54 protein-coding genes and 1 pseudogene are annotated in these 57,216 nt (G+C 66.8%); 22 read left to right on the top strand and 33 right to left on the bottom strand.

From position 1 onward, the window contains the following. Positions 1–43 precede the first annotated feature (43 nt). The 7 genes from AU198_RS12135 to AU198_RS12105 are packed head-to-tail and all read right to left on the bottom strand — an operon-like array spanning position 44 to position 6,220. The gene (locus AU198_RS12135; RefSeq protein ID WP_064348382.1) at positions 44–391 is read right to left on the bottom strand and encodes a metal-sulfur cluster assembly factor; all 348 of its coding nucleotides are present in this window, start codon (positions 389–391) and stop codon (positions 44–46) included. Further along, positions 388–846, bottom strand: a complete 459-nt coding sequence (gene sufU / locus AU198_RS12130; RefSeq protein WP_064348381.1) for a Fe-S cluster assembly sulfur transfer protein SufU — start codon at positions 844–846, stop codon at positions 388–390. The genes AU198_RS12135 and sufU overlap by 4 nt, the downstream gene beginning before the upstream one ends. 1 nt (position 847) lies before the next feature. Next, entirely contained in the window at positions 848–2,101 is a 1,254-nt protein-coding gene (locus AU198_RS12125) for a cysteine desulfurase (protein ID WP_064348380.1), read from the bottom strand. A 2-nt stretch (positions 2,102–2,103) separates the two neighbouring features. Next, complete coding sequence (gene sufC / locus AU198_RS12120) at positions 2,104–2,874, bottom strand: Fe-S cluster assembly ATPase SufC (protein WP_064348379.1); 771 nt, start codon at positions 2,872–2,874, stop codon at positions 2,104–2,106. Beyond that, positions 2,871–4,067 (bottom strand): Fe-S cluster assembly protein SufD, encoded by a 1,197-nt coding sequence (gene sufD, locus AU198_RS12115; RefSeq protein ID WP_064348378.1) that lies wholly within the window; start codon positions 4,065–4,067, stop codon positions 2,871–2,873. Before sufD ends, sufC begins: the two co-directional genes overlap by 4 nt. After that, the gene (gene sufB / locus AU198_RS12110) at positions 4,068–5,513 is read right to left on the bottom strand and encodes a Fe-S cluster assembly protein SufB (protein WP_064348377.1); all 1,446 of its coding nucleotides are present in this window, start codon (positions 5,511–5,513) and stop codon (positions 4,068–4,070) included. It lies immediately after the preceding gene. After that, positions 5,510–6,220 carry a helix-turn-helix transcriptional regulator gene (locus AU198_RS12105; RefSeq protein WP_064348376.1) on the bottom strand — a complete coding sequence of 237 codons (711 nt, stop codon included), beginning with the start codon at positions 6,218–6,220 and terminating at the stop codon, positions 5,510–5,512. Before AU198_RS12105 ends, sufB begins: the two co-directional genes overlap by 4 nt. Before the next feature lie 91 nt (positions 6,221–6,311). Here AU198_RS12105 and mptB point away from each other — a divergent pair, with 91 nt between their 5' ends. The 3 genes from mptB to AU198_RS12090 are packed head-to-tail and all read left to right on the top strand — an operon-like array spanning position 6,312 to position 9,714. After that, positions 6,312–7,997: a polyprenol phosphomannose-dependent alpha 1,6 mannosyltransferase MptB gene (gene mptB, locus AU198_RS12100; RefSeq protein ID WP_064348375.1), complete on the top strand. Its 1,686-nt coding sequence runs from the start codon at positions 6,312–6,314 to the stop codon at positions 7,995–7,997. Positions 7,998–8,026: 29 nt separating this feature from the next. Then, entirely contained in the window at positions 8,027–8,941 is a 915-nt protein-coding gene (locus AU198_RS12095) for an ABC transporter ATP-binding protein (RefSeq protein WP_502689286.1), read from the top strand. Next, complete coding sequence (locus AU198_RS12090; RefSeq protein WP_064348374.1) at positions 8,941–9,714, top strand: ABC transporter permease; 774 nt, start codon at positions 8,941–8,943, stop codon at positions 9,712–9,714. Before AU198_RS12095 ends, AU198_RS12090 begins: the two co-directional genes overlap by 1 nt. Here AU198_RS12090 and AU198_RS26410 read toward each other — a convergent pair. Continuing rightward, positions 9,628–10,311, bottom strand: coding sequence for a hypothetical protein (locus tag AU198_RS26410; RefSeq protein ID WP_064348373.1), 684 nt, complete (start codon positions 10,309–10,311; stop codon positions 9,628–9,630). The genes AU198_RS12090 and AU198_RS26410 overlap by 87 nt on opposite strands. A gap of 93 nt (positions 10,312–10,404) precedes the next feature. On the opposite strand from AU198_RS26410, the gene AU198_RS12080 reads away from it, so the two are divergent. Next, positions 10,405–10,974 (top strand): TetR/AcrR family transcriptional regulator, encoded by a 570-nt coding sequence (locus AU198_RS12080; protein ID WP_064348372.1) that lies wholly within the window; start codon positions 10,405–10,407, stop codon positions 10,972–10,974. 73 nt (positions 10,975–11,047) lie between these two features. Further along, a complete protein-coding gene (locus AU198_RS12075) occupies positions 11,048–11,977 on the top strand; it encodes a COX15/CtaA family protein (RefSeq protein WP_197416103.1) in 930 nt (309 codons plus the stop codon). On the opposite strand, the gene AU198_RS12070 is transcribed toward AU198_RS12075, so the two are convergent. Then, entirely contained in the window at positions 11,927–12,868 is a 942-nt protein-coding gene (locus tag AU198_RS12070) for an ATP-grasp domain-containing protein (protein WP_064348371.1), read from the bottom strand. The two genes, AU198_RS12075 and AU198_RS12070, sit on opposite strands and share 51 nt — an antisense overlap. A 29-nt stretch (positions 12,869–12,897) precedes the next feature. Here AU198_RS12070 and AU198_RS12065 point away from each other — a divergent pair, with 29 nt between their 5' ends. Continuing rightward, on the top strand, positions 12,898–13,869 hold the full coding sequence (locus AU198_RS12065) for a quinone oxidoreductase family protein (protein WP_064348370.1): 972 nt from the start codon (positions 12,898–12,900) through the stop codon (positions 13,867–13,869). A 9-nt stretch (positions 13,870–13,878) separates the two neighbouring features. Here the strand turns inward: AU198_RS12065 and AU198_RS12060 are convergent, their stop codons facing one another. After that, positions 13,879–14,790: a heme o synthase gene (locus tag AU198_RS12060; protein ID WP_156431581.1), complete on the bottom strand. Its 912-nt coding sequence runs from the start codon at positions 14,788–14,790 to the stop codon at positions 13,879–13,881. A gap of 229 nt (positions 14,791–15,019) precedes the next feature. On the opposite strand from AU198_RS12060, the gene tkt reads away from it, so the two are divergent. The 7 genes from tkt (at position 15,020) to AU198_RS12025 (ending at position 23,505) form a co-directional block, all read left to right on the top strand. Beyond that, positions 15,020–17,113 (top strand): transketolase, encoded by a 2,094-nt coding sequence (tkt, locus tag AU198_RS12055; RefSeq protein ID WP_064348368.1) that lies wholly within the window; start codon positions 15,020–15,022, stop codon positions 17,111–17,113. 27 nt (positions 17,114–17,140) lie between these two features. Next, positions 17,141–18,259, top strand: coding sequence for a transaldolase (gene tal / locus AU198_RS12050; RefSeq protein ID WP_064348367.1), 1,119 nt, complete (start codon positions 17,141–17,143; stop codon positions 18,257–18,259). Then, positions 18,256–19,782: a glucose-6-phosphate dehydrogenase gene (zwf, locus tag AU198_RS12045; RefSeq protein WP_064348366.1), complete on the top strand. Its 1,527-nt coding sequence runs from the start codon at positions 18,256–18,258 to the stop codon at positions 19,780–19,782. Before tal ends, zwf begins: the two co-directional genes overlap by 4 nt. Next, positions 19,779–20,690 carry a glucose-6-phosphate dehydrogenase assembly protein OpcA gene (gene opcA, locus AU198_RS12040; RefSeq protein WP_064348428.1) on the top strand — a complete coding sequence of 304 codons (912 nt, stop codon included), beginning with the start codon at positions 19,779–19,781 and terminating at the stop codon, positions 20,688–20,690. The genes zwf and opcA overlap by 4 nt, the downstream gene beginning before the upstream one ends. Beyond that, positions 20,687–21,424: a 6-phosphogluconolactonase gene (pgl, locus tag AU198_RS12035; RefSeq protein ID WP_064348365.1), complete on the top strand. Its 738-nt coding sequence runs from the start codon at positions 20,687–20,689 to the stop codon at positions 21,422–21,424. Before opcA ends, pgl begins: the two co-directional genes overlap by 4 nt. Positions 21,425–21,483: 59 nt before the next feature. Beyond that, the gene (locus AU198_RS12030) at positions 21,484–22,920 is read left to right on the top strand and encodes an HNH endonuclease signature motif containing protein (RefSeq protein ID WP_064348364.1); all 1,437 of its coding nucleotides are present in this window, start codon (positions 21,484–21,486) and stop codon (positions 22,918–22,920) included. 213 nt (positions 22,921–23,133) lie between these two features. Continuing rightward, positions 23,134–23,505: a hypothetical protein gene (locus tag AU198_RS12025; protein WP_064348427.1), complete on the top strand. Its 372-nt coding sequence runs from the start codon at positions 23,134–23,136 to the stop codon at positions 23,503–23,505. Positions 23,506–23,517: 12 nt separating this feature from the next. Here AU198_RS12025 and ppc read toward each other — a convergent pair whose 3' ends face one another. The 5 genes from ppc to gap are packed head-to-tail and all read right to left on the bottom strand — an operon-like array spanning position 23,518 to position 29,697. Continuing rightward, positions 23,518–26,316, bottom strand: coding sequence for a phosphoenolpyruvate carboxylase (ppc, locus tag AU198_RS12020; protein ID WP_064348363.1), 2,799 nt, complete (start codon positions 26,314–26,316; stop codon positions 23,518–23,520). Between the two features lie 51 nt (positions 26,317–26,367). Next, complete coding sequence (gene secG / locus AU198_RS12015; RefSeq protein ID WP_019348649.1) at positions 26,368–26,601, bottom strand: preprotein translocase subunit SecG; 234 nt, start codon at positions 26,599–26,601, stop codon at positions 26,368–26,370. Positions 26,602–26,647: 46 nt separating this feature from the next. Beyond that, entirely contained in the window at positions 26,648–27,433 is a 786-nt protein-coding gene (gene tpiA / locus AU198_RS12010; RefSeq protein ID WP_064348362.1) for a triose-phosphate isomerase, read from the bottom strand. A gap of 14 nt (positions 27,434–27,447) precedes the next feature. Beyond that, complete coding sequence (locus AU198_RS12005) at positions 27,448–28,671, bottom strand: phosphoglycerate kinase (RefSeq protein ID WP_064348361.1); 1,224 nt, start codon at positions 28,669–28,671, stop codon at positions 27,448–27,450. A gap of 3 nt (positions 28,672–28,674) precedes the next feature. After that, positions 28,675–29,697 carry a type I glyceraldehyde-3-phosphate dehydrogenase gene (gap, locus tag AU198_RS12000; protein WP_064348360.1) on the bottom strand — a complete coding sequence of 341 codons (1,023 nt, stop codon included), beginning with the start codon at positions 29,695–29,697 and terminating at the stop codon, positions 28,675–28,677. Positions 29,698–29,877: 180 nt separating this feature from the next. Here gap and AU198_RS11995 point away from each other — a divergent pair, with 180 nt between their 5' ends. After that, positions 29,878–30,252 carry a hypothetical protein gene (locus tag AU198_RS11995; protein ID WP_064348359.1) on the top strand — a complete coding sequence of 125 codons (375 nt, stop codon included), beginning with the start codon at positions 29,878–29,880 and terminating at the stop codon, positions 30,250–30,252. A gap of 13 nt (positions 30,253–30,265) precedes the next feature. Here AU198_RS11995 and AU198_RS11990 read toward each other — a convergent pair whose 3' ends face one another. The 8 genes from AU198_RS11990 to uvrC form a co-directional block, all read right to left on the bottom strand. Beyond that, positions 30,266–30,988 carry an ABC transporter substrate-binding protein gene (locus AU198_RS11990; protein WP_064348358.1) on the bottom strand — a complete coding sequence of 241 codons (723 nt, stop codon included), beginning with the start codon at positions 30,986–30,988 and terminating at the stop codon, positions 30,266–30,268. A 4-nt stretch (positions 30,989–30,992) separates the two neighbouring features. Then, positions 30,993–32,747, bottom strand: a complete 1,755-nt coding sequence (locus tag AU198_RS11985) for an ATP-binding protein (protein WP_353612089.1) — start codon at positions 32,745–32,747, stop codon at positions 30,993–30,995. Next, complete coding sequence (locus tag AU198_RS26905) at positions 32,702–33,619, bottom strand: adenylate/guanylate cyclase domain-containing protein (protein ID WP_353612088.1); 918 nt, start codon at positions 33,617–33,619, stop codon at positions 32,702–32,704. The genes AU198_RS11985 and AU198_RS26905 overlap by 46 nt, the downstream gene beginning before the upstream one ends. Continuing rightward, the gene (locus AU198_RS11980; RefSeq protein WP_231744659.1) at positions 33,616–36,279 is read right to left on the bottom strand and encodes an ATP-binding protein; all 2,664 of its coding nucleotides are present in this window, start codon (positions 36,277–36,279) and stop codon (positions 33,616–33,618) included. Before AU198_RS11980 ends, AU198_RS26905 begins: the two co-directional genes overlap by 4 nt. A 72-nt stretch (positions 36,280–36,351) precedes the next feature. Beyond that, positions 36,352–37,329 carry a DNA-binding protein WhiA gene (gene whiA, locus AU198_RS11975; protein ID WP_156431580.1) on the bottom strand — a complete coding sequence of 326 codons (978 nt, stop codon included), beginning with the start codon at positions 37,327–37,329 and terminating at the stop codon, positions 36,352–36,354. After that, a complete protein-coding gene (gene yvcK / locus AU198_RS11970) occupies positions 37,326–38,363 on the bottom strand; it encodes a uridine diphosphate-N-acetylglucosamine-binding protein YvcK (protein ID WP_064348356.1) in 1,038 nt (345 codons plus the stop codon). The genes whiA and yvcK overlap by 4 nt, the downstream gene beginning before the upstream one ends. Continuing rightward, the gene (gene rapZ / locus AU198_RS11965) at positions 38,360–39,259 is read right to left on the bottom strand and encodes an RNase adapter RapZ (RefSeq protein WP_197416102.1); all 900 of its coding nucleotides are present in this window, start codon (positions 39,257–39,259) and stop codon (positions 38,360–38,362) included. Before rapZ ends, yvcK begins: the two co-directional genes overlap by 4 nt. A gap of 11 nt (positions 39,260–39,270) precedes the next feature. After that, entirely contained in the window at positions 39,271–41,265 is a 1,995-nt protein-coding gene (gene uvrC, locus AU198_RS11960; protein ID WP_064348354.1) for an excinuclease ABC subunit UvrC, read from the bottom strand. 53 nt (positions 41,266–41,318) lie between these two features. Here uvrC and AU198_RS11955 point away from each other — a divergent pair, with 53 nt between their 5' ends. Together AU198_RS11955 and AU198_RS11950 are read left to right on the top strand one after the other, a co-directional pair. Continuing rightward, entirely contained in the window at positions 41,319–43,277 is a 1,959-nt protein-coding gene (locus AU198_RS11955; RefSeq protein ID WP_231744658.1) for a gamma-glutamyltransferase family protein, read from the top strand. Then, complete coding sequence (locus AU198_RS11950; protein WP_064348353.1) at positions 43,274–43,741, top strand: GNAT family N-acetyltransferase; 468 nt, start codon at positions 43,274–43,276, stop codon at positions 43,739–43,741. The genes AU198_RS11955 and AU198_RS11950 overlap by 4 nt, the downstream gene beginning before the upstream one ends. On the opposite strand, the gene AU198_RS11945 is transcribed toward AU198_RS11950, so the two are convergent. From AU198_RS11945 to AU198_RS11935, 3 genes are read right to left on the bottom strand one after another with little or no spacing between them, the layout of a single operon-like run. After that, positions 43,728–44,177, bottom strand: a complete 450-nt coding sequence (locus tag AU198_RS11945; RefSeq protein ID WP_064348352.1) for a PH domain-containing protein — start codon at positions 44,175–44,177, stop codon at positions 43,728–43,730. The two genes, AU198_RS11950 and AU198_RS11945, sit on opposite strands and share 14 nt — an antisense overlap. Further along, positions 44,174–44,653: a 6,7-dimethyl-8-ribityllumazine synthase gene (gene ribH / locus AU198_RS11940; RefSeq protein WP_064348351.1), complete on the bottom strand. Its 480-nt coding sequence runs from the start codon at positions 44,651–44,653 to the stop codon at positions 44,174–44,176. Before ribH ends, AU198_RS11945 begins: the two co-directional genes overlap by 4 nt. Further along, complete coding sequence (locus AU198_RS11935) at positions 44,650–45,969, bottom strand: bifunctional 3,4-dihydroxy-2-butanone-4-phosphate synthase/GTP cyclohydrolase II (protein WP_064348424.1); 1,320 nt, start codon at positions 45,967–45,969, stop codon at positions 44,650–44,652. Before AU198_RS11935 ends, ribH begins: the two co-directional genes overlap by 4 nt. Positions 45,970–46,148: 179 nt before the next feature. On the opposite strand from AU198_RS11935, the gene AU198_RS11930 reads away from it, so the two are divergent. Continuing rightward, positions 46,149–46,475, top strand: a complete 327-nt coding sequence (locus tag AU198_RS11930) for a hypothetical protein (protein ID WP_064348350.1) — start codon at positions 46,149–46,151, stop codon at positions 46,473–46,475. Positions 46,476–46,513: 38 nt separating this feature from the next. Here the strand turns inward: AU198_RS11930 and AU198_RS11925 are convergent, their stop codons facing one another. Continuing rightward, positions 46,514–47,113, bottom strand: coding sequence for a riboflavin synthase (locus AU198_RS11925; RefSeq protein ID WP_064348349.1), 600 nt, complete (start codon positions 47,111–47,113; stop codon positions 46,514–46,516). Positions 47,114–47,216: 103 nt separating this feature from the next. Here AU198_RS11925 and AU198_RS11920 point away from each other — a divergent pair, with 103 nt between their 5' ends. Then, positions 47,217–47,921, top strand: a complete 705-nt coding sequence (locus AU198_RS11920; protein WP_064348348.1) for an LppX_LprAFG lipoprotein — start codon at positions 47,217–47,219, stop codon at positions 47,919–47,921. Next, positions 47,879–49,504 (top strand): MFS transporter, encoded by a 1,626-nt coding sequence (locus AU198_RS11915; protein ID WP_082690988.1) that lies wholly within the window; start codon positions 47,879–47,881, stop codon positions 49,502–49,504. The genes AU198_RS11920 and AU198_RS11915 overlap by 43 nt, the downstream gene beginning before the upstream one ends. Positions 49,505–49,519: 15 nt before the next feature. Here the strand turns inward: AU198_RS11915 and AU198_RS26405 are convergent, their stop codons facing one another. Further along, a complete protein-coding gene (locus AU198_RS26405; RefSeq protein ID WP_197416101.1) occupies positions 49,520–49,681 on the bottom strand; it encodes a hypothetical protein in 162 nt (53 codons plus the stop codon). Positions 49,682–49,852: 171 nt separating this feature from the next. On the opposite strand from AU198_RS26405, the gene AU198_RS11910 reads away from it, so the two are divergent. The 3 genes and pseudogenes from AU198_RS11910 to AU198_RS11900 all read left to right on the top strand — a co-directional run. Then, positions 49,853–50,407: a type 1 glutamine amidotransferase domain-containing protein gene (locus AU198_RS11910; RefSeq protein WP_197416100.1), complete on the top strand. Its 555-nt coding sequence runs from the start codon at positions 49,853–49,855 to the stop codon at positions 50,405–50,407. Positions 50,408–50,454: 47 nt separating this feature from the next. Further along, the gene (locus AU198_RS11905) at positions 50,455–51,504 is read left to right on the top strand and encodes an ABC transporter permease (RefSeq protein ID WP_064348347.1); all 1,050 of its coding nucleotides are present in this window, start codon (positions 50,455–50,457) and stop codon (positions 51,502–51,504) included. Between the two features lie 4 nt (positions 51,505–51,508). Further along, positions 51,509–52,498 (top strand): annotated as a pseudogene (locus AU198_RS11900) (ABC transporter ATP-binding protein); the annotation flags it as partial. Positions 52,499–52,586: 88 nt separating this feature from the next. Here the strand turns inward: AU198_RS11900 and ribD are convergent. From ribD to AU198_RS11875, 5 genes are read right to left on the bottom strand one after another with little or no spacing between them, the layout of a single operon-like run. Next, the gene (gene ribD, locus AU198_RS11895) at positions 52,587–53,588 is read right to left on the bottom strand and encodes a bifunctional diaminohydroxyphosphoribosylaminopyrimidine deaminase/5-amino-6-(5-phosphoribosylamino)uracil reductase RibD (protein ID WP_064348346.1); all 1,002 of its coding nucleotides are present in this window, start codon (positions 53,586–53,588) and stop codon (positions 52,587–52,589) included. After that, complete coding sequence (gene rpe / locus AU198_RS11890) at positions 53,585–54,262, bottom strand: ribulose-phosphate 3-epimerase (RefSeq protein WP_064348345.1); 678 nt, start codon at positions 54,260–54,262, stop codon at positions 53,585–53,587. Before rpe ends, ribD begins: the two co-directional genes overlap by 4 nt. A gap of 4 nt (positions 54,263–54,266) precedes the next feature. Then, complete coding sequence (locus tag AU198_RS11885; RefSeq protein WP_064348344.1) at positions 54,267–55,640, bottom strand: RsmB/NOP family class I SAM-dependent RNA methyltransferase; 1,374 nt, start codon at positions 55,638–55,640, stop codon at positions 54,267–54,269. Then, entirely contained in the window at positions 55,637–56,566 is a 930-nt protein-coding gene (gene fmt, locus AU198_RS11880; protein WP_064348343.1) for a methionyl-tRNA formyltransferase, read from the bottom strand. Before fmt ends, AU198_RS11885 begins: the two co-directional genes overlap by 4 nt. Positions 56,567–56,608: 42 nt before the next feature. Then, positions 56,609–57,145 carry a LemA family protein gene (locus AU198_RS11875; RefSeq protein WP_064348342.1) on the bottom strand — a complete coding sequence of 179 codons (537 nt, stop codon included), beginning with the start codon at positions 57,143–57,145 and terminating at the stop codon, positions 56,609–56,611. Between the last annotated feature and the right edge of the window lie 71 nt (positions 57,146–57,216).

The raw sequence follows: 57,216 nt of genomic DNA, 5'->3' as shown, positions 1-57,216 counted from the left end.
GCTGACTCCACGAGGCCGTCGTGGGCCAGACCCGAAGCTTGAGCTAGACGGTGAAACCCAACGCGCGCAACTGCTCGCGGCCGTCCTCGGTGATCTTGTCCGGCCCCCACGGCGGGTTCCACACCCAGTTGATCTTCAGCTCGTTGACCAGCCCCGCGCCGACCAGCGCTGTGCGCGACTGGTCCTCGATCACATCGGTGAGCGGACAGGCGGCCGAGGTCAGCGTCATGTCGATCAACGCGACCTTGCCCTGCTCCCCCTGCTCGACGTTGATCCCGTAGACCAGGCCCAGATCGACGACGTTGATACCGAGCTCGGGGTCGACGACGTCGCGCATCGCCTCCTCGAGATCGAACAACAGTTCCTCGTTGGGCACTGCGGCGTCACTCATCCTGCCTCCTGAAATCTCTCCGATGCCTGCGACAGTGCATCTTTGAAAGCCATCCACCCCAGCAACGCGCACTTGACCCGCGCCGGGTACTTCGCGACGCCGGCGAACGCGATGCCGTCCCCGATGACGTCCTCGTCGCCCTCGATGGTCCCGCGCGAGGAGATCATCTCGCTGAATGCGGCGACGGTTTTCAGTGCGTCACCGACGCTCTGGCCGATCACCTGATCGGTCAGCACCGATGTCGAGGCCTGGCTGATCGAACAGCCCTGCCCGTCATAGGAGATGTCGACCACCTGCTCACCGTCGTCGGACAGCGTCACCCGCAGCGTCACCTCGTCGCCACACGTCGGGTTGACGTGATGGACCTGAGCGCCGTACGGCTCGCGCAATCCACGGTTGTGCGGGCGCTTGTAGTGATCGAGGATCACTTCCTGATAGATCTGATCCAGCCGCACGTCAGTCCCTGCCGAAGAATTCCACGGCCCGGCGCACACCGGCCACCAACCGGTCGACCTCGTCGACGGTGTTGTACACCGCGAACGACGCCCGCGCGGTAGCGGCGATCCCGAACCGCCGATGCAGCGGCCACGCGCAATGATGGCCGACGCGCACCGCCACGCCCTCGTCGTCGAGCACCTGGCCGACGTCGTGCGCATGAACTCCGTCGACCACGAAACTGACCGGCGACGCCCGGTTCTCCAGCGACGTCGGGCCGATGATGCGCACGCCGTCGATCGCGGACAGTCCCTCCAGCGCGGCGGCCACGAGCCCGGATTCGTGCGCCTCCACGGCGCTCATCCCGATTTCGCGCAGGTAGCGCGCGGCGGCGGCCAGACCGACCACTTGCGAGGTCACCGGCGTTCCCGCCTCGAAGCGCTGCGGTGCAGGCGCGTACGTCGTCTCCTCCATCGTGACGGTCTCTATCATCGAGCCGCCGGTCAAGAACGGTGGCATCGCATTCATCAGCGCAGAGCGGCCGTACAGCACGCCGATCCCCGTCGGCCCCAACATCTTGTGCCCGGAGAACGCGGCATAGTCGACGCCGAGCGCATGCAGATCGACGGGCTGATGCGGCACCGACTGGCAGGCGTCGAGCAGGGTCAGCGCGCCGACGGCCTTGGCCCGAGCGACCAGCTCGTCGACCGGCGCCAACGCGCCGGTCACATTCGAATGATGGCTGAACGCAACGATTTTCACCCGCTCATCGAGCTGCAGCGAATCGAGGTCGATACGCCCGTCGCTGGTGACGCCGTACCATCTGAGTGTCGCTCCGGTCCGGCGCGCCAACTCCTGCCACGGAACCAAGTTGGCGTGGTGTTCGAGTTCGGTCGTCACGATCACATCACCGGGCCCGACGGCGTGATCGAACCGCTTGTCCCCCATCGCGTACGAGACCAGGTTGATCGCCTCGGTCGCATTCTTGGTGAACACCAACTCATCGGGATCGGCGCCGACGAACGCCGCGATGTCCGCGCGGCCGTCCTCGTAGGCGTCGGTCGCCTCCTCCATCAACTGGTGCGCGCCGCGGTGCACCGCGCCGTTGGAGGTCACGAGGAACTCGCGCTCGGCGTCGAGGACCTGCGCCGGCCGTTGCGAGGTCGCCCCGGAATCCAGATATGCCAACGTGTTTCCGCCGCGCATCTGTTTCTTCAGGATCGGGAAGTCCGCGCGGATGGCGGTCAGATCCAGCGGGCGAACGGTGGCAGTCATGGCTACGCCTCCGCGGCCGCCGTCTGCGCGAAGCGGACGTAGCCCTTCTCCTCGAGCTCATCAGCGAGCTCGGGACCACCGGAAGTGACGATGCGTCCGTCGACGAAGACGTGCACGAACTGCGGCTGGATGTAGCGCAGGATTCGTGTGTAGTGGGTGATCAACAGCACGCCGCCGTTCTCGGTCTCGGCGTAGCGGTTGACGCCCTCGCTGACCACCCGCAACGCGTCGACGTCCAGGCCGGAGTCGGTCTCGTCGAGGATCGCGATCTTCGGCTTGAGCAGGGCCAGCTGCAGGATCTCGTGGCGCTTCTTCTCACCACCCGAGAACCCCTCGTTCACACTGCGTTCGGAGAACGACGGGTCGATCTCGAGGTCTCCCATCGCCGACTTGACCTCTTTGACCCAATGCCGCAGCTTCGGAGCCTCACCGCGCACCGCCGTCGCCGCCGTGCGCAGGAAGTTCGACATCGACACACCCGGAACCTCGACCGGGTACTGCATAGCGAGAAACAGGCCGGCGCGGGCGCGCTCATCGATGCTCATCTGGAGCACGTCCTCCCCGTCCAGCGTGATCGAACCGGACGTCACCGTGTACTTGGGGTGACCGGCGATCGCGTAGGACAGCGTCGACTTGCCGGAGCCGTTCGGCCCCATCACCGCGTGGGTCTCCCCCGACTTCACGGTCAGGTCCACGCCCTTGAGGATCGGGATCTCGGTCTGCTCAGGGGTTTGCACCGAGACGTGCAGGTCTTTGACTTCAAGTGTGGTCATGATTGGGTTGTTCTCGATTCCGTGATCGCTAGTTCTCGTTCGATGGCTTCGGTGAGGCGCTCGCGCACCGCGGGCACGGCGATTTTGGCGATGATCTCGTTGAAAAAGCCGCGCACCACCAAACGCCGCGCCTGATCCTCGGGAATGCCGCGGGCCCGCAGATAGAACAACTGCTCGTCGTCGAAACGCCCGGTGGCACTGGCGTGTCCGGCGCCGATGATCTCGCCCGTCTCGATCTCGAGGTTGGGCACCGAGTCGGCCCGAGCGCCGTCGGTGAGCAGCAGGTTGCGGTTCACCTCGAAGGTGTCGGTGCCGGTGGCCTCCGCGCGGATCAACACGTCTCCGACCCACACGGTATGCGCATCGGGCCGATTGGATGCCGGATCACCTTGCAGCGCACCCTTGTACAGCACATCGGACTTGCAGTTCGGATGCGCGTGGTCGACCAGTAGCCGCGACTCGAAGTGCTGGCCGTCGTCGGCGAAGTAGGTGCCGAGCATCTTTGCGTCGCCGCCGGGTCCGGTGAACCGAACCGTGGCCGTCGTCCGCACCACGTCCCCGCCGAGCGTCACGTTCACGTGGCCGAGCACGGCATCCTTGCCGAGGCGGGCGTGATGCGCGCTGACGTGCACGGTGTCATCGGCCCAGTCGGCGATCCAGATCACCCCGAGGCCTGCCGAATCGCCGACGATGATCTCGACGTTGTCGGCGTAGGTCCCACTGCCACGCAGGTCCACGACGACGATCGCGCGCGAAAGCTCCTCGACGCGGATCTGTAGATGCTCGTAGGCCACCGCGCCCTCCCCGGGGCCGTCGATGTCGATCTCGATCGGTTCGGCGACCTCGGTGTCACGGCCCACCGTGACGATGGTGGCGGTGTCGAACGACGAATACGCCTGTGCGGCAACACGGTCGGCGGGCACACCACCCTGGCCGAGCCGCTCGTCGCCGCGACCGACCGTTTCGACGCTGACACCGGGGCACTCCCTCACGGTGATGCGTGCGTTGCCGGTGGCGACGGCGGAACCGTCGTGCAGCCCGCGCAGGCGCTTCAACGGCGTGAACCGCCAGATCTCGTCGCGGCCGCCGGGCACCTCGAAGGCGTTCACGTCAAAGGAGGTGAAGATCTCGCCCTTGTTGAGTGCCGACCCGGCTGGTGTCCCTTCGACCGCTGTCTGCAGAGGGGAACTCACTTAGCCCACAGCCCCTTCCATCTGCAGCTCGATCAGCCGGTTGAGCTCCAGCGCGTACTCCATCGGAAGCTCCTTGGCGATCGGCTCGACGAAGCCGCGCACCACCATCGCCATCGCCTCGTCCTCGGTCAGGCCGCGGCTCATCAGATAGAACAGCTGATCCTCGCTGACCTTGGATACGGTGGCCTCATGGCCCATCGTCACGTCGTCCTCGCGGATGTCGACGTAGGGGTAGGTGTCGGAGCGGCTGATTGTATCGACAAGCAGCGCATCGCATTTCACGCTCGACCGCGATCCGTGGGCACCCTTGTTGACCTGGACCAGGCCGCGGTAGGAGGCGCGACCGCCGCCGCGGGCGACGGACTTGGACACGATGTTGCTCGACGTGTTGGGCGCCAGGTGCAGCATCTTGGCGCCGGTGTCCTGATGCTGCCCTTCGCCGGCGAACGCCACCGAGAGCACCTCACCGCGAGCGTGCTCACCGGTCATCCACACCGCGGGGTACTTCATGGTGACCTTGGAGCCGATGTTGCCGTCGACCCACTCCATCGTCGCGCCGGCCTCGGCCCGGGCCCGCTTGGTGACCAGGTTGTAGACGTTGCTCGACCAGTTCTGGATAGTCGTGTAGCGGCAGCGACCGCCGGACTTGACGATGATCTCCACGACCGCGGAGTGCAACGAGTCGCTCTTGTAGATGGGCGCGGTGCAGCCCTCGACGTAGTGCACGTAGGCACCCTCGTCGACGATGATCAGCGTGCGCTCGAACTGGCCCATGTTCTCGGTGTTGATCCGGAAGTAGGCCTGCAGCGGGATGTCGACGTGCACACCGGGCGGGACGTAGATGAACGAACCACCCGACCAGACCGCCGTGTTCAGCGCGGAGAACTTGTTGTCGCCGGCCGGGATCACGGTGCCGAAGTACTGCTTGAAGATGTCCGGGTGCTCACGCAGCGCGGTGTCTGTGTCGAGGAAGATGACGCCCTGCGCCTCCAGGTCCTCGCGGATCTGGTGGTAAACCACCTCCGACTCGTACTGGGCCGCGACACCCGAGACCAGTCGCTGCTTCTCCGCCTCCGGGATGCCCAGTTTGTCGTAGGTGTTGCGGATGTCCTCGGGCAGGTCGTCCCACGTGGCGGCCTGCTTCTCGGTGGACCGCACGAAGTACTTGATGTTGTCGAAGTCGATGCCCTCGAGGTTGGAGCCCCAGTTCGGCATCGGCTTCTTGTCGAAGGTGCGCAGTGCCTTCAGTCGGATGTCGAGCATCCACTGCGGCTCGTTCTTCTTCGCGGAGATGTCGCGAACCACCGCCTCGGACAACCCGCGCTGTGCGCTGGCGCCCGCGACGTCAGAGTCCACCCAGCCGTAGCCGTACCGGCTCAGCGAGGCGATCGCCTCATCCTGGCTGAGCGGCTCGCCTACCTTGTGGACTTCAGGTGTCGTCGTCATCTCGACGCTCCTTGCTTGCTAGTTGGGGCTGAAGCACTGATCTTCTCGACCAGCGGTACGTGCGTTGTGCAGGCGCAGTCGCCGTTGACGATGGTGGCGAGCCTCTGCACGTGCGTTCCCAGAATCTCCGCGAAGGCCTCACGCTCGGTCTCGCACAACTCGGGGAACTCCTCCGCGACATGTGAGACCGGACAGTGATGCTGACACAACTGGATTCCGTGGATTGATCCAGGCGCCGGTGTCACCGAAGTCACACTGGTCGCGTAGCCGGCCTTGGTCAGTGCGTCGGCCACCCGGTCGGCTTTGGATACAACGTCATCGGGGCCTTCGGTTACTCCCGCGAGGATCCCGTCGATACGTCGCCGCGCGAACGTCCGCACGGCGTCGTCGCCGCCGATCTCGCGGAGCTGACGAATGGCCGCGGCGGCCAGGTCGTCGTAGGCGTGGCCGAGCTTGGCACGACCCGCCGCGGTGAGCCGATACCGCTTCGCCGGCCTGCCGCGGCCGGTGTGCTGCCAGGCCGCCGCCGCGCTGGCCTGCGCGTCGCCGGCCTCGATCAATGCGTCGAGGTGGCGACGCACGCCCGCAGCGGAAATTCCGAGCTGTTCGCCGATCTCACCGGCGGTGATCGGTCCGGATTCGAGCAGCAATTGCACGATCGCACCACGCGTGTGGCGATCGGCTCCTGCCTCCGGACTGAATTTCACAACACTATTGTGACGGAATTCGGAAACTGCTGTAAAGCAAGGGCACCCTTAGCGTGACGGGAGCCATAACGCGGACGGTTACGCTGCTGAGGTGGCAGCCCGCCTCCCGTCGTTCAGCTCGTCGATCGCCCGTTGGCACGCCGACGAACGCCCGGTGGGATCGCCGCTGAACGATGCCGAGGTCATCGCGCTGCGCCGGACACGGCTGTTCGGTGCCGCCGGCACCGTCCTGATGGCAATCGGCGCGCTCGGCGTCGGGGCCAGACCTGTCGTGCAGGACCCGACGTTCGGTGTGCGTCTGCTCAACCTGCCGTCACGCATCCAGACAGTGAGCCTGACCATGACCACCACCGGCGCGGTGATGATGGCGCTGGCCTGGCTGATGCTCGGGCGGTTCACTCTCGGCGACCGACGCATGTCGCGCAGCCAACTCGACCGGCTGTTGTGGCTGTGGGTGCTGCCACTGCTCATCGCCCCGCCGATGTACAGCCGCGACGTCTACTCCTATCTGGCGCAGAGCGAGATCGGCGTCAAAGGCCTCGACCCGTACCGGGTCGGCCCGGCCACCGGCCTGGGCCTGGACCATGTGTTCACGCTCTCGGTGCCGAACATGTGGCGCGAGACACCCGCGCCGTACGGGCCGCTGTTCCTGTGGATCGGTCAGGGCATCTCGGCGCTGACGGGTGAGAACATCGTCGCCGCGGTGCTCTGCCACCGATTGGTCGTGCTGCTCGGCGTGGGCCTGATCGTGTGGGCGACCCCGCGCCTCGCGCGGCGCTGCGGCGTCGCCGAGGTGAGCGCGCTGTGGCTGGGCGCCGCCAATCCGCTGCTGATCATGCATCTGGTCGGGGGCATCCACAACGAGGCGCTGATGCTGGGCCTCATGCTCGCCGGCACCGAATTCGCGCTGCGCGGTGTCGACGCCGCCGCGCCGCTGCTGCCCAGGCCGCTGTCCTGGCCGCAGGACCGCGAGCAGTGGGCGCGGTGGTGGCCGCTGACGATGCTGCTGGCAGGCGTCGTGCTGATCACGCTGTCCTCGCAGGTCAAGTTGCCGTCGCTGTTGGCGCTGGGCTTCGTCGCGATGGCGCTGGCCTGTCGATGGGGCGGCACGGTCAAGGCGTTCTTCATGGCTGGCGGATCGTTGACCGCGGTGTCGGTGGTGGTGATGGCGCTGATCGGGTGGGCCAGCGGCCTGGGGTTCGGCTGGCTCAACACACTGGGCACAGCCAACGTGGTGCGCAGCTGGATGTCGCTACCCACCCTGTTGGCCCTGGGCACCGGTCAGGTCGGCATCCTGCTGGGACTCGGCGACCACACCACGGCGGTGTTGGGGCTCACGCGTGCGATCGGCGTGTTCATCATCGCGATCCTGGTGAGCTGGCTGTTGCTGCTCGTTCTGCGGGGGCGCCTGCATCCGGTGGGCGGGCTCGGCGTCGCGCTGGGCGTGACGGTGCTGCTGTTCCCCGTCGTCCAGCCCTGGTACGTGCTGTGGGCCGTCCTCCCCCTCGCGGCGTGGGCCACCCGGCCGGCATTCCGCAGCACCACGATCGTGGTCACGCTGGCCGTCGGCATCTTCGGCCCGACCGCCAACGGCGACCGCTTCACCGTTTTCCAGATTCTCCTCGCGACCGCGGCGAGCACCGTGATCGTCGCCGCGCTGTTCCTGCTCACCTACAACCGGTTGCCCTGGCGCAGTGTGGCCAGCCCGCCGCACCATCAACCGCCGCCACCGCCACCACAGCCCGCACGGCCCGACGCTTACGCTGAGTCCCCGTGACCCACTCTGGATCCGGGGCGTCGTCCCCCGTGCCCGTGCGCCTCAGCGGGGTCACCAAGCGCTACGGGTCGAATGTCGCGGTGTCCGAACTCGATCTGCAGGTGCAGGCCGCCGAGGTGTTCGCGCTGCTCGGACCGAACGGCGCGGGCAAGACCACGACTGTGGAGATGTGCGAGGGTTTCATCCGCCCCGACTCCGGCACCATCGAGATCCTCGGCCTGGACCCGTTCGGCGACAACGCCCGGTTGCGTGAGCGCATCGGCGTGATGTTGCAGGGTGGCGGCGGCTACCCGGCCGCACGCGCCGGCGAGATGCTCAACCTGGTGGCGTCCTACGCGGCCAACCCGTTGGACCCGGCATGGCTGATGGACACCCTGGGTCTGACCGAGGCGACGCGCACAACCTACCGGAGGCTGTCCGGTGGTCAGCAGCAGCGACTGGCGCTGGCCTGCGCGGTGGTCGGCCGTCCGGAGCTGGTCTTCCTCGACGAGCCGACCGCGGGGATGGATGCGCACGCGCGAATCGTGGTGTGGGAGTTGATCGATGCGCTACGCCGCGATGGCGTGACCGTGGTGCTGACGACCCATCAGCTCACCGAGGCCGAGGAGCTGGCCGACCGCATCATGATCATCGACCACGGCGTTCCGGTGGCCACCGGTTCGCCCGAAGAGCTGATGCGCAGCGGCGCCGAGAACCAATTGCGGTTCCGAGCCCCGCGCAAACTCGACTTGTCGCTTCTGGTGTCGGCGCTGCCCGAGAGTTACAAGGCGACCGAGACCGCTCCGGGCGAATACCTCGTCGAGGGCGCGATCAACCCGCAGGTGCTGGCGACGGTGACGGCGTGGTGCGCGCGTCTGGACGTGCTGGCCACCGATATGCGCGTCGAACAGCGAAGCCTCGAGGACGTGTTTCTCGAGTTGACCGGGCGGGAGTTGCGGCCGTAATGACGAATCGCTTTGCGCCGGGCACCTTCACACCCGATCCGGGACCGGCGACCGTACGACAGATGCTCGCCGCGCAGTTCGGCCTGGAGGTGCGGCTGCTGTTGCGCAACGGCGAACAGCTCTTGCTGACGATGTTCATCCCGATCACGTTGCTCGTTGGCCTGACGCTGATGCCGCTGGGGTCCTTCGGGCCCAACCGGGCGGCGACGTTCGTGCCCGCCATCATGGCACTCGCGGTGATCTCCACGGCGTTCACCGGGCAGGCAATCGCCGTCGCCTTCGACCGCCGCTACGGAGCCCTCAAACGCCTTGGCGCCACAGCGCTTCCGGTGTGGGGCATCATCGCGGGCAAATCACTTGCGGTGGTCGCGGTCGTGTTCCTGCAGGCGATCGTGTTGGGCACCATCGGGATCGCGCTCGGCTGGCGACCACATTTGGCGGGGCTCGCGCTCGGCGCAGCGGTGATCGCCTTGGGCACAGCGGGTTTCGCGGCACTGGGGCTGCTGCTCGGTGGCACCTTACGCGCCGAGATCGTCTTGGCGTTGGCGAATTTGCTCTGGTTCGTGTTCGCGGGGCTCGGCGCGCTGACGCTCGAGGGCGGCATTGTGCCCTCCGCCGCGCAGTGGGTGGCCCGGTTGACGCCGTCCGGTGCCCTCACCGAAGCGCTGACCCAGGCGATGACGTTGTCAGTGGACTGGTTCGGCCTTCTGGTGCTCGCGGTCTGGGGCGCCGTCGCCGCGCTGTGCGCGCTGCGCTGGTTCCGCTTCACCTGAGCGCAGCTGCGGCAACAGATATTCGAGCTGTCCAACCTCTTCGATGTTGTGCTTCACCCAGGCGCGCAACTTGTGGTCCGGGAACCGTCGGCGCACGACCCTGTTCACGGGCGTGAGCAGCGGTGAGCGAGCGCCGAGATCCATCACCGTCACGTAGTGGGCGCCGTCGGCGCCCGCAGACCAGGTGTGCTCCAGCTGGAAGATCGGAATCCCGGCAACCCGTTTGACCAGTCGGATGCCGGTCTCGTCGAGTTTCTCGACCCGCGCGATCTCATCGATCTTGTACTCGGGTCGGCCGCCAAACGCCTCGACCATGCGGAATCGCGCGCCATCGGCCGCACCACCTCCCGGTGCCGGACGGGCCAACGCCCAGTAGATGTGATCGATCGGGTGCCAGGCGAGATAGCGGTCGATGACCTCTCCCCCGTACGCCATCGTTTCGCCGAGGTGCGTGAACCAGTCGAGGAGCATCGCCGGGGTTACTTCCGCGAGCGGTCGGTGGTCGATGGTGATGCGGCGCCTGCCATGGCGGTGGTCGAGATATTGCACGGTCGCGGTGTCGACGCAGCGCAGCGGATAAAGCACCGGGCGTGCCATGGGATCCTCCTAAGATACGGATGCGTTTCTTATAGCCCGACGTTAAGCTTCGGCGTTGAGATACGCAAGCGTTTCTTCTCGAAGGAGTGGCGGATGGCGCGTCGGCGCGGACAAGAACTCGACGCCGCGATCCGTGACGCGGCGCTCGACCTGCTCGCCCGGTTCGGACCGGCCGGTGTCACGATGGAGGCCGTCGCCGCGGCGGCCGCAACGAGCAAACCCGTGCTCTACCGGCGCTGGCCCGACGCCACCGCCCTGCTCCGAGACACTCTGCTCGGCATCGCCACCGAAGTGATCCCGCACGAGGACACCGGCAGCTACCGCGGCGACATGCTCGCCGTATTGCGCGGATGGGCCGCGCTGTTCACCGGCCCTCGGGCGCCGGTGATCCGGGCCGCGATCGCGGCCGGCTCCCACGACCCCGACCTCACCGAGGCCTTCCGCGACGGCGTCATCGGCTGGCGCAAAGAGCAGATGGCCGCGTTGTTGGCGCGTGGTGTTGCCCGCGGCGACGTCCGCGCCGACGTTCCCGTCGAGATCGCCCGCGAGTTGGGGCAGAGCGTGCTGTGGCATCGGCTGCTGATCACCGGCGACCGCATCGACGACGATCTGGTCGTGCAACTGGTCGACGAGGTGCTGGTTCCGTTCGTGTCGCCTCGGTAACCGGCTCACCCGCTACTACGGCTTGTAGTTGCGCTGCTCTACGATCGGAACCGTGCGACGCGCCTTTCTGCGGCTGGTCGATCTGCTGCCGCTGCCCAGCCTGCGGGCCCAACGCGTCATCGCCTTCCTGGTCATCCTGACCCAGGGGGGAATCTCGGTGACCGGCGCGATCGTCCGCGTCACCGCGTCGGGCCTGGGCTGCCCGACCTGGCCGCAGTGTTTCCCGGGAAGTTTCACGCCGGTGCCGGTCGCCGAGGTGCCGGTGGTGCACCAGGCCGTGGAGTTCGGCAACCGGATGGTCACCTTCCTCGTCGTGCTCACCGCCGCGGCGGCAGTGCTGGCCGTGACGCGCACCCGTCGCCGTCGCGAGGTGCTCGTCTACGCGTGGCTGATGCCGGTGTCGACGGTGGTTCAGGCGGTGATCGGCGGAATCACGGTGCTGACCGGGCTGCTGTGGTGGACGGTCGCGATACACCTGCTGGTCTCGATGACCATGGTCTGGCTCGCTGTGCTGTTGTTCGTCAAGATCGGCGAGCCCGACGACGGAGTGCCGATCCGACGCGTGCCCAAACCATTGCGGCAACTGACGTTTCTCACCGGGCTCGCGCTAGCTGCGGTGCTCGTGACCGGCACGTTGGTGACGGGTGCCGGCCCACATGCCGGGGACAAGAGCATCGAGGCGCCGGTGCCGCGGTTACAGGTGGAGATCGTGACGCTGGTGCAGGTGCACGCGACACTTCTGGTGGCGTATCTGTCCCTGTTGGTGGCGCTGGTGTTCGCGTTGCGAGCCGTGGTCGCACCGCGAACTGTCATGCGGCGACTCGCCGTGCTGCTCGCCCTTGTCGCCGCCCAGGCTCTGGTGGGGCGCGTGCAGTATGCATTGGATGTGCCGGCCGCGCTGGTGGCCGTTCATGTCGCGGGCGCCGCGCTCTGTACCGCCGCGACCGCCGCGCTATGGGCGTCGATGCGAGAGCGGGCCAAGCCCGAACCGGTCGAGCGCTGATTCGACGGCGACGACGAACTCGCGCTGCTGTCGGTCCCTGGTGGTTTCGTCCAGCTGCATCCAGCCCAGCGACGGTTCGACGAGCTCGACTTCCAGCACGCGTGGGTCGGAGCATCCGCCGATGACGTCCACCCGCGCGTAGAGCAACTCCTCTTGGGACAGGTCGAGATGCGCGGCCGCCGCCGCCAGCGCCTGATGCCCGACATCCCAGACTTCGAAATCGGGGTCGGCGGGGCTCAGGGACTCCTGGGCGTAGGTGCCCGACTCGTCGAACGCGGGCGCCTCGCCGGGCCGCTGCAGGATCGGACCCTTCGCGAAGGCATGCGACTGCGCGCCGCCGATGAACACCAACGCGGTCTCGCCGTCCTCGATGCGCGGGTCGTAGGGCTGGATGACCACGGTCCGACCGGCGGCCAGCGTCCGGGCCGCATACCGCCGCGCATCCTCACGATCCGAAAAGCGAAGGGTGCCAACTGATCCCACTCCGACGGTGGGTTTGACCACGACTTCGGGGCTGTTCGGCAGCGCAACCGCGTCACCGGGGGCGAAGAATCGGCTCGGGACCGTCGGCACTCCCGCTGCCGCCAGGTCGGCCAGGTAGCGCTTGTCGGTGTTCCACGGCACCACTCGGGCCGGGTTGAGCAGATTGCGGACCCGTCGCGTCCAGGACAGGAATTCGTCGAGGCGATCGATGTAGTCCCACGTCGCCCGCAGGATCACCAGATCCGCTTTCACGGTCGCCGGGTCGTCCCACGACATCCAGCGCGCATGAAGCCCATGCTTACCCAGCGCCGCGACCAGGCCGGCGTCGTCGCCGTCCCCTTCCGGCAGTGCCGGGCAACCGGCCAACACGATGCGTGGATGGAACACATCAGGCCGCGCGAGCTTCACGAGTGCCAGGATATTGGCACGATGGAGCCATGCATGCCATCGAAGTCGCCGAGACCGGCGGACCCGAAGTCCTCACCTACGTCGAGAAGCCACAGCCCACGCCGGGCCCCGGGGAAGTGCTCATCAAGGCCGAGGCCATCGGCGTGAACTTCCTCGACACGTACTTCCGGTCCGGCCAGTACCCGCGGGAGACGCCGTTCATCGTCGGCAACGAGGTGTGCGGCACCGTGGCGGCGATCGGTGAAGACGTCGTCGCGCTGAAGGTCGGTGATCGGGTCGTCACCGCTCAGGCCAACGGTGCCTACGCCGAATACAGCGTCGCCCCAGCTGATTTCGTGGCTTATGTACCGGAAGGCGTGGCCCCCGACGCGGCCGCCGCGTCGCTGCTCAAGGGCATGACGGCGCACTACCTGATCAAATCGCTGTATCCGGTGCAACAGGGCGACTCGGTGCTGGTGCACGCGGGTGCGGGCGGCGTCGGGCTCATCCTCACCCAGTGGGCGACCAGCATGGCGGTACGCGTCATCACCACCGTCTCGACGGCGGAGAAGGCCGAGCTGTCGCGTCAGGCCGGAGCAGTGCGAGTGCTGGACTATCCGACCGACCCGGCGACCTTCGGCGCCGAGATCAAGGAGATGACCGACGGCGGTGTCGCGGCCGTGTACGACGGGGTGGGGGCCGCCACGTTCGAAGCCAGCCTGGCCAGCCTGCGGGTGCGGGGCACGCTGGCGTTGTTCGGGGCCTCGAGCGGGCCGGTGCCGCCCTTCGACCCGCAGCTGCTCAATGCGGCGGGCTCGCTGTTCCTCACCCGGCCGACGCTCGTGCACTACACGCGCACCGCAGACGAATTCGCGTGGCGTGCCGGTGAACTTCTTGATGCGATCGCGTCGGGCACGCTGACGATCACGGTCAGCGAGCGCTACCGTCTCACCGATGCCGAGCAGGCGCACCGCGACCTGCAGGACCGCAAGACGGTGGGTTCGGTGGTGCTGGTGCCCTAGCGGAGCGGGCTAGAACACCGTGGGCAGCGCCAGGACGGAGTCGACGGCGAGGGCCAGGAACACGACGGCGAGATAGTTGTTCGACTGCAGGAACAGCCGCAGCGGCTTGACCGCCTCGCCGCGCCGCACGCCGTTGTAGAGCTGGTGCGCCATCACCAGGAACCATCCGCCGGCCAGCAGCGCCACTGCCGCATACAGCCAGCCGGTGACGGGTGTCAGCGCGAGCGTCGCGGCCACCGTCAGATACGTGTAGATCAGGATCTGCTTGGTGACCTGACGTTCGGTGGCGACCGCGGGAAGCATCGGGACGCCCGCGGCACGGTAGTCCTCCTTGTAGCGCATCGCGAGCGCCCAGGTGTGCGGCGGAGTCCAGAAGAAGATGATCGCGAACATGACCAGTGCGGGCCAGGCGATCGTCCCGGTGACCGCGGACCAGCCGATCATCACCGGCATACAGCCGGCCGCCCCACCCCACACCACGTTCTGCGAGGTGCGGCGCTTGAGCAACAGCGTGTAGACGAGTACGTAGAAGGCGATCGTCGCGCCGGCGAGATGGGCCGACAGCATGTTCGTCGTCCACCACAGCCAGAAGAACGACGCGACGGACAGAGCCAGCCCGAAGATCAGCGCGTGACTGCGCGGAACCGTGGCACGCGCCAGCGGCCTGCGCTCGGTGCGCTTCATCATCTTGTCGATGTCGGCGTCGGCCACGCAGTTCAGTGCGTTGGCGCCTGCCGCAGCCAGCAGTCCGCCGAACAGGGTGTTCAGGATCAGCAGCGGATCGACCGTGCCCCGGCTCGCCAAGAGCATGGCTGGGATGGTGGTGACCAGAAGCAGTTCGATGACCCGCGGCTTGGTCAGCGAGACGTAGCCGAGAAGCGTGTCGCGGATTCGCGTCCGGAACCGCCCCCGCGGCGACATCGAATCCCCGTCGACGAGGTGATGACCGTCGCGAACTCTCACGCAGTTGCTCCTGTCGAAATGGTCCCAGCGCGCGGGCGTCTACTACAGACGATGGTAGACCGCACGACAACGCCGTCCTAATCCTCCCCGGCATCTCGCCCCAGCGGCCTGCATTGCGCGACCATCCCGCACTAGGGTGGTTGAACGTGCAGCTGAGAAATGCTCTATGCCGACCAGGAGTGCGCCTGTGACCACACTCGAAGAAATCTCCGCGCTGACCCGCCCGAATCACCCCGAGGACTGGACCGAGGTGGACTCGGCGGCGGTCGACACCGTGCGGGTGCTGGCGGCCGACGCGGTGCAGAAGGTCGGCAACGGCCATCCCGGAACCGCGATGAGCCTGGCGCCGCTGGCCTACACGCTGTTCCAGCGTCAGATGCGTCACGACCCCAGCGATGTGCACTGGCTCGGCCGCGACCGCTTCGTGCTGTCTGCCGGCCATTCCAGCCTGACTCTGTACATCCAGCTCTATCTCGGCGGATTCGGGCTGGAGTTGGACGACATCAAAGCCCTGCGGACGTTCAAGTCCAAGACCCCCGGCCATCCGGAGTTCCGCCACACCGACGGCGTGGAGATCACCACCGGCCCGCTCGGACAGGGCCTGGCCTCCGCGGTCGGCATGGCGATGGCCTCGCGCTACGAGCGCGGGTTGTTCGACCCCGACACTCCCTGGGGTGAGAGCCCGTTCGACCACTACATCTATGTGATCGCCTCCGACGGCGACATCGAAGAGGGCATCACGAGCGAGGCGTCGTCGCTGGCGGGCACCCAACAGCTCGGCAACCTGATCGTGTTCTACGACAAGAACCAGATCTCGATCGAACACGACACGAACATCGCGCTGTCCGAAGACGTCGCCGCCCGCTACCGGGCCTACGGCTGGCACGTCCAGGAGGTAGAGGGCGGCGAGAACGTCGTCGGCATAGAAGAAGCCGTGCGGGCCGCCAAGGCGGTGACCGACAAATCGTCGTTCATCGCGCTGCGCACGATCATCGGCTACCCGGCCCCCAACAAGATGAACACCGGCGACGTGCATGGTTCGGCGCTGGGCGAGGAGGAGGTCGCGGCCACCAAGAAGATCCTCGGCTTCGACCCCGACAAGACCTTCGAGGTGCGGCCGGAGGTCATCGAGCACACCCGCAAGCTGGTGGACCGCGGCAAGGAGGCACACGCCAAGTGGCAGACCGACTTCGACGCGTGGGCCGAGCGTGAGCCCGAGCGCAAGGAACTGCTGGACCGGCTGCTGGCCCAGAAACTGCCCGACGGCTGGGATTCCGACCTGACCTACTGGGAGCCGGGCTCCAAGCCGTTGGCCACCCGCGCCGCGTTCGGTCAGGTGCTCAACGACGTCGCCCCGAAGCTGCCCGAATTGTGGGGTGGTTCGGCGGACCTCGCGGGCAGTAACAACACCACGATCAAGGGCGTGAACTCATTTGGCCCGCCGTCGATCTCGACGGACGATTTCACTGCTGACTGGTACGGCCGGGTGCTGCACTTCGGTGTGCGCGAACACGCGATGGGCGCGATCCTGTCCGGCATCGTGCTGCACGGCCCGACCCGCGCATTCGGTGGCACGTTCCTGCAGTTCTCCGATTATATGCGGCCTGCCGTGCGGCTCGCATCGCTGATGGACATCGACACCATCTACATCTGGACCCACGACTCGATCGGTCTCGGCGAGGACGGCCCGACGCACCAGCCGATCGAACACCTCGCGGCGCTGCGCGCGATCCCGAACCTGTCCGTTGTCCGACCGGGCGACCCCAACGAAACGGCGTACGCCTGGCGCAGCATCATCGCCCGCGGAAACGGCAGCGGTCCGGTCGGTTTCATCCTGACGCGCCAGGGCATCCCGGTACTGGAGGGCACCGACGCCGACGGGGTGGCCCGCGGCGGCTACGTCCTCGGCGGCGGCAACCCCGCCGACGACGCGGACGTGATCATCATCGCGACGGGTTCGGAACTACAGCTGGCGGTGGAGGCGAGAAAGCAGTTGGCGGAAAAGGACATCACGGCCTACGTGGTGTCGATGCCGTGCGTGGAGTGGTTCGAGTCGCAACCGCGCGAGTACCGCGATTCGGTTCTGCCTCCGAGTGTTTCGGCGCGCGTGGCGGTCGAAGCTGCCGTCGCGCAGAGCTGGTACAAGCTCGTCGGCGACACCGGGGAGATCGTCTCGATCGAGCACTACGGCGAGTCTGCCGATCACAAGACGTTGTTCCGCGAGTTCGGGTTCACTCCCGAGGCTGTGGTGGCCGCCGCGGAGCGATCGATAGACAACTGAGGTCGAAACGCTAGGAAAGGCACAGCTATGGCTCAGAATCCGAATCTCGCGGCATTGTCCGAGGCAGGCGTGTCGGTGTGGCTCGATGACCTGTCGCGCGACCGACTGCAGACAGGAAACCTGCAGGAGCTCATCGACACCAAGAGTGTCGTCGGGGTGACCACCAACCCGTCGATCTTCCAGGCCGCGTTGTCCAAGGGACACGCCTACGACGATCAGGTCAACGAACTGGCCGCGCGGGGCGCGGACGTGGACGCCACGATCCGCACCGTCACCACCGACGACGTCCGCAACGCCTGCGACGTATTGGCCAAGCAATACGAGCTCTCCGACGGTGTCGACGGCCGGGTGTCGATCGAGGTGGACCCGCGGGTCGCGCACGACACAGACAAGACCATTCTGCAAGCGATCGATCTGTGGAAGACCGTCGACCGGCCCAACCTGCTGATCAAAATCCCCGCGACGATGGCCGGCCTACCCGCGATCACCGCGGTGATCGCCGAAGGCATCTCGGTCAACGTCACGTTGATCTTCTCCGTGGAACGCCACCGACTGGTGATGGACGCCTACCTCGAAGGCCTCGAGAAGGCCAAGGAGGCCGGCCACGACCTGTCCAAGATCCATTCGGTCGCTTCGTTCTTCGTGTCCCGGGTGGACACCGAGATCGACAAGCGACTGGAGAAGATCGGATCGCAGGAGGCGCTGGATCTGCGGGGTAAGGCCGGTGTCGCCAACGCGCGACTCGCCTACGCCGCTTACGAAGAGGTGTTCGTCGGCGGCAAACGCTTCGAAGCGCTCAAGGGCGACGGCGCCCGTGTGCAACGTCCGCTGTGGGCCTCCACCGGGGTGAAGAATCCCGAGTACTCGGACACCTTGTACGTCACCGAGCTGGTCGCCCCGAATACGGTCAACACCATGCCGGAGAAGACGATCGACGCCGTCGCCGAGCACGGCGTGATCACCGGCGACACGGTCACCGGCACGGCCGACGAATCGCAGGCGCTGTTCGACAAGTTGGACGCCGTCGGTATCGAACTGCCAGACGTGTTCCGCCTCCTCGAGGACGAGGGTGTGGAGAAATTCGAGAAGTCGTGGCTCGAGTTGCTCGAGGCGACCCAGGAACAGCTCGACGCCGCCAAGAAATGACGGACTGGGTGAATCCGCTTCGCGACAAGCGCGACAAGCGGATGCCCCGGATCGCGGGGCCCTGCGGGATCGTCATCTTCGGTGTCACCGGCGACCTGTCGCGTAAGAAGCTGATGCCGGCGATCTACGACTTGGCCAACCGCGGACTGCTGCCTCCGTCCTTCTCATTGATCGGGTTCGCCCGACGGGATTGGGCCGACGAAGATTTCGGTGAAGTGGTCTACGAGGCGGTGAAGAAACACGCCCGTACGCCGTTCCGGCAGGAGGTGTGGGATCGGCTGGCCGAGGGATTCCGCTTCGTCCAGGGCACTTTCGACGACGACGCGGCGTTCGGCCGTCTTGCCGAGACGCTCGAGAAACTCGACGCCGAACGCGGAACGGGCGGAAATCACGTTTTCTACCTGTCCATTCCCCCGAACGCGTTCCAGCCGGTGTGCGAGCAGCTGCACAAGTCCGGTTTGGCCAACCCGCAGGAGGGTCGCTGGAGCCGCGTGGTGATCGAGAAGCCGTTCGGCCACGACCTGGAGAGTGCGCAGGAACTCAACGAGGTCGTCAACAGCGTGTTCCCCGAGGAGTCGGTGTTCCGCATCGACCACTACCTGGGCAAAGAGACGGTGCAGAACATCCTCGCGCTGCGGTTCGCCAACGAACTGTACGAGCCGATCTGGAACAACAACTACGTCGACAGCGTGCAGATCACGATGGCCGAGGACATCGGACTCGGCGGCCGCGGAGGTTATTACGACGGGGTCGGCGCCGCGCGCGACGTCATCCAGAACCATCTCCTGCAACTGCTGGCCCTGACCGCCATGGAGGAGCCGGTCAGCTTCGGCCCGAAGGAACTGCAGATCGAGAAGATCAAGGTGTTCTCGGCCACGCGGCCGATGCAGCCGCTCGATCAGACCACCGCACGCGGGCAGTACGCGTCGGGCTGGCAGGGCAGCGAGAAAGTGGTGGGGCTGCTCGAAGAAGAGGGCTTCTCGAAGGATTCGAAGACCGAGACCTACGCGGCCATCGCGCTGGAGGTCGACACCAGGCGGTGGGCGGGTGTGCCGTTCTTCCTGCGCACCGGAAAACGGCTGGGGCGCAGGGTGACCGAGATCGCGCTGATCTTCAAGCGGGCACCGCACCTGCCCTTCGACAAGACCATGACCGAGGAACTCGGGCAGAACGCATTGGTGATCAGGGTTCAGCCCGACGAGGGCATCACGACCCGGTTCGGTTCGAAGGTGCCCGGCAGCGCCATGGAGGTCCGCGACGTCAACATGGACTTCTCCTACGGATCGGCGTTCGCCGAAGACTCCCCCGAAGCCTATGAGCGGCTGATCCTCGACGTGCTGCTCGGTGAACCCTCGCTGTTCCCGGTGAACAGGGAGGTCGAATTGTCCTGGGAGATACTCGATCCCGTGCTGGACTACTGGGCCGCCCACGGTAAGCCCGAGGCGTACGAGTCGGGCACCTGGGGTCCGGCCTCGGCCGACGAGATGTTGCATCGCATGGGCCGGGAATGGAGGCGGCCGTGATCGTCGACCTGCCGAACACCAACACGAACGACATCAACAAGAAAATCACCGGCCTGCGCGAGGAGGGCGGCGCGATCACCCTGAGCCGGGTGCTCACCCTCGTCGTCTCGCTCGATTCCGATGAGCTGCTCGAGGAATCCATCGAAGCCGCCAACTTCGCCAGCCGCGAGCACCCCTGCCGGGTGATCATCGTGGTGCCTGGGGATCGTGACGCCGACGACGCCCGGCTGGACGCGCAGCTTCGCGTCGGCGGGGATGCCGGAGCCGGGGAGATCGTCGGGCTGCGCCTGCACGGTGAGCTCGCCGACCATGCCAGCGCCGTGGTGCTGCCCTTCTTGTTGCCCGATACCCCGGTGGTGGCGTGGTGGCCGGCAGGCGGGCCGGCGGTGCCTGCTGAGGATCCGTTGGGCCGGTTGGCGATTCGTCGGATCACGAACGCGACGCAATGTTCTGATCCGTTGGCCGCGATCAAAGGGCGACTTGCCGGTTACACCGCAGGAGACACCGACCTCTGTTGGGCTCGGATCACGTACTGGCGGGCCCTGCTGGCCGCCGCCGTCGATCAGGAACCGCACGCGCCGATAGCGTCCGCGGTGGTGTCGGGTCTACGCGGCGAGCCGTCACTCGACGTGCTGGCGGGTTGGCTCGCCGCTCGAATCGACGGTCCGGTGCACCGGCAGGTGGGCGAGTTGAAAGTCGAGCTGATCCGCGACGGTGAGACCATCACTTTGCGTCGGCCGCAGGACGGCGTCACCGCGACGCTGAGTCGCACCAGCCGACCCGAGGCCCGAATCCCGTTGGCGCGCAGGGAGGCCAAGGAGTGCCTGGCCGAGGATCTGCGCAGGCTTGACCCCGATGAGATCTATCACGAGGCCCTGCAGGGAATCGACAAGGTGCAATACGCATGAGCGCGACGATCGAGCGTCATCCCGACACCGCAACGTTGGTCACGGCCGCCGGTGATCGGCTTGTCGCGGCGATTGTCGCGGCCGTCGCCGAGCGCGGGTCGGCGCACATCGTGCTCACGGGCGGGGGCACCGGCACCGGGCTGTTGAAGCGCGTGGCGGAGAAGGGCGCCGAGATCGATTGGGCGAAGGTGCATCTCTACTGGGGCGACGATCGATTCGTGCCGGCCGACGATGACGAGCGCAACTACAAGCAGGCCCGAGAGGCGCTGCTGGACCACGTGAGCATCCCGGACGAGAATGTGCACCCGATAGCCGCCAGCGGCGCGGAATTCGGCGACGACCTCGACGCTGCCGCGGCGGCATACGAGCAGGTGCTGGCCGCCAACGCCGTGGGTGGCGAGCCGGCCCCGGACTTCGACGTGCATCTTCTGGGGATGGGCGGCGAGGGCCACATCAACTCGCTGTTCCCCCACACCGCCGCGGTGCGTGAGACCGAGCGGCTGGTGGTCGGTGTCGAAGACTCCCCCAAGCCGCCGCCGCGCCGGATTACGCTGACACTGCCCGCGGTTCGACGATCGCGGGAGGTATGGGTGGTGGTCTCCGGTGACGGAAAGGCCGACGCGGTCGCAGCGGCAATCCGCGGCGCTGATGCCGACGACGTGCCAGCGGCGGGTGCGGTGGGCCGCGAGGCGACGGTGTGGATGCTCGACGAGGCGGCGGCAAGCAAGCTCTGACGCGGGCTCAAGCCCGCTGGCGCCGCAACTTGTCAGGGTACGCGAGTAGTATCGAACACATGTTCGAAGATTTCGACGACGCGGCGGTGGTTGAGACCATTGCCGCGTCATCGCGCGAACAGAGCGCAGCTTGTGGCCGCGAGCTGATGGCCATCGGTGAGCTCTATGCCCGCCGTGCCCCCGATGACGACGATGAACGGAGGAACTGGGCGATCGACGGCCACGCCAATGTGGTCGCCGAGATCGCGGCGGCACTGAACATCAGCCGCGGGCGAGCGGCCAGCCGCCTGCACTACGCCATCGACCTCCGCGAGCGCTTGCCCAAGGTCGCCGAGGTCTTCGCGAGCGGACAGATCGACTTTCGGATGATGACCGCCCTGGTCAACCGCAGCTCCAATGTCCAGGACGACGATCGCCTTGCCCGGCTCGACGCGGCGTTCGCGAAATGGTCGCCCAAATGGATGAAGTTGTCCGGGCCGAAGCTGCACGAGCGCATCGACATGTGGGTGGAGAAGTTCGACCCGGACGGGGTTCGGGAACCGAAGCCGCCCAGCGACGACCGCTATGTCGAGGTCGGTCCGATCAGTCCAGGCATGGTCGGGGTCTGGGCCAAACTCGCCTTCGCCGACGGCGTGGCTTTCGACACGCGCCTCGATGAGATTGCCGCAACGGTCTGTCGCGACGATCCGCGCACCGCTTCACAACGCCGCGCAGACGCGATGGTGGCGATGAGCGCAGGGCAGATGCGGCTGCAGTGCGGCTGCGGCGCCGAGGACTGCCAGAACGGGTCCCCCAACGAGCCAACAAGTCAGGTCGTCGTCAATGTAATCGCCGAGCAGGCCACGATCGAGGGCCGGTCGGACAATCCGGGATACCTGCCAGGCTTCGGCGCGGTGCCCGCCTCGTTGTTGCGCGAGATGATCGCGACCGCGCGGGTGCGCCCTGTTCCGCTGCCCGAACCCTGCCCCGAGCAGGGCTACCGGCCGTCGGCGGCGTTAGCTCGTTTCATCCGATGGCGTGACCTGACGTGCCGCTTTCCCGGATGCGATGTGCCGGCATCTGCGTGCCAGATCGACCATACGGTCCCGTATCCAATGGGTCCCACCCATCCATCGAACTTGAAGCTGCTCTGCGGGTTTCACCATCTGCTGAAGACTTTCTGGTGCGGCGCCGACGGGTGGTCAGACCGACAACTCGCGAACGGCACGGTCATATGGACGGCGCCCAACGGGCAGACGTACACGACCACCCCCGGCGGTGCCGAGTTCTTCGAACAGCTGGGCCGACCCACGGGCGACATCGTGGTCGCCCCACAGCCGGGCGGGCCAGACGATCTTCATCGAGGCGCGAAGATGCCAATCCGCAGGCGCACCCGCGCAGAGGACAAGGCATATCGGATCGCGCTGGAGCGGCAACACAACGCCGAGCGCATCGCTCGCAAAGAGTTGCTCCTCGCCGAGCGACTCGCCAGGGACGACGAACCACCGCCGTTCTGACCAGCGTTCAGCCTGAGAGGGCCGAGAGATCATCGTTCTGTCCGTCGCGGAAGCCCGCGTCGTAGTCGGCACTTGGGGTCGTGGTGTCCGATCCGACCATGACAATTCGCGGATCCATCGGACACTGCCGAGACGTGGTTTCTCCGTGGCTCACATGTGTTCAGACGCCGGGTTACACCCAGCGGTTCCCCGGCTGCCGTCATAATGGCCCTCATGGCAGACAAGGGTGGTCGACCGGTCCGTACAGGACCGGAACGCATCAGAAAGCTCGCCCAGGCGGCGCTGAACGCCGACGTCACCGTCGAGCAGGTCGACACCATCCTGGAGGGGCTGAGCGAGACGCTCGAGGATCTCAACAGTTCCACCGCCAACCTCGATGCCACCCTGGAGCGGTTCAACGAGACCATCAATCAGATCAATCAGCTTGCCCCGCGTCTGAACGCCGTGGTCGACCGTATGGAGGGCATAGTCGGGCGAGTGGAACGGATCGTCGGCCTCGGTGAGTCGGTGATCTCGCCGCTCGCCGCGACCGAGCAGGTGGTGCGCGGGGCGGTGGACAAGGTGCGCCGCTCCACCGGTCTCTAGATCTCCCGCTGTCTAACCGCTGTTGCGCAGTGCGCTCGCCAACCCGCTCATCGTCAACAGGATGCCGCGCTGGACGAGTTCGTCGTCGTCGCCGGACCGATAGCGGCGCAGCAGTTCGACCTGGAGATGGTTCAGCGGTTCCAGGTACGGAAAACGGTTGAACACCGAACGGGCCAGCGCCGGGTTGTCGGCCAACAGATCGTCCTGGCCGGTGATGAGCTTGTGCATCCGGATCGTGCGCTCATGCTCGTCGGCGATCTTGTCGAACACCCGCCGCCGCAACTCCTCGTCGTCGACCAGTTCGGAATACCGCGCCGCCAGCCCCAGATCGGATTTGGCCATGACCTGCGCCATGTTCGACAGCACTGTGCGGAAGAACGGCCAACGCCGGTACAGGTCCCGCAACACCTCGACGCGGTCCTCCTCGGACTGCGGCCCCTCGGCGATCCACTCCTCGAAAGCCGTGCCGGTGCCGTACCAGCCGGGCAGCATCACCCGCGACTGGCTCCACGCCAGCACCCACGGGATCGCCCGCAGATCGGCGATCGACGTCGTCGGCTTACGCGACGAAGGCCGGCTGCCGATATTGAGCGCCCCGATCTCACTCACCGGCGTCGACGACTTGAAGTAGTCGACGAAACCGGGTGTCTCGTGGACCAATCCGGCGTATGCGCGCTGAGCGCGTGCGGCCAGATCGTCGAGCACCTCGTAGGCTGGGCCGGCCTCGTCGCCGAGGCCTTCCACGTCGAGCAGCGTGGCCTCCAACGTGGCGGCCAGGAGGGTCTCGAGGTTGCGGTACGCGGACTGTGGTTCGGCGTATTTCGCCGCGATGACCTCGCCCTGTTCGGTGAGCCGCAGCGACGCGTTGACCGCGCCCGGCGGCTGGGCCAAGATGGCGTCGTAGCTGGGCCCGCCGCCTCGACCCACGGTGCCACCGCGACCGTGGAAGAGCCGCAACCGAATTCCGGTCTTACGTGCCGACTCCACCAGGTCGAGCTCCGCCCGGTACAGCGCCCAGTTCGCCGCGAGGTAGCCGCCGTCCTTATTGGAGTCGGAGTAGCCGAGCATCACCTCCTGGCTATCGCTGCGCGCCGACACAATCGACCGGTACACCGGAAGATCCAGCGCCGCTTCGAGAATCGAGGATCCGCGCTGCAGATCGTCGATGGTCTCGAACAGCGGCACGACGCCAACGGGCGCGTACGGCCGCTCCCCCGAGACGTCGAGCAGCCCGACCTCTTTGAGCAGGATCGCGGCCTCCAACATGTCCGACACGGACTCGCACATCGAGATGATGTAGTTCGGCACCGCCCGTGAACCGAAGACCCGCACCGCCCGCGCGGCCGCGGCGACGATGTCGAGTTCTTTGCGGGCCAGCTCGGACAGTTCGGCGCCGGCTTTTACCAGCGGGCGCCGGGTCGACAGCTCACCCGCGAGCAGTTCCACCCGGTCCGCCTCGGGCAGCGAGCCGTAGTCGGGGTGCACACCCGCCCACGCCAGCAGCTCGGCGACGACCTCCTCGTGGACGTCGGAGTTCTGCCGCATGTCGAGGCCGCAGAGGTGAAACCCGAAAGTGCGCACCGCCTCTCGCAGCCGCGCCAGCCGGTCGTCGGCCAGCACCGCGCTGCCGTTGCTGCGCAGCGACTCGTCGACGGTGTCCAGGTCGGCGAGCAACTCAACGGGCGACTGGTAGCGCTCGAGACCCAGATCGAGTTCGTGCTCGGGCTGCTCGTCGAGAGTCTCCTTCGCCGTCGACGTCAGCCGAGAGTGGATCACGCGCAGCGCTCGCCGGTAGGGTTCGTCGGCCCGCGCGGGTTCCTCGCAGCGGGCGGCCAGGGCCTCGAGCCCCTCGCTGATCCGCACCAGCCGCGCCGACATCGACAGCTCCTCTTCCAGCGCCGTGATCTCGGTGAAGTAGTGGTCCAGCGCCGTGTAGGCGGCCCGGCCGGTCGCGAGTCGGACGACGTCGGCGGTCACATTGGGGTTGCCGTCTCGGTCCCCGCCGATCCACGACCCGGGCAGCACGATCGGTTCGTCCAGCAGCCCGGCGTCGGGCCAACGAGCTTGCAGTTCGGTGCGTACATCGGCGTTCACCTGGGGGATGACTTCGAAGAACGCTGCTGGGTAATACCGCAGACCCGTCTCGATCTCGTCCTGGATCTTCAGGCGCGACAACCGAACCAGCGCCGTCTGCCACAGCGTCAGGATGTGGCGGCGCAGCTCGAGCTCGATGTCGCGTCCATCGGCGTCGCTGCGCCCGTGCAGGCGTAAGCGCATCAGCTCGGTGATGCGGTGTTGGGTGTCGAAGACCGTGCGGCGCCTGGTCTCGGTCGGGTGCGCGGTGATCACCGGCGAGACCATCGCCCCGGCGAGGGCTTCGGCGACGGTGGCGGCATCGAGGTCGACGGCGTCGAGTTTGGCGTAGGTCGCGGCAAGGCTGCTGTTCTGCGGCGGCTCACCCGCTTCGACATGGACGGCCCGGCGACGCTCCCGGTGGATGTCCTCAGCGACGTTGGCCAGCAGAGCGAAATGAGTGAAGGCGCGGATGACCGGGATCGCCTGACGGATGTCGATGCCGTTGAACATCCCCGCCAGCTCCGCGCGGTCGATCTCGGAGCGGCGCACCCGGAACGACTCGACGCGGGCGCGCTCGACGAGGTCGAACACCTCGTCGCCGTTCTGCTCACGCACGGTGTCGCCGAGTATCGCTCCGAGAAGGCGGATGTCCTCGCGCATCGGCTCGGTGGCGTCACGACCCACCTTGGTCCGCCTGACCGCGCCTATCGGTTCAAGCCCGGCGATTTCAGCCATGACTCAAGTATCGACGGGCCTCAGCCGGCCCGCACGGTGAGGTGACGTGGATCAGCTGTACTTGATCAGCAGCGCCACGCCGACGATCGAGACGAGCCAGATTCCGGTGACGAACAACGTCAGCCGGTCCAGGTTCTTCTCCACCACCGTCGACCCCGACAGGCTGGACTGAACGCCGCCGCCGAACAGCGTGGACAGGCCGCCGCCCTTGGCGCGATGCAGCAGCACCAGGAGCACGACCAGGACACTGGTCACTACCAGGGTGATCTGCAGGGCCAATTCCATGGGCGCAAGACTACCTAATCGTCGGCGACGCTCACCAATCGGCGCGTTACGGCAGGGGTCCGCCGGCCGCGATGGCCGACAGCGTGGCGAACTGCTCGCCGTCGAGGGACGCGCCGCCGACGAGGGCTCCGTCGATGTCCTCCTGCGCGACGATGTCGCCGACGTTCTTGGCGTTGACCGACCCGCCATACAGCACACGGACACCGGCGGCCACCTGCGGCGTCGCCAGCTTGCCCAGCTCGTCGCGAATTGCCTTGCAGACCTCCTGTGCGTCCGCCGCGCTGGCCACCCGGCCGGTGCCGATGGCCCACACCGGCTCGTAGGCGATCACGGCCTGGCCGATCTGCTCGTTCGAAAGGCCCGCCAGCGACCCGCGCAGCGACTCGACATTGTGCTCGACGTGGTTGCCCGCCTCGCGAATTTCGAGTTGCTCACCGATGCAGATGATTGGCACCAGACCGTGTCGGAAGGCCGCCGCCGCCTTGGCCGCCACGAGGGCGTCGTCCTCGTGGTGGTAGGTGCGCCGTTCGGAGTGCCCGACGACGACGAAGGTGCATCCCAGCTTGGCCAGGAACGCCCCGCTGATGTCGCCGGTGTAGGCGCCCGAATCGTGCTGTGAGAGGTCCTGCGCGCCATAGGTCAGCAACAGCTTGTCGCCGTCGACCAGGGTCTGCACGCTGCGCAGGTCGGTGAACGGCGGGATCACCGTCACATCGACCTTGTCGAAGTACTTCGCAGGCAACGCGAACGCGATCTTCTGCACCAGCGCGATCGCCTCGAAGTGGTTGAGGTTCATCTTCCAGTTGCCGGCGATCAGCGGCTTACGGCTCACGATTCCAGGACCTCTCACTCTTCTAAGACGGCGATGCCGGGCAGTTTCTTGCCTTCAAGGTATTCCAGCGAGGCCCCACCCCCGGTCGAAATGTGGGAGAAGCCCTGTTCGTCGAGGCCGAGCTGACGGACCGCCGCGGCGGAATCGCCGCCGCCGACGACGCTGAAGCCGCCCTTGCCGGTCGCGGCGATGATCGCCTCGGCGACGCCCTTGGTGCCAGCAGCGAAGGCCGGGAACTCGAAGACGCCCATCGGTCCGTTCCAGAACACGGTCTTGGCGTTGGACAGCAGCGTGGTGAACCGCTCGACCGACCCCGGCCCGATGTCCAGGCCCATCTTGTCGTCGGGAATCTTGTCCGCGGCGACGATCTCGGCCGTCGCATCGGCGGCGAACTTGTCGGCCACCACGATGTCAACCGGCACGTGAATCACGTCGGCGTAGGTGTCGAGAAGCTTGCGGCACGTCTCGATCATGCCTTCCTCCAGCAGCGAGGAGCCGACCGAAATGCCTTGTGAGGCAAGGAAGGTGAAGCACATGCCACCGCCGATGATCAGGCTGTCGGCCTTCTCCGCGAGCGATTCGATGACCGCCAGCTTGTCCGACACCTTGGACCCGCCGAGCACCACGGCGTAAGGCCGGTCGGTCGAGGTGGTCAGCTGCTCGAGCACCTTGACCTCCGCCGCCACCAACGTGCCCGCATAGTGCGGGAGCAGCGTCGCGACGTCGTACACCGATGCCTGCTTGCGGTGCACCACCCCGAAACCGTCGGAGACGAAAGCCCCGTCCTCACCGACGAGTTCGACGAGCTTTTTGGCCAACGCCATCCGTTCGGCGTCGTCCTTGCTGGTCTCGCGCGGGTCGAAGCGGATGTTCTCCAGCAGCAGGATGTCGCCGTCGGTCAACCCTTCGGCACGGGCAAGCGCGTCGGTTCCGACGACGTCACCGGCCAGCTGAACGTGGCGACCGAGCTGCTCCCCCAACGCCTTCGCGACCGGAGCCAGCGACAGCTTCGGGTCGGGCCCACCCTTGGGCCGACCCAGATGCGCGGTGACGATCACCTTGGCGCCCGCGTCGGAGAGTGCTCTCAGCGTGGGCACCGACGCGGTGATGCGGCCCGGGTCGGTGATGTTGCCGTCATCGTCGAGCGGGACGTTGAGATCCGAGCGGACCAGCACTCCCCGATCCGAAACACCTTCTGCGAGAAGGTCTTCCAGAGTCTTGATGGAAGACGAAGCCACGGCTTACAGCGACTTGCCGACGAGCGCGACCAGGTCGACCAGCCGGTTGGAGTAACCCCACTCGTTGTCGTACCAGGACACGGTCTTGGCCTGGTTGTCGATCACCTTGGTCAGGCCCGCATCGAAGATCGAGCTGTGCGGGTCGGTGACGATGTCGCTGGAGACGATCGGTGCGTCGTAGTACTTGAGGATGCCCTTGAGCGGACCGTCCGCGGCGGCCTTGAACGCTGCGTTGATCTCGTCGGCGGTGGCGGACTTGGACAGTTCGGCGGTCAGGTCGGTGCACGAACCCGTGGGGATCGGCACGCGCAGCGCGTAGCCGTCGAGCTTGCCCTTCAGCTCGGGCAGGACCAGGCCGATCGCCTTGGCGGCGCCGGTGGAGGTCGGCACGATGTTCAGCGCGGCGGCGCGGGCGCGGCGCAGGTCCTTGTGGGGGCCGTCCTGCAGGTTCTGGTCCTGGGTGTAGGCGTGCACCGTCGTCATCAGCCCCTTGACGATGCCGAACTCGTCGTTGAGCACCTTGGCCAGCGGGCCGAGGCAGTTCGTGGTGCACGAGGCGTTGGAGATGATGTTCTGGCTGCCGTCGTATTTGTCGTCGTTGACGCCGAGGACGATCGTGATGTCCTCGTCGGTGGCGGGCGCGGAGATGATGACCTTCTTGGCGCCGGCATCCAGATGGCCCTGCGCCTTGTCCCGCTTGGTGAAGATGCCGGTGGACTCGACGACCACGTCGACCCCGAGATCGCCCCACGGCAGGGCCGCCGGGCCCTCCTTGACCGCGAGGGCCTTGATCTTCTGGTCGCCGATGACGATGGTGTCGTCGCCCTCGAGGCTGATCTCGGCGGGGAACCGGCCGAGGATCGAGTCGAACTTCAGCAGGTGCGCCAAGCTGGCGTTGTCGGTGAGGTCGTTGACGGCAACGATCTCGATGTCGGTGCTCTTGCCCTCGGCCTTCTGCGCGGCGAGCGCCCGGTAGAAGTTGCGCCCGATGCGGCCGAAGCCGTTAACGCCTACCCGGATGGTCACTGGTCTCTCCCTTAGTTGCCTTAACGTGTAGTGCTCGACCGCCAGCCTAGTGGTGTGATAGCGGCCACGTGCCACCTGGTCAGCCATGATCAGGCGGCATCGCCGACGAAGGACGCTCGGTGGGCGATTTCGTGACTTTGGTCCCTGCCGGCCAACAGCCGGCGGCTCGATACTCGGACCATGAAGGTCGATCATCGACTCGCCCCGTCGGCCGAGGATCGGCACGCGGCAGCGGTGGAGCGTGCCGCTGAGCTCCGTGAACTCTCCCTCCGCCTGTCGGCGGGCGAGCAGGTCGACTCAGCTGATGTCGACCGCGCCGTATTGCGCGCGCACGAAGCCCATGCCCGCGCGCGCACGGCGCATCTCGCCGCCGCCGAGCGCCATCGGCTCGCGGCCGAGGCGCATGAGCGTGCCGCCCAGGTGCACCGACGTGCGGCGGCCGAGGGTATCGGCGACGTCGAGACCCATCTGAGCGCCGTCGCGGTCCATGAAGCCGCCCGCGACGCCGACTATGCCGGCGCCGAAGTGGCCCTGCGAATGGCGCGCAAGGAGTAGCTGCCGTCAGCGGTCACAGCGCCGCGAGATTCTGGTCGGCGAATGGGTTGCCGAGCCATTTCCGGCGAATCCGCTGGAGTGTGCCATCGGCTTCCAACTCGGCTTGCGCGACGGTGAGCCGCCCGAGAAGCGTTTGATCATCGAGCGCGACGGCGATCGCGATGTCCTCGACGGTGATGCCGCGCTGGACGACCTGCACGCCGGGAATGTCCCTGACCAGTTCGGTGAGCACCGGCGCGAGCTTCATCAAGGCATCGCAGTCGCCGGTGGAAAGGTCGGTCAACGCGTCGCGAATGGAGCCATAGTCGTAGAGGCGCACGGCGCCGGCCTTGCCCTCCGCGACGAGGCGTTCGGCGATCGGCTGGCTGGTGTTGCCCCGTTGCACACCGAGGGTCAGACCGTTCAGATCGTCGACGGAGGTGACGCGCGGCAGTCGGCGGGTGTCGACGGCCAGCGCCTGGCCGGAGATCACGTACGGCGGGAGGAACGTCGCCGTCTTCTCGCGCTCAGGTGTGACGGTCGTACCGGCGGCGACGCAGTCATATTCCGATCCCAGCGCGTCGAAGATGCCGTCGAAGTCGGCTCCGTGGTACGGCACGAATTCGACTGTCGCACCGATCTTCTCGCCGAGTGCTTGCATCAGGTCGATGTCGAGGCCACCGTCGCGGGACATCCCCCCGACCATGGAATTGAAGGGCGGATCGGGTTCAGCCACGCCGACTCTGAGCGTCTCCATGGATTCACCGTAGTTGTTGCAACTGCGCCCGGGCGTTTTCGATCTGCTCGTAAGCGTAGGTCGCCACTGCCGATGTGGTCATGGTCGCAGCCCTCTCGACGAGTAGCCCGAAAGCTTCGTGCCCGAGCGCGTCACGCAAGCGGATGAGCAGGTCCGTGAGTTCCGGGTAGAGCGCCAGCGTCATCTGGCTGAGCGCCGCGAAACCGGCCAAAGTCGCTGCGGGCTCCCGTTGCCCGAGTCTCTCAAGGAGCATGGCCAGGCTCGCGAGCGGTGGGTGATAGAACGCGACGCTGCCGGCATTCTGATAGTTGCGCAGCGCGAAGGTCATGTGGTCGAGTGCTGCGGCCGGGTCACCGTATTCGACCTCCAGACCCGCCAGCAGGTGTGCCAAATGCGATTCATTGAATCGATTGGCGCTGTCGCGGGCGACCTCGAGACCGCTACGGAGAAGTTCGAGTGCCCGGACGGGGTCCGAGGGGCGGTAGGCCAAGCCGCAACCGAGGTAGGCATACGACAGTACCCATGGATTCCCGGTAGCCCGGGCGGCCGAGATCAGCCCGACGCCGGCTGCGATCGCCTCCTCATGGCGACCGACCATCGCCAGGGAATTCACCAGCGCGGCACGGTTGAGGGCTTGCTCACCGCGACCCCGTTCGAGATAGGTGCGACACCACTCGACGGCCCGCTCGGGTCTGCCCGTCGTCAGATACGCCCCACCGGCGAGGCCCGCGAGCCCGAACGGCACCGCGTCCCGCCCGTTGCGAATAGCAACTTCGATGGTTCCGATGTAGTCGAGGGCTGCCTCCACACGCCCGGACATGTAACACACCGAGGCGATCTGACAGAGGTACTGCAGCCTGGGGTGGTCAACCGCGCGCGCGGGTTCGATCAGCTCCTCCGCCCAGGAGATGGGTTCGTAGTTCTCGGCGAGGAAGCCGACCAGCCCGGCGTACGTAGCGAGCGCCGCAGCGACGTCGAGGTCGCCGTGGTCGGCCGCCCAACGAAAGGCTATGCGCAGATTCGCGAACTCGGTGGTGAACCACCCGTAAGCTTCGCGTTGCCGCGGACTGTCCCACAGAGCCATCACCGCGTCCTCGCAGCCGGCGAAGTAGCCGGCATGAAGCGCTCGGACTTCCTCTGCGGCACCGCAAGTGACGAGTTGTTCTTCGGCGAATTGACGAATGGTCTCCAGCATCGAGTAGCGGGTACGCCCCGCTGAGCGGTCCGCCACGAGCAACGACTTGCGAACCAGCGCCCCGAGGCGATCGAGGACGGCATACTCGTCGCCCTCGTCCGGATCCGCTACCGCACAGGCACTCTTGAGGTCGAATCCGCCCGCGAACACGGAACAGCGGGCCAAGAGCCGCATCTCCGCCTCGTCGAGCAGGTCGTAGGACCACGACACCGCGTGCCGCAGCGTCTGGTGGCGTTCCAACCCGCGACGGGCGCCGACGAGTAGCTTGAATCGGTGGTCAAGGCGGTCGCGCACCTCGGTCGCGGTCATCGACGCCATCCTGGCCGCAGCCAGCTCGATCGCCAAGGGAATCCCATCGAGGCGGACACAGATCTCTTCGACTGCGGCGGATTCGTCGGTGAGCGATATTTGTGATCGCTCTTCGAACAGAGCCATGGCAGAAGCGACTTCGAGAGACGGAAGGCGCCACAGGCGCTCATCGGCGAGCCCCAACCCCTCGCGGCTGGTCGCCAGGATCTTCACCGTAGGCGTGCGTGTGAGGATCCTCTCGACCAGATCCGCCACGGCGTCCACCACGTGCTCACAATTGTCGAATACCAACAGCTGCACCCTGCCGTCCAAGGCGTCCGCCAGGGACTCGCCAACGGTTTTCCCGGCCTGCGGGCCGACGCCGAGGACCGCGGCGACAGCATCGGGCACGCCCGCGGGTCGGTCACGTTAGCCAATTCGAGAACCCATACACCGTCCGGGAATTCACCGACCAGGCGCGCCGCGACTTCGAGTGCCACCCGGGTTTTGCCAACCCCTCCAACGCCGGTCAGGGTGAGCAGGCGATGCTGTCGCAATGCGGTTTCGACATCCGCGACCTCGGACTCGCGCCCGATCAAACTCGTGCTCGGGGCTCTCAGATTTCCCACGTCTGCGTCTTCAGTTCGCAGCGGCGGGAAATGATCGCGCAGACCCGACGCCTGAACCTGATGGAGAGTGATCGGTGCCGAGACGTCCCGCAACCGCCGCGGACCGAGATTCAACAATTCGATGTTGCCGAGCAGAACCGCCGTCGACTCGGCCACCAGGATCTGCCCACCATGCCCGGCCGCCATCACCCGTGCCGCGCGGTTGAGCACCGTGCCGAAGTAGTCGCCGTCACGAAGTTCCGCCTCTCCGGTGGCGATACCCATCCGCACCGGCAACTTCAACTCGCGCTGCGCGTCGACGGCTGCCTCGACGGCGGCGGTCGGCGACGCGAACGCGGCGGCAACACCGTCCCCGCTGTGACTGAACAGAAACCCTTCGTGCGCCTCGATCGCCGTTCGCAGACACTTGTCGTGTGCCGCCAGCGCCGCCTGCATCGCGACTGGGTCGGACTCCCACCGACGAGTCGAACCCTCGACATCAGTGAACAGGAACGTCACGACGCCCGACGGTGCATTCATGATGATTGGTCGAGTTCTGCTCGGAGCCGAGCTATTTGATCGTAGGCGTAGGCCGCGATCTCGGCAGTCGTCAAGGCTTTGCCGGTATCGGCAAGCGCTTCATACGTGCCCTCACCGAGAGCGTCACGCAAGGAATCCGTCACGGCTTCGAACTCCGGAATGACAGACAAGGCAAGCGGGTTGCCCGCGAAACCAGAGATCACGGCCGCGGGTTCGTATCGTTCCAGACGTCCGAACAGCGAAGCGAGAATGGCCAGCGGGGTGCAGATACTACTGGTGTTGCCGGAGTCGTGATATGAGCGGATCGCCAGGGTGATGTGGTCCAGGGCCGAACTCATGTCGCCCTGCTCGATCTCGAGTCTGGCCAGGCCGACCGCCGGTATCGACTCGTTGAAGCGGACACCGTTGTCCCGGGCGATCTCTAAACTTCGCCGTAGGACGGTGATAGCGCGTGCCGGGTCTGTCGTACTGATCGCGAAGCCATAGGCACTCAACGCGAACGAAACCATGAACGGGTTGTGGGTGCCCTCGGCATCTTCGACGAGGCCGTTCGCAGCTCTTATAGCCCGGTCGTAGGCACCGGAGAACACCAAGCCGAAAATCTCACTACCCCTGATGAACACATTGGCGTCTTGTCGGCGTTCAAGTTGGGCACGGCAAGATTCCGCCCACTTACCGGCCTCGCCCACGGCGAGATTCGCCGCGCCGAGCCAGTTCTCGATTCCGTACGGCAGCGGGTTGCGGTTCTTCTCGAGGATCGCCCGACCGAGCCGGTCGTACTCGAACGCTTCCTCAATCCGCCCGGCCATCCAACATACGGACGCTGTAACACAGAGATGTGGCAGCAGCGGATGATCGATATCGTTCGCTGGTCCGATGAGCTCCTCAGTCCATGCGACCGGCTCGTAGTTCGCCACGCAGAAACCGATCAGTGCGGCGTGAGTGGCGATCGTGGCGGCCGTGTCGAGATCATTTCGGCCCGAGCTCAAGCGAAACGCTGTGCGCAGGTTGGCGAGCTCCTTGAACAACCAGTCATAGGCCTCGCGTTGGCGCGGGCTGTCCCACAATGCCGTGATGTCGGCGACCCGTTGAGCGAAGTAGCGGGCATGGGCGATTCGAACCTCAGTTGCTTCAGCGGAAATTGCGAGTTCTTCCGCGGCGAATTGGCGAATGGTTTCGAGCATGTGATACCGAATTCGTTTCGCAGACCGGTCTGCGACGAGCAAGGACTTGCGCACCAGCGCGTCAAGTCCGTCGAGGACGGCGTAATCATCGGCTTCATCGAAGCCAGCCACTGCACAAGCACTTTCCAGATCGAAACCGCCGGTGAACACGGAACATCGGACCAGGATTGACTTTTCCTTCTCCGACAGCAGGTCAAACGACCAGGCGACCGCGTGACGCAGCGTTTGATGCCGACGAGACCCACGTCGTGATCCCACTAGCAGCCGGAACCTGTGATCGAGCCGGTCACGCACTTCGGTCGCCGTCATCGAGGCCATCCGCGAACCGGCCAGCTCGATCGCGAGGGGGATCCCGTCGAGACGCCCACAAATCTCTGCGACCGCGTCCGCCTCGTCACGCATTGAGAAATGGGGTGCAGCCGCGCGGGCGCGTTCAGCGAACAGGGTCGCTGCCGGCGACTCGGCCCCAGCATCGACGGCCAACGCAGGAACCGGCCAGATGTGTTCGCTTTCGACGCCCAGCCCCTCCCGGCTGGTGGCAAGTATTCGCACTGTCGTCGATTGGGTGAGTACTGCCTCAACGACCTCAGCTGCGGCGTCGAGCACGTGCTCACAGTTGTCGATTACCCACAGCCTGTTCCGGCCTTCTTGCGCCGCGGCCATTGTTTGTGTCACGGTTCTTCCAGGTTGCTGCGTAACACCTAAGACTGCGGCCATCGCGTCAGGTACCGCGGACGGATCAGAAACGGCCGCGAGCTCAAAAACCCAGATACCATCCGGGAATTCATCGATCATGCGGCCGGCGACCTCAAAACCCAAGCGGGTCTTTCCGACCCCGCCCATCCCGGTCAACGTGACGAGGCGATTGGCCCGTATGGCATTCTGGACGTCGAGAAGCTCCGACTCACGCCCGATGAAGCTGGTCGTATGTGCGCGTAGATTCCCGTGACTCGCGTCCACTGTCCGTGGGGCCGGAAACGCGGTCTGTAGCCCCTGTGCGTGGACCTGAAACAGCGTCACCGGAACTGAAACGTCGCGCAGCCGCTGCGGGCCAAGGTTCACCAGATCGACGCCGCTGAGAAGAACCGCCGTCGACTCTGCGACGAGAATCTGACCGCCGTGCCCCGCCGCCATCACCCGTGCTGCGCGATTGAGCACCGTCCCGAAATAGTCACCGTCCCGCACTTCGGCCTCACCGGTCGCGATACCCATGCGCACCGGAAGCTCCAACTCACGCTGGGCGTCGACGGCAGCCTCCACCGCAGCGGTCGGCGAGGCGAACGCGGCCGCAAGACCATCACCGCTGTGGCTGAACACGAATCCGTCATGTGTCTCGATGGCCGAGCGCAACACCTTGTCATGGCAAGCAAGCGCGACCCGCATGGCATCCGCGTCGGACTCCCACCGACGAGTCGAACCCTCGATGTCGGTGAACAGAAATGTCACGACGCCGGTGGGCGGGACGCCCGCGGACACAAGTGAAGTGTCGGCCGAGAGGCCGCTTGTCACACGCTTTTCGCCGAAATGCCCGCCGTATGGCGAATCGAGTTAGGCGTCCTCGAGCAGGTCCGGGGTGACGGCCGCCTCGGTGTCGGGAATTCCGTCCTGCTTGGCCTTGCGGTCGGCCATGGACAGCAACCGGCGAATGCGGCCCGCTACAGCGTCTTTCGTCATCGGCGGATCGGCGAGCCGGCCCAATTCCTCCAACGACGCCTGCCGGTGCTCGACGCGCAGCTTGCCCGCGGAAGCGAGATGATCCGGCACCGTGTCGCCGAGAATCTCCAGCGCCCGTTCCACGCGGGCGGCCGCGGCGACGGCCGCGCGCGCCGAGCGCCGCAGGTTGGCGTCGTCGAAGTTGGCCAGCCGGTTGGCGGTGGCCCGAACCTCGCGTCGCATCCGACGCTCTTCCCACGTCAACCGGGTGTCCTGGGCGCCCATCCGCGTCAACAGCGCACCGATCGCCTCACCGTCGCGCACCACCACCCGGTCGGTACCGCGCACCTCGCGTGCTTTCGCGCTCACCCCCAGCCTGCGGGCGGCGCCGACAAGTGCCAGTGCGGCCTCCGGACCCGGACAGCTGACTTCCAACGCCGACGAGCGTCCCGGTTCGGTGAGCGATCCATGCGCCAGAAATGCTCCGCGCCAAGCTGCTTCGGCGTCGGCCACGCTGCCGCCGACCACTTGGGCCGGCAGCCCGCGTACCGGGCGGCCCCGCAGATCGAGCAGACCGGTCTGCCTGGCCAACGCCTCGCCGTCCTTGGCCACCCGCACCACGTACCGGGTGCTCTTGCGGATCCCGCTGGCCGACACGACGTGCACCGTGGCGTTGTAGCCGTACAGGTCGTAGATGTCTTTGCGTAGCCGCCGGGCGATGATCCCGAGATCGACCTCCGCCTCGACGACCACGCGGCCCGAAACGATGTGCAGTCCGCCGGCGAACCGCAGCAGGGAGGCGACCTCAGCGCGCCGAGCGCTGACCGAGTTGACGATCAGCCGACTCAACTCATCCTTGACCTCGGCTGTCATCGCCACGGGTCGTCACCTCTCGGTCCATTCGCTGTCGACGTGGGCATTGCCGGCGCCGGAGCGGCGGCGCCGCGAAGACGCACACCTTCCAATGCCGCGGCCAACCGCGCCGGGTCATGTAAAGGTGTACCAGGTCTGGATACGTCAGCAAACTGAACTTGAGCACGAAGGATGTTCGCGGTTCGGCGCAGTTGCTCGCGCTCGCGCTCGCTGGGCACTCGGCTGGCGTCGACGATGATGTCGTGCACGGTGAAGTCGGGCGCATGCTGCGACAAAACGTGAATGTGGCGCTCGACCGAGAAGCCCGCCGTCTCCCCCGGTTCGGCCACCAGGTTGAGCACCAGAGCCCTGCGTGCCGCGGTCGCTTGCAGCGCCGCCGCCAGCTCGGGAACCAACACATGCGGGATGACGCTGGTGAACCACGAGCCGGGGCCCAGCACCACCAGATCTGCCGCCATGATCGCGTCCACGGCCTGCCGGGTGGCGGGCGGATCCCCGGGCAACAGCCGCACGCGGCGGACCTTGCCCACGGTCGTCGCGATCGCCACCTGTCCGCGGATGACCCGGCTCATGCGGGGGTCGGATTCCAAACCCGCCACGTCGGCCTCGATGCCGAGCCCCATCGGGCACATGGGAAGCACGCGACCCTTCACGCCGAGGATGCGGCCGAGTTCGTCGAGCGCGGCGACCGGGTCGGCCAAGACCTCGCTGAGGCCGGCCAGCAGCAGGTTGCCGATCGGATGTCCGGCCAACGCCCCGCTGCCACCGAACCGGTGCTGGATGATCGTCGCCCACAGTCGGCCATGTGGGCTGTCGGATGCCAACGCGGCCAATGCCATTCGAAGGTCACCCGGGGGCACGACATCGAGCTCGTTGCGCAGCCGGCCCGACGAGCCGCCGTCGTCGGCGACCGTGACGATGGCCGTCACGTGCGGTGTCAGCCTGCGCGCCGCCGACAAGGTCGCATAGAGCCCGTGTCCGCCACCGAGTGCAACGATGCGCACCGCGGCGAGCCGCGAATCAGATGAAGTCATTCGCGACCCAGATCCCGGTGCAGCACCCGCACCGTCAGGTCATCACCGCCCTGCAGCCGCGCCGCCAGTGCCTCGGCGATCGCCACGCTTCGATGTTTGCCGCCGGTGCATCCGATGGCGACGGTCATATATCGCTTCCCCTCGCGGCGGTATCCGTCGATGACTACGTCGAGCAGCCGATGGTAGGTCTCCAGGAAGTCGCCCGCACCGGGTTGCCCGAGAACATAGTCGCGGACCGCGGGATGCTGACCGCTGTGCGGGCGTAGGTCGTCCACCCAGTGCGGGTTCGGCAGGAACCGGACGTCCATCACGGTGTCGGCGTCCATCGGCAACCCGTACTTGTAGCCGAACGACTCGACCGTGACATTCGTGTGCGCGACGGTCTCGCCACCGAAGGCGCGTTCGATGCTCTCGCGCAGCGCGGGCACCGACAGCGAGGAGGTGTCGATCACCAGATCGGCCGACGCGCGCACCGGCGCCAACAGCGCACGCTCGGCCGCAATACCTTCTGCCAGAGTCTGATTGCCCTGCAGCGGATGACTCCGGCGGTTCTGTTCGTAGCGACGCACCAGGCTCTCGTCAGAAGCGTCCAGAAAGAGCACCCGCGGCGCGATGTTGCGGGTCGCGAGCTCGTTGCGCACCCAGTCCAGGTCTCCGGTGAAACCGCGCGAGCGCACGTCCATCACCACCGCCAGCTGGGTGATCCGCGAGCCGGCCGCCAGCCCCAACTCGACCATCTGCGCTATCAGTTCCGGCGGAAGGTTGTCGGCGACGTACCACCCCAGATCCTCGAGCACCTTGGCCGCGGTGCCCCGGCCCGCGCCCGAGAGGCCGGTGACCAGAACCACGTCGATGCCGGAGTCGGCGTTGGCCTCGTCGCGAAGCTCCTCGTGCATTCCCTGGTCCGTCATCCCGATACCCTGCTCTGATCATCGTCGACGGCCGGCTCGGGCGTGTCGCTTTCGGGCGGTACGCCGAGCGCGTCAAGCACGGCGCGGGCGGTGGCGACACCGATGCCGGGTACCGCGGTGATCTCCTCGATCGACGCCTCCTTCAACCGGGCCACCGAACCGAAGTGGGTGACCAGTGCTTTCCGGCGATGCTCACCGAGCCCTCGAACCGAGTCAAGCGCCGAAGCGGTCATCCGCTTGGAACGCTTGCTGCGGTGATAGGCGATGGCGAACCGGTGTGCCTCGTCACGAACACGCTGCAGGAGGTAGAGCCCCTCACTGTTGCGCGGCATGATCAGCGGGTCGGGCTCCGACGGAACCCACACCTCTTCCAGGCGCTTGGCCAGCCCGATCACAGCCACGTCGGCGATGCCCAGTTCGTCGAGCACCGCCTGTGCGGCGTTGACCTGTGGCGCACCACCATCGACGACGAACAGATTGGGCGGGTAGGCGAACTTTCGCGACTTCCCTTCCGCAGAGAGCTCTGTCGGATGCTGCACGTCGTGCAGGTGACGGTAGAACCGGCGCCTGGTCACCTCGGCGATCGACGCGACGTCGTCGGAGCGGCCCTCGCCCGCGGCCTCACGGATCGCGTAGTGCCGGTAATCGGACTTGCGCGGTAAGCCGTCCTCGAAGACGACCAGCGAGGCCACCACATCGGTGCCCTGTACGTGGCTGATGTCGACGCACTCGATGCGCAACGGCGCCTCGGCCAGCCCCAACGCATCCTGAATACTCTGCAGCGCAGCGGTTCTCGCGGTGAAGTCACCCGCGCGCTTGAGCTTGTGCTGGGTGAGCGCATCCTGCGCATTGCGACGGACCGTCTCGGCAAGCGCGCGCTTGTCACCGCGCTGCGGCACGCGCAACGACACCCGAGAGCCGCGCAACTGGCTGAGCCAGGCCGCCAATTCGTCGGAGTTGCTGGGCAGGCACGGAACCAGCACCTGGCGCGGAACGGGATTGGTCGCCTCGTCGCCGCCGCTGTCACTGGCGTCGCCCAATTCGGCCTGATCACCGTAGAACTGCGTCAGAAACTGTTCCACCAGGCGTTCCTGGCTTGATTCTCCCGTCTCCCCGGACTTTTCCACGATCCAGCCGCGCTGGCCGCGCACCCGGCCCCCGCGGACGTGGAAGACCTGCACCGCCGCTTCCAGTTCGTCGTCGGCGAATGCCACCACGTCGGCGTCGGTGCCGTCGCCGAACACCACCGCCTGTTTCTCCAGCGCCCGTTTGAGAGCGCCGATGTCGTCGCGCAGGCGTGCAGCCCTCTCGAAATCGAGTTCCTCGGCGGCCTCGTTCATCTGGTGTTCCAGGTCGCGGATCAACCGATCGGTCTTACCGGCGAGGAAGTCGCAGAAATCGAGGACGATCTGGCGGTGCTCTTCGGCGCTCACCCGACCGATGCAGGGAGCCGAACACTTGTCGATGTAGCCGAGCAGGCAGGGCCTATCGATTTGCCTGTGGCGCTTGAACACTCCTGCAGAACACGTACGGGCCGGGAAAACGCGCGTCAGGAGGTCGAGGGTTTCGCGGATCGCCCACGCATGCGAATAGGGTCCGAAGTACCGGACGCCCTTGCGCCGCGCCCCGCGATACACCATCAGCCGCGGGTACTCCTCGTTGAGCGTGACCGCGAGCACCGGGTAGGACTTGTCGTCTCGATACCGGATGTTGAATCGCGGATCGAACTCCTTGATCCAGTTGTATTCGAGCTGTAGCGCCTCGACTTCGGTGTTGACCACCGTCCACTCGACGCTGCCCGCCGACATCACCATCTGACGGGTGCGCGGCGCCAGGTTCACGACGTCGGCGAAGTAGGAGTTCAGTCGGCTGCGCAGGCTCTTCGCCTTGCCGACGTAGATCACCCTGCCGTGCGGGTCGCGGAATCGGTAGACGCCCGGTTCGACGGGGATCGACCCGGGAGCGGGTCGGTACGTCGATGGATCGGGCACGGAATCCAGGTTACTGCCGCGTTCCGACCGCCCCGATCCACTACCGTCGAGTGATGCGGATCTCGTCGCTGACCAAGGTGATGGCCCCGCTGACCGGGTTGGTGCTGGTGTTCGCCGGCTGCTCCACCGACGACGGCGAGCCCGAGGCCGCCGGACCGTGCGCGATCGTCGCGAACGGCACCCCGGTGGCCAAGACCACCGCCGCCCCCTCTCCCGGTTCGCCACCGACCTCCCGCGACATCTCCGTGAATCCCGAAGTGGCCACGGGTTACCGCACCGACATGACGCCGGTGCGCACCAGCAGCTATTCGGTGGTCACCGCGAATCCGCTGGCCACGCAGGCCGCGTGTGAGGTGCTCCGCGACGGCGGCACCGCGGCGGACGCGCTCGTCACCGCGCAGGCCGTTCTCGGCCTCGTCGAGCCGCAGGCCTCCGGCCTCGGCGGCGGCGGCTTCCTGCTCTACTTCGACGCCGCCTCCGGTGAGGTGCAGGCCTACGACGGTCGTGAGATCGCGCCGGCCGCGGCCACGGAGAATTACCTGCGCTGGGTGTCGGAAACCGACCGCACGGAGCCCAAGCCGGACGCCAGGGCCTCGGGCCGCTCGATCGGTGTGCCCGGCATCGTCCGGATGCTGACCGAAGTTCACGCCGATCACGGCAAGACGGGCTGGCGTGACCTGTTCGCCCCCGCAGTCACGATGGCCGACGACGGCTTCGACATCAGCCCGAGGCTTGCGGCGGCCATCGATGACGCGGCACCCGAACTCAAGCGCGACCGCCAAGCCGCCGAATACTTCCTCAACGACGATGGCAGCCCCAAGACCGAGGGCACCCGGCTGACCAACCCGGCATACTCGAAGACGTTGGGCGTCATCGCAACCGACCCCGCGTCGTTCTACACGGGAGCCATCGCCCGCGACATCGTCGCCGCGGCGGCCGACGGATCCGGTGGCCGGACGCCGAGCCTGATGACCGTCGAAGACCTCGCGGGCTACACGGTCAAGGAACGCGAACCGCTGTGCAGGCCGTACCGCGGACGGGAGATCTGCGGGATGCCGCCGCCGTCGTCCGGCGGCATCGCCGTCCTGGCGACGCTCGGCATCCTCGAACACTTCCCGATGGCCGATCACAAACCGGGTGACGTCGACCTCAACGGCGGCCGGCCGTCGGTCATGGGTGTACACCTCATATCCGAAGCGGAACGACTGGCCTACGCCGACCGCGACAAGTACGTCGCCGACACCGATTTCGTGCCGCTGCCCGGCGCCTCATCCGACACGCTGCTGGGCAGCGACTACCTCGCCGGGCGGGCGGCGCTGATCTCCGAACAGCACAGCATGGGCACCGCGAAACCCGGTGAGTTCGGCCCGCCGACCAGCCCCGCACCGCCCGTCCCGGAACACGGCACCAGCCAGGTCAGCATCGTCGACTCACAGGGCAACGCCGCGTCGTTGACCACCACGGTCGAATCGGCATTCGGTTCGTTCCACATGGTCGACGGGTTCCTCCTCAACAACCAGCTCACCGATTTCTCGGCCGAGCCGACAGGCCCCGACGGTGCACCGGTGGCCAACCGGATCCAGCCCGGTAAGCGACCCCGCAGCACGATGGCACCGACGCTGATCTTCGACCAGGCGCAGGGCCGGCCCGAAGAGAGTGGGCGCCTGTACGCGGTCCTGGGCTCGCCCGGCGGTGCCGTGATCATCCAGTTCGTGGCGAAAACCATTGTCGGAATGCTGGATTGGGGACTCGACCCGCAGCAGGCGGTCTCGATGGTCGACTTCGGCGCGGCGAACACGCCGAAGACCAACGTCGGCGGTGAGCATCCGATCATCGACACCTCCGATGACGGTGACCACGACCCGCTGGTGCAGGGGTTGCGCGCACTCGGCCATCAGGTGGACCTGGCCGACCAATCAAGCGGCCTGTCGACAATCACCCGGGACAGCACAGGCCTCATCGGCGGGGCGGATCCGCGCCGGGAAGGGTTGGTCATGGGCGACACCCGATGACCGAACGCGTCGCCCACCTCTGCGAAACCGACTGGCAGACTTTCGCGGTTCTGCGCTTGCGGGCGCTGGCCGACTCGCTCGGTGAACAGGATCCGAGCTACCGGGACGAGGCAACCTTCACCGCAGCGCAGTGGCGGCGGCGGTTGCGCGACCATGCCCAATTCGTCGCTTTCGACGGCGACCGTCCCATCGGCATGATCGGGGCGCAGCAGGAGAACCGCGAGACCGTATACCTGTACTCGCTGTGGCTGGAACCCGCGGCGCGGGGCCGCGGCCTGGCCCGGTGGCTGGTCGCCGCGGCCGTCGACTGGGCGCGCATCAACAACGCGCACACGGTTCGGTTACGGGTGGCGACTAGCAACGCGGCGGCACGTCAGGTCTACGAGAGCATCGGGTTCACCGTCGCCCCCGACCAAACCACCTCCGGGCTCGACGAACTCGCGATGTCGCTCAGCGTGAGTTGAGGCCCTTGTAGCGCTCGACGATGCCGCGAACGCGGTCCATCGCGTCGATGGCGCGCCCCTTGTCGACGGCTTGGATCGCCATGATCGGGATGTACTCGTCGTCGGGTAGATCCACGCGCGCCCACCGCGCGCCGCGCGGGAAAGAGATGTCGACCACGTCCGACCACGGAATCGTCTTGTCGCCGACGAGGTTCCGCACGGTCACACCCGATGCGCCGACGCGCAGCCGGGGCCGGGCGAACATCAAGACGACCGCGGCGATGACGACCCCCAGCAGCGCGATAGCCACCTGGTCGGCGGTCCGGAAGATCACCCCCGTCGAGCTGATCTTCAGCAATGCGCCGACCGTCACATGTGCGGCGAGGATCACCGCTGCGGCGGCATAAGCGAAATACGGTGCCAGATGCGGGCGTATCTCGACGTCCCAGTCGGTCATGAGCCTGAACGAAGGTCGCGCAAGGTCAGCGCGGTGGACAACGCGGCGGCCGCCGCCTGCGCACCCTTGTCTTCAGACGACGACGGCAGCCCGGCCCGGTCGAGAGCCTGTTGTTCGGTGTTCGTGGTCAGCACGCCGTTGGCCACCGGTGTCGACGCATCCAGCGACACCCGGGTCAGGCCCTGCGTCACCGCGTCACACACATAGTCGAAATGCGGTGTCTGCCCGCGGATCACCACACCCAGCGCCACGACCGCGTCGTGATTGGCCGCCAGCGCCTGCGCCACGACGGGAATCTCGATGGCGCCCAGCACCCGCACCACCGTGAGATTCTCGACCCCCGCTCCGACGGCCACCTTGAGCGCCCCGTCGAGCAGCGCGTCGCAGATGGTCTCGTGCCAGGTGCTCGCGACGACGGCGAGCTTGAGTCCCGATCCGTCGATGTCCGGAAGATCGGGTACGCCCGTTCCGCTCACAGGGCTCCGCCGAGGTCGGTCGGGCGGCGGTCCCCGAGCAGGTACACGCCCTCGTCGTAGTCGGCCATGGTGGTGGCCTCGTGATAGGCGTCCAACCCGCTCAGATCGTGGCCCATCCGGTCACGCTTGGTCATCAGGTAACGGATGTTCTCTTTGTTCGCCCGCACCGGCAGCGGCACGCGTTCGATGATGTGCAGGCCGTAACCGTCGAGCCCGACGCGCTTGGCCGGGTTGTTGGTGAGCAGCCGCATCGATCGCACGCCCAAATCGACGAGGATCTGCGCTCCGATGCCGTAGTCGCGGGCGTCGGCGGGCAGGCCGAGCTTGAGGTTGGCGTCGACGGTGTCGTCACCGGCGTCCTGCAGTTGATAGGCCTGCAGCTTGTGCATGAGGCCGATGCCGCGGCCCTCGTGGCCGCGCATGTACAGCACGATGCCGCGGCCTTCGCGGGCGACCATCGCCATCGCCGCGTCGAGCTGGGGCCCGCAGTCGCAGCGCCGGGAGCCGAACACGTCACCGGTGAGGCATTCGGAGTGCACGCGCACCAAGACGTCGTGGCCGTCGCTGGTCGGGCCCGCGACGTCGCCCTTGACCAGCGCCACATGTTCGACGTCGTCGTAGATGCTGGTGTAGCCGACCGCGCGGAATTCGCCGTGGCGGGTCGGTATCCGTGCCTCTGCGATGCGCTCGATGTGCTTCTCGTGCTTGCGCCTCCACTCGATCAGGTCGGCGATCGAGATCAGCGCGAGGTCGTGTTCGTCGGCGAAGATCCGCAGTTCGTCCGTCTGCGCCATCGAGCCTTCGTCCTTCTGGCTGACGATCTCGCAGATCGCCCCGGCCGGCTGCAGCCCGGCGAGGCGCGCCAGGTCGACGGCGGCCTCGGTGTGGCCGGGGCGGCGCAGCACGCCACCGTCCTTCGCCCGCAGCGGCACCACGTGGCCGGGCTTGGTGAAGTCGTCGGCGATGCTTGACGGATCCGCCAGCAGCCTCATCGTCGTCGCCCGGTCGGCAGCTGAGATACCCGTTCCCACACCGTTTTTCGCGTCCACCGTGACGGTGTAGGCGGTGCCGTGCTTGTCCTGGTTCACCGCGTACATCGGCAGCAGACCCAGCTTGTCGCAGATCGCGCCGTCCAGCGGGACGCAGAGGTAGCCCGAGGTGTAGCGGACCATGAACGCGACGAGCTCCGGCGTCGCCTTTTCGGCGGCGAAGATGAGATCGCCCTCGTTCTCGCGATCCTCATCGTCGATCACGACGACGGCCTTACCCGCGGCGATATCTGCCACCGCGCGCTCAACAGTGTCAAGCCTCGTCACCACATCAGTATGAACCACCGGGGTCCAAAACTTATTGCCAGGCCGCTGAGCTGGACGTTTACCCTCGCTTTCGGCGTCGGCGGCAGAGTATGGAACCTCTGTGTATTTTCGGGATTGTTCCTCGGCCGAGTCGCCGGATGTCTACGCTACGTTTCCTGGTCACGCTCAAAGGGACTCATATGAATGCGTCACGTCTCACCGTCTCGAGGCTGCTCTTCGCCGCGTGCGCCGTGGCCGCCTCCGGTCTCTTCCTTTCCGCCGCGCCGCAGGCGGCCGCTCAGCCGGCCGATATCGCACCTCCCGGGCCCAGCACCACCGCTTCCGACGTCATCCCGGCGGTGGGGGTGCTCGAAGGCATGTGGCGGCAATACGTGCCCCGAAACATGGCCCCGCCCGATCAAATGGGTGCGGTCGACCGGTTCTTCAACGAATTCGTTCCGACCACCACTCAGGTCAGCGACTTCTTCGACGTCATGCAGCAGTTCCGCGGGCCGCTCGGCTACTAGCCCCCGGGTGAGACCGCCGGTGTGAAAGTGGCAGCGAGTCAATCGCTTTGGGGAGACAGCAGCCTCTCGACGTACTTGGCGATCACGTCCACCTCGAGGTTGACCAGCGTGCCGACCTCGGCGCGGCCGAGAATCGTGAGATCGAGCGTCGTCGGGATCAACGACACCTCGAACCAGTCGTGGCCGAGCCCGGACACCGTCAGCGAGACGCCGTCGACGGTGATGGAGCCCTTCTCCACGACATACCGCGACAGCGCGGTCGGAAGCGCGATGCGCACCACGACCCAGCGCTCCGAGGGTGTGCGCGCGATCACGTGACCCGTGCCGTCGACGTGGCCCTGCACGATGTGCCCGCCGAGACGGCTGTTCACCGCCGCCGCACGCTCGAGGTTTACCGGGCTGCCCACCGCGAGACGGCCCAGGCTCGACCGGTTCAACGTCTCCCCGATCACATCGGTGGTGAACGTTCCATCCGGGCCCACTTCGACGACGGTCAGACAGACGCCGTTCACCGCGATCGAGTCACCGTGGCGGGCATCCGAGGTGACGAGCGGCCCGCGGATGGCGAGCCGGGCGAAATCGCCGAGATCTCCCTTACCGACGACCTCGCCGACCTCTTCGACGATTCCGGTGAACACCTCGCCAGACTATCGAGGTGACCCTTTGCGCGGCACGTGCCCGTACGCCCAGGCTGCGCCCCGCGCGCCGAGTTCAGACGGTCGGACCCTCTACGATGCAGTCATGCCCATGCGTCCCCTGACGATCTTCGCCGCCCTCGTCGCCGCCATCGCCCTGCTTGCGGGTTGTTCCTCTGCATCGGAGGAATCCACGAAGGACCTTCCCGACGGCGCGACCCTGCTGCAGCAGTCCAGCGAAACCACCAAGAAGCAAACGAGCGCACACCTCAAGCTGACGGTGGACGGCACGATCGAGAAGCTGCCCATCGAGTTGCTCGAGGGCGACTTGAGCAACGCGCCCACGTTCACTGCCCAAGGGAAGGTCAACCTGCTGATGGGGGGCCAGCGTATTGAGGGCGTTGAGTTCGTGGTCTTTGGGGGCGACCTCTACGCCACGTTGACTCCCGGGGGCCAGTTGTCGAACTTCGGTCCCGCCGTCGACATCTACGACGCTTCGCTGATACTCAACCCCGAGACCGGTTTGGGCAACGTATTGGACAACTTCTCCGACCCGAAGGCCGAAGGCCGCGAACCGGTCAACGGCGTAGAGACCGTCCGCGTCACCGGCAACGTCAGCGCCGATGCGGTCAACAAGATCGCGCCGCAGCTCGAAATGACCGGTCCTGCGCCCGGGACTGCATGGATCGCTGAAGACGGCGATCACAAATTGTCCCAGGTCAAGTTGCAGATCGACTCGGACAGCAGCGTCACCATGACGGTGTCGGAATGGGGCAAACCGGTAACGGTCACCAAGCCGCCGGCCGCCTAATGTCGATGGCAACACGAGCCACGCGCACCGAAACCGCTCTGACCAACAGGTCGAATCGGCGAGTCGCGATCAGCGCGGGCAGCCTCGCGGTGCTGCTCGGCGCGCTCGACACCTATGTCGTCGTCGCGATCATCACAGACATCATCGTCGACGTCGGCATACCGATCAATCAGCTGCAGAGGGTGACGCCGATCATCACCTGCTACCTGCTCGGTTACATCGCCGCGATGCCCTTGCTGGGCCGGGCGTCCGACCGTTTTGGTCGCAAGTTCATCCTCCAGGTCAGCCTGGCAGGCTTCGCGGTCGGTTCCGTCGTCACCGCGATGTCGAATGACCTGCTTCCGATGGTGATCGGGCGCACCATCCAAGGCGTCGCCAGCGGCGCGCTGCTGCCGGTAACACTGGCGTTGGCGGCAGACCTGTGGGCCAGCCGCAACCGCGCCACGGTGCTCGGCGGGATCGGCGCCGCGCAGGAATTGGGCAGCGTGCTGGGTCCGCTCTACGGCATCGCCGTGGTGGCGGTGCTCAACACGTGGCGCGACGTGTTCTGGATCAACCTGCCGTTGGCCGCCGTGGCGATGGTGCTGATCCACTTCAGCCTGCCCTCCCGCCTCAAACCCGAGAATCCTGAACGGGTGGATGTCGTCGGCGGCGTTCTGCTGGCCGTCGCCCTGGGCCTGGTGGTGATCGGGCTGTACAACCCGGCACCGGACGGTCGCAAGATCCTGCCGAGTTACGGACTTCCGGTGCTATTGGCCGCGCTGGTGGCCCTGGTGGCCTTCTTCGTCTGGGAGCGGTATTCCCGCACACGTCTGATCGAACCCGCCGGTGTGCACTTCCGGCCATTCCTCGCTGCGCTGGGCGCGTCCCTGTGCGCGGGCGCGGCGCTGATGGTGACGCTGGTCAACGTGGAACTCTTCGGTCAGGGCGTTCTCGGCAAGAACCAGACTGACGCGGTGCTCCTGCTGCTGCGCTTCCTGATCGCGCTGCCCATCGGCGCCGTGATCGGCGGGTGGGTCGCGACCCGCATCGGGGACCGGCTGGTGGCCTTCGTCGGCCTGCTGATCGCCGGAGGCGGTTACTACCTGATCTCGATGTGGGGCACCGACGTGCTGACCACCCACCACGACCTCGGGTTCGTCGCCCTGCCGGTGCTCGACACCGATCTGGCGATCGCCGGTCTCGGCCTGGGCTTGGTGATCGGACCGCTGACCTCGGCGACGTTACGGGTGGTGCCCGCCGCGCAGCACGGCATCGCATCGGCGGCGGTGGTGGTGGCACGGATGATCGGCATGCTGATCGGCCTAGCCGCGCTCACCGCGTGGGGGCTCTATCGGCTCAACCAGCACCTACAAACTCTGCCGTTTCCGCCGGCCGACACGCTTGCCGAACGCCTGGCGGCCGAAGGGGCCCGCTATCGCGAGGCCTACGTGCTGCAGTACGGCGATATCTTCCTGGTCACGGTTGCAGTCTGCGTGGTCGGCGCGCTCCTTGGCCTACTCATCGGCGGCAAGCAGGAGCACGCCGACGAACCCGCGGAATTGGTCGGGGAAGCGGCAGCCGATCGCGTTGACGGAGCCTGAACGCGCTCGATGGCCCTAGCAGCGCTCGAGGCCGGGGCGCAGCAGCGCCGGCTCGGCCGGCTTCACCCGATTCCCCTGCTGGTCGACGGCCTGGGCGCGGAACGGTCCGCAGATCAACGCCTTGAGGGTCCGGGGATGCATCGGGCGATAGCTGAGCCAGTCCTGCAGTGCAGTCATGGTCGTCGTCCTTTGTTCGTGCTCACGGGCGCAAATCGTCGGTGAAAGCGCGACTACGGAGGGCCATACACGGCCCACTCTGGTACGAGTGTACCGAGGTGAGCGCGCTGATTGACTCCTCGACGCGCGGGGTATGCGTGGCATCACACCTAACCTCAACGGAGAAAGCTCATGGCAAGTTCACTGAATGGCAAGAAGATTGCGTTCCTGGTCGCTACCGAAGGTGTCGAGCAGGTGGAGCTGACCGAGCCGTGGAAGGCCGTCGAGCAGGCCGGGGGCACCCCGGAGCTGGTGTCGACGGAGGTTGGCAAGATCCAGGCGTTCAATCACCTGACCCCCGCCGACACGTTCGACGCCGAGAAGTCGGCCGAATCGGTGTCCGCGTCGGACTATGCGGCGTTGGTCCTGCCCGGCGGTGTCGCCAACCCCGACAACCTGCGCATGAACGCCGACGCGGTCGCGTTCGCGAAAAGCTTCTTCGATGCGGGTAAACCGGTCGCGGTGATCTGCCATGGGCCGTGGACGCTCATCGAGGCGGACGTGGTGCGCGGACGCACCCTGACGTCGTGGCCCAGCGTGAAGACCGACCTGGTCAATGCCGGAGCGAATTGGGTGGATGACGAGGTTGTCGAATGCTCGCGTGGGCCAAACACTTTGGTCTCCAGCCGCAAGCCCGATGACCTGCCCGCCTTCTGCAACACGTTGGTCAGCGCCTTCGCGAAGTAGCAGAAACCCGATACGCCGACCACAGTAGCCGGGGTAACGTCACCGATATGCTCATCGCCGCGCTGCGCGACATGCAGTGGCGAAGGCGGCGTTTCGTCATCGCGGTGCTGTCCACGGCGATCATTTTCGGAATGACGCTGGTTCTCACGGGTTTGGCCAACGGTTTCCAGACCGAGGCCAGGCGCACCGTCGACTCCCTCGGCGTCGACCAGTTCATCGTCAAGGCCGGCGCATCCGGACCGTTCGTCGGGGCGACGCCGTTCGCGCCGGTGGAGTTGCGTCGTATCGCCGCGGCTCCCGGCGTCGAGGCCGCCGCTCCCCTCGCCTACGCCGGCGGCACCGCGAATTTGGACGGGGATACGCGCAACATCGACATCTTCGGTGCGCCAGAACGCGGACCGGGGATGCCAGCAGTCATCGAAGGGCGCGCCCCCAAGGAACTCGACGAGGTCGCGGTGTCGACGACGTTGGGTCGCGGGGTCGGCGACGAGGTCGAGATCGCTTCGCAGAGGCTGCGTATCGTCGGATTGGTGGAGAACTCGACCGCATTGGCCAACCTGCCCAATGTGTTCCTCACCACGGAGGGCGCCCAGCAGTTGGTGTACGGCGGTGAGCCTCTCGTCGCCTCCATCGGCGTGCGCGGGTCGCTCGAGCAGGTGCCCAACGGTTATCGAGCGGTCGACCGCGTCGGAGCGATCGATGACCTACTGCGCCCGTTGAAGGTGGCCGTCAACTCCATCACCATCGTCGCGATCCTGCTGTGGATCGTCGCGGCGCTGATCGTGGGTTCGGTGGTCTACCTGTCTGCGCTGGAACGGCTGCGAGACTTCGCGGTGTTCAAAGCGATTGGGGTGCCCACCCGTTCGGTGATGGCCGGGCTCGCGTTGCAGGCGGTGATCGTGGCGCTGTTGGCCGCGTTGGTCGGCGCCGGACTGTCGCTGCTGCTCGGACCTCTGTTCCCCATGCAGGTGATCGTGCCCACAGAAGCCTTCGTCGCGCTGCCGGTGGTCGCGGTGGTGATCGGGCTGATCGCCAGCGCGGCGGGGTTACGTCGCGCGGTGTCAGTGGATCCCGCGCTGGCGTTCGGGGGGCCCTGAGCCGATGGGCGATCTGTCGATCCAGAATCTCGTCGTCGAATACACCAGCGGCGGGCACGCCGTGCGCCCGATCGACGGCTTGAATCTCGACGTCGCGGCAGGCTCACTGGTGATCCTGATGGGCCCCAGCGGATGCGGGAAGACAACGCTGTTGTCGTGCCTCGGCGGGATCCTGCAACCCACTTCTGGTGCCATAAAATTCGGCGACGTCGAGGTGACCTCGCTTAGCGCCAACGAACTCGCGAGATACCGCCGCGAGACGGTGGGATTTGTGTTCCAGGCCTTCAATTTGGTCCCCAGCCTCACCGCCGTCGAGAACGTGATGGTGCCGCTGCGCGCAAATGCTATGTCGCGCCGGGCTTCCCGGAAGCGGGCCGAACAGTTGCTGGCGCGGGTGGGGCTGCAGGACCGTCTCGACCACCGCCCAGGTGACCTCAGCGGCGGGCAGCAGCAACGCGTGGCGGTGGCCCGGGCGATCGCACTCGATCCACCGCTGATTCTGGCCGACGAGCCCACGGCGCATCTGGATTTCATCCAGGTCGAAGAGGTGCTGAAGCTGATCCGCGAGCTGGCCTCCGGCACCAGGATGGTGGTGGTCGCGACACATGACAGCCGGATCCTGCCGCTGGCGGATCGGGTGGTCGAGATGGTGCCGAACTTCGCCTCCGCCGATCGCCCGCCGGAGACCGTGGAGCTGGAAGCCGGTGAGGTGTTGTTCGAGCAGGGCACCATGGGCGACCTGATCTACATCGTGGACCGGGGCGAGATCGAGATCATGCGCGAATTGTCCGGTGGTGGTGAGGAATTGCTGACGTTGGCGACCGAGGGCGACTACTTCGGTGAGATCGGACCGCTGTTCCACCTCCCCCGGTCGGCGACGGCCAAGGCGCGCACCGATGCGACCGTCGTGGGGTACACGGTTCAGGCATTTCGGGAGCGGCTGGGTATGGCAGGAGTGCGCGACCTGATGGAGCACCGCCCGCTGAGCGGCGAATTGAGCGAGAGCCCGCTGAGCGGCGAATTGAGCGAGAGCCCGCTGAGCGGCGAATCAGACGAGGGCCCGCTGAGCGGCGAGGACCCGGCTACCCCGGAATGAGGCTCAGCAGCACGTCGGGACCGATGGGCTCGATCGTGTCGAAGCGCCACCGCTGGGCGTGCGCGATGCTCAGCACACCGACGTCGTCCACCGCCGTGATCGGGCCACCGAGAAGGATCGGTGCGACGTAGGCCAGGATCCGGTTGATGACGCCGGCGCGTAAGAACGCCCCGGCCAACGTGGGGCCACCCTCCAGCAGCACGTCGGTCCGGTCGGACAGCGCCTTGACCACTTCATGGGGATCGCGGGTGCGGATCACCATCGTGCGTGAGTCATCGTTGAGAACCCTTGCCTCTTGGGATATCTCACGCTCCCCGACGACAACTCGCAGTGGCTGGCGGTCGGCGAGGGAACCGTCGGGCAGTCGCGCCGTCAGCGTCGGATCGTCGACGAAGACGGTGCCGGTCCCGACTACGATCGCGTCGGCGACGGCACGCCTGCGGTGTACGTCCGCACGGGCGGCTTCGCTGGTGATCCACTGGCTGCTGCCGTCCGCGGCTGCGCTGCGACCGTCCACACTGGTTGCGAATTTCCATGTCACGTGCGGTGATCCGGTGCGCTGTTTGTGCAGCCACTCGCGCAGCGGGCCGCCTGCCACCGCGTCGGCGAGTACGCCCGCGGTCACGGCCACCCCCTCCTCGGCCAGGCGCGCTGCCCCACCCGCAGCGATCGGGTTCGGGTCGGTGACCGCATACGCGACTGCCGAAACACCGGCGGCGACAAGCGCATCGACGCAGGGCGGTGTGCGGCCGTAGTGGTTGCACGGCTCGAGCGCCACGACGGCGGTGCCTCCCGCCGCGCGCTCGCCCGCCCTTCGCAAGGCGACCACCTCTGCGTGCGGCCCGCCAGGGGGTTCGGTCGCACCCACACCGGCCACCTCGCCGTCGCGATCCAGAATGACCGCCCCGACAGGCGGATTGGGGTAGGTCGTACCCTTGACCTTCTCAGCCTGCTGGACCGCCAGCCGCATCGCGGCTTCCAGGCTCATGCCCGCAGATGCTTGGAGGCGGCGGCGGCCTGCCTGCGCAACGACTCCACCGCCGCGGCGGGATCCTCTGCGCTGTAGACCGCCGAACCCGCGACGAAGCAGTCGACCCCCGCCTCGGCCGCCTGCTCGATGGTGTCGGCGTTGATGCCGCCGTCGATCTCCACGACGATCGTCAACTCCCCCGCGTCCACCAGCCGCCGGGCCGTACCGACCTTCGCCAGAACTTCGGGGATGAACTTCTGGCCGCCGAATCCCGGCTCCACCGACATGATCAACAGCGTGTCGAACTCCGGCAGGATCTCCAGGTACGGCTCCAGCGGGGTGCCCGGCTTGACCGAGAGCCCCGCCTTGGCGCCCGCGGCCCGGATGTCTCGGGCGACGCCGACCGGATTGTCGGTGGCCTCGGCGTGGAACGTGACGTTGTAGGCGCCCGCTTCGGCGTACGGCGGTGCCCACCGATCGGGGTTCTCGATCATCAGGTGGCAGTCCATCGGGATGTCGGTCACCTTGAGCAGCGACTCGACGACCGGCTGACCGATGGTCAGGTTCGGAACGAAGTGGTTGTCCATCACGTCCACGTGCAGCCAGTCGGCACCGCGCACGGCCTCGGCTTCGTCGGCGAGCCTGGCGAAGTCGGCGGCCAGGATCGACGGCGCGATCAGGGGTCCTGCCATGGGCCTACCCTACTTTGAGCGCCGCGGCGAACATCGCATCGGTGCCGTGGCGGTGCGGCCACAACTGCACATGGGGCCCGTCGCCGAGATTGTCCGCAGGCGCGAACAGCGGCCGGGTGTCCACCGCCGTCACTGGGTGTCGGCGCAACGCGTCGGAGACGACGCCCACGGTCTCGGCCAGGTGCGGCGAACAGGTGGCGTAGAGCACCACGCCGCCCGGACGCGTCAACCGGATCGCCGACGCCAGAAGTTCCCGTTGCAGTTTCGCCAGCGGTGGCACATCGGCGGGTCTACGGCGCCACCGTGCCTCGGGCCGGCGCCGCAGCGCGCCCAGGCCGGTGCAGGGGGCGTCAACGAGCACCCGATCGAAGCCGGGTTCCACACCCGGGTCACGACCGTCGACGCGCAGCACGTCCACGGGCAAGCCGCGGGTGTTCTGTTCGACGAGATCGGCCCGCGCGGGTGCGGGCTCCACCGCGGTGACGCGGGCACCGTCGGGGGCCAGCGCGGCCAGCATGGCGGTCTTCCCGCCGGGGCCCGAGCACAGGTCCAACCAGCGTCCGCCGTCGGCGCCGTCGATCCCGGCCAGGGTCAGCGCCCGCGCGACGAGTTGGCTACCCTCGTCCTGCACCAGCGCGGCGCCGTCGCGCACCGCTTGCAACCGGCCGGGGTCACCGCCGGTGAGGTACACCGCGTACGGCGAATACCGCCCCACCGTGCCGTCGGCCTGCTCGGCCAGCTCCTGCGCGGTCAACGCGCCGGGGCGGACGGCCAGGTGCACGGCGGGCCGGGCGTCGTCGCTGGCGAGCAACGCGTCGAGCTCACCGGCGTCGGCGCCCAGCGCATCGGCGAAGGACTGCGCGATCCACCGCGGGTGCGCGTGCACGAACGCCGAATGACCGACGGGGTCGGTCACCGCGTCGGGGGCCAGTTCCGCGACCCAGGACTGCTCGTCGCGGGAGGCGATCGTGCGCAGCACTCCGTTGACGAAACCCGCACGGGCCGAATCGAACTCGATACCTGCCTGCTCGACGGTGGTGGACACCGCGGCGTGTTGTTCCACCCGGGTGCGCAGCAGCTGATAGGCGCCTAACCGCAGCAGGTCGAGCAGGACCGGGTCGATCTTGTCGGTGGGGCGGCCCGCGGCGTGACCGATGACCGCGTCCAACAGCCCCCTGGTACGGCACGCGCCGTATGCCAGTTCGGTGGCGAAGGCGGCGTCTCGGCCGCTGATGCCGCGTTCCCGCAATAACGCCGGCAGGGCGAGGTTGGCGTAGGCGTCCTTTTCCGAGACGGCGCGCAACACGTCGAATGCGACGCGACGAGCCGGGTCAAGCGGCTTGCGTCGTTGCGGACGGTTCCTGCGGGGCTTGGTCATTCGGCTCGTGCCGAGTCGTCGAGGCGGGCGCCGCGGGCCCAGTCGGCCGCGTTCATGAGCTTCTTACCCGGTGGCTGGATCAGCCCGAGCAGCACCGGGTCCGAGGCGGTGCCGATGCGCACGCCGTCGCGGCTGACGCGGATCGCGCCGGGCGCCAGGGCTTCTGAGGCCCCGTCGACGGTGACGGGACCGACTTTGACGCGAAGGTCGCCGATCATCGTCCACGCGCCGGGATTCGGTGTGACAGCGCGGATCCGCCGTTCGATGACATGAGCGGGCAGATCCCAGCGCACGCGCGCCTCGTCGACGGTGATCTTGGGGGCGATCGTCACTCCCTCCGATGGCTGCGGTACCGCCGTCAACGTGCCGTCGGCGATCCCGTCGAGCGTGCGCTCGAGCAGCTCGGCACCCGAAATGGACAGTCGCTCAAGGAGATCACCGGCCGTATCCGTCGGCCGGATGGTTTCGGTGACGACGCCGTAGACGGGACCGGAGTCCAGGGCGGGTTCGATGAGGAAGGTCGTCGCGCCGGTCACGGTGTCGCCCGCGGCGATCGCCGCCTGTACCGGTGCGGCCCCGCGCCAGGCGGGCAGCAGCGAGAAGTGCAGGTTCACCCAGCCGTGTTCGGGCACCGCGAGCAGTCGCTCGCTGAGCAGCGCGCCGTAGGCGACCACCGCGCAGCATTGCGGTGCCAGCTCGGTCAGTTCGGCGATGAACTCCTCGGAGTTCGGCTTCGGCGGCCGCAGTAACGGGATGTCGTGTTCGAGCGCCAACCGCGCGACCGGCGACGGTGAAGGCTTGCCGCGCCGCCCCGATGCCGCATCGGGGCGGGTCAGCACCGCGACGACGTCGTGGCGTGGTGATTCGATGAGACGGCGCAGCGACGGCAGGGCAGGTTCCGGGGTGCCGGCGAAGACGATGCGCACCGCGTCAGTCTAGAGACGGCGGCGGTGACGACGTCCGGGTGCTCAGCGCGGGGTCTGGTAGTACTCGCGTTCGGACACTCCGGTCATCGGTGCGACGAACATCCACGGGATCGTGGTGATCAACCGGTTCAGCGTCGCGACCGAGTCGTTGTAGTACTGGCGCGCGAACGCGAGTTTGTTCTCGCTGTCGGTGAGGTTCTCCTGCAGATTGAGGAAGTTGTTCGACGAGTTCAGCTGCGGGTAGTTCTGGCCCAGCGCCAATAGCGGTGCCAGCGCGGTGTCGAGCTGTTTCTCGGCGGCGCTTCGTTGTGCCACCGACGTACCGGTGGTGGCCGAGGTCAGCGCGGCGCGTGCGTTGGTGACGTGGTCGAGGATGCCTTTCTCGTGTGCGGCGAAGGTCTGCACGGTGTGCACGAGACTGGGGATCAGCGATGCGCGGCGCGTGAGCTCGACGTCGATTCCGCTGAGCGCCTCGGCAACGCGGACGTCGGCCGAACGCAGCTTGTTGTAGCCGACCACGAAGACGATGAACGCCAGCACGGCCAGCACCAGTGCGATCGTCAGTAGCAGCGTCACCATGAGCCGCCTCCTCCCCCTCCGCCGACGTCCGCGTTGCCGAGGCGCTCAGCGGAATCGACGTCGAGCTCACG

This window comes from Mycobacterium sp. GA-1199, assembly GCF_001500045.1.
In the GTDB taxonomy this organism is placed as follows: Bacteria; Actinomycetota; Actinomycetes; order Mycobacteriales; family Mycobacteriaceae; genus Mycobacterium.
The sequence above is the reverse complement of the archived record's forward strand: the minus strand, read 5'-3'. Positions and strand labels throughout refer to the sequence as shown.

Coding starts and splice junctions, on each gene's coding strand:
- AU198_RS12135 (WP_064348382.1), bottom strand. CDS start 391: ATGAGTGACGCCGCAGTGCCCAACGAGGAACTGTTGTTCGATCTCGAG.
- AU198_RS12125 (WP_064348380.1), bottom strand. CDS start 2,101: ATGACTGCCACCGTTCGCCCGCTGGATCTGACCGCCATCCGCGCGGAC.
- sufC (WP_064348379.1), bottom strand. CDS start 2,874: ATGACCACACTTGAAGTCAAAGACCTGCACGTCTCGGTGCAAACCCCT.
- sufB (WP_064348377.1), bottom strand. CDS start 5,513: ATGACGACGACACCTGAAGTCCACAAGGTAGGCGAGCCGCTCAGCCAG.
- AU198_RS12090 (WP_064348374.1), top strand. CDS start 8,941: ATGACGAATCGCTTTGCGCCGGGCACCTTCACACCCGATCCGGGACCG.
- AU198_RS26410 (WP_064348373.1), bottom strand. CDS start 10,311: ATGGCACGCCCGGTGCTTTATCCGCTGCGCTGCGTCGACACCGCGACC.
- AU198_RS12080 (WP_064348372.1), top strand. CDS start 10,405: ATGGCGCGTCGGCGCGGACAAGAACTCGACGCCGCGATCCGTGACGCG.
- AU198_RS12065 (WP_064348370.1), top strand. CDS start 12,898: ATGCATGCCATCGAAGTCGCCGAGACCGGCGGACCCGAAGTCCTCACC.
- AU198_RS12060 (WP_156431581.1), bottom strand. CDS start 14,790: ATGTCGCCGCGGGGGCGGTTCCGGACGCGAATCCGCGACACGCTTCTC.
- tal (WP_064348367.1), top strand. CDS start 17,141: ATGGCTCAGAATCCGAATCTCGCGGCATTGTCCGAGGCAGGCGTGTCG.
- zwf (WP_064348366.1), top strand. CDS start 18,256: ATGACGGACTGGGTGAATCCGCTTCGCGACAAGCGCGACAAGCGGATG.
- pgl (WP_064348365.1), top strand. CDS start 20,687: ATGAGCGCGACGATCGAGCGTCATCCCGACACCGCAACGTTGGTCACG.
- AU198_RS12030 (WP_064348364.1), top strand. CDS start 21,484: ATGTTCGAAGATTTCGACGACGCGGCGGTGGTTGAGACCATTGCCGCG.
- AU198_RS12025 (WP_064348427.1), top strand. CDS start 23,134: ATGGCAGACAAGGGTGGTCGACCGGTCCGTACAGGACCGGAACGCATC.
- ppc (WP_064348363.1), bottom strand. CDS start 26,316: ATGGCTGAAATCGCCGGGCTTGAACCGATAGGCGCGGTCAGGCGGACC.
- secG (WP_019348649.1), bottom strand. CDS start 26,601: ATGGAATTGGCCCTGCAGATCACCCTGGTAGTGACCAGTGTCCTGGTC.
- AU198_RS11995 (WP_064348359.1), top strand. CDS start 29,878: ATGAAGGTCGATCATCGACTCGCCCCGTCGGCCGAGGATCGGCACGCG.
- AU198_RS11990 (WP_064348358.1), bottom strand. CDS start 30,988: ATGGAGACGCTCAGAGTCGGCGTGGCTGAACCCGATCCGCCCTTCAAT.
- AU198_RS26905 (WP_353612088.1), bottom strand. CDS start 33,619: ATGAATGCACCGTCGGGCGTCGTGACGTTCCTGTTCACTGATGTCGAG.
- whiA (WP_156431580.1), bottom strand. CDS start 37,329: ATGACAGCCGAGGTCAAGGATGAGTTGAGTCGGCTGATCGTCAACTCG.
- yvcK (WP_064348356.1), bottom strand. CDS start 38,363: ATGACTTCATCTGATTCGCGGCTCGCCGCGGTGCGCATCGTTGCACTC.
- rapZ (WP_197416102.1), bottom strand. CDS start 39,259: ATGCACGAGGAGCTTCGCGACGAGGCCAACGCCGACTCCGGCATCGAC.
- AU198_RS11955 (WP_231744658.1), top strand. CDS start 41,319: ATGCGGATCTCGTCGCTGACCAAGGTGATGGCCCCGCTGACCGGGTTG.
- AU198_RS11950 (WP_064348353.1), top strand. CDS start 43,274: ATGACCGAACGCGTCGCCCACCTCTGCGAAACCGACTGGCAGACTTTC.
- AU198_RS11945 (WP_064348352.1), bottom strand. CDS start 44,177: ATGACCGACTGGGACGTCGAGATACGCCCGCATCTGGCACCGTATTTC.
- AU198_RS11930 (WP_064348350.1), top strand. CDS start 46,149: ATGAATGCGTCACGTCTCACCGTCTCGAGGCTGCTCTTCGCCGCGTGC.
- AU198_RS11920 (WP_064348348.1), top strand. CDS start 47,217: ATGCCCATGCGTCCCCTGACGATCTTCGCCGCCCTCGTCGCCGCCATC.
- AU198_RS11915 (WP_082690988.1), top strand. CDS start 47,879: ATGGGGCAAACCGGTAACGGTCACCAAGCCGCCGGCCGCCTAATGTCG.
- AU198_RS26405 (WP_197416101.1), bottom strand. CDS start 49,681: ATGACTGCACTGCAGGACTGGCTCAGCTATCGCCCGATGCATCCCCGG.
- AU198_RS11910 (WP_197416100.1), top strand. CDS start 49,853: ATGGCAAGTTCACTGAATGGCAAGAAGATTGCGTTCCTGGTCGCTACC.
- AU198_RS11905 (WP_064348347.1), top strand. CDS start 50,455: ATGCTCATCGCCGCGCTGCGCGACATGCAGTGGCGAAGGCGGCGTTTC.
- ribD (WP_064348346.1), bottom strand. CDS start 53,588: ATGAGCCTGGAAGCCGCGATGCGGCTGGCGGTCCAGCAGGCTGAGAAG.
- rpe (WP_064348345.1), bottom strand. CDS start 54,262: ATGGCAGGACCCCTGATCGCGCCGTCGATCCTGGCCGCCGACTTCGCC.
- AU198_RS11885 (WP_064348344.1), bottom strand. CDS start 55,640: ATGACCAAGCCCCGCAGGAACCGTCCGCAACGACGCAAGCCGCTTGAC.
- AU198_RS11875 (WP_064348342.1), bottom strand. CDS start 57,145: ATGGTGACGCTGCTACTGACGATCGCACTGGTGCTGGCCGTGCTGGCG.